Source organism: Streptomyces sp. WMMB 714, from assembly GCF_900090125.1.
Lineage (GTDB): Bacteria > Actinomycetota > Actinomycetes > Streptomycetales > Streptomycetaceae > Streptomyces > Streptomyces daqingensis.
In genome coordinates, this window is the sequence record NZ_FMHJ01000003.1 from 515,720 (window position 1) to 564,267 (window position 48,548).

A 48,548-nucleotide genomic window follows, 5' to 3' on the forward strand; every position below is an offset into this window, starting at 1 on the left:
TGCGATGGCGAGGGCCGCCGTCGCCGCGAAGCCCGGCACGCACAGGACGGCGAACTTCCGCCAACTCGTGCGTCCTGTCAGCGGTCTGCCGTGCGCATCCTTCATGGTGTGTCCCCTTGAGTGCAGTTGACGAGCGTGACCGTGGTGTGGGGGATGTGGAGCACGTGCGAGGTATCAGGGGGGAGCGCACAGAAGGCGACCCTGCCGTGCGGAAGAGTTACTGGCGAGTCAGGTTATGGACACCGGCGATTCCCGGCAAGGTTTCGCGCAGTCGAGTTTCCGCCGAAGCTCTGGCCATGGATGCGAACGCTCGGCGCCCGGCGGCCAGTTGCGGCCGGGCGTCCGCCCCTCCCCCGCGCCCACCAGGTACGTACCGAGCTGGCGTTACCTGAAGTAGCAGGCGTGCGGCGCGAGTTCGGGCCCGCCGGGGGCCACGGGGCGGGGGCGCGGCGAGCGCTCAGACGGTTGGATCAGTGGCCGAAAGCAGTTCGTCGGACACGGGCCGGGAGTGCGCCGAGGGGCCGGCGGAAGCGGGAAGCGGCGAGGAGCGGAGCCGCGGACGGGGCAAGCGATTGCGGAACGCCCTGTGCGGCGGGTGGCCCGGACGCCGGGCGCCGCAGGGAAGTTGATCACCGTCGGGCCGGTGCTCCCTCGTCGCCTTCTTGCCGTCGCCTTCGGGGGCGTCGTACGATGAATGCGCTTTCAATCCATCGGCCGGCACGGCCGCGGCAAGGCAGGAGAGCATCGGTCGCGTGAGTGCTCCCACTGTGTACGACGTCGCCGGACGGGCGGGCGTCTCGATCGCGACGGTCTCGCGAGTCTACCGCGCCCCGGACTCCGTCCGCGTGGGTACGCGGGAGCGCGTACTGGAGGCGGCACGCGAACTCGGCTACGTGCCGAGCGGCAACGCCCGGGGCCTCGCCAGCCGCAACACGCGCGTCCTCGGCCTGTGCTTCCCCGACTACGCGGACCCGGACGCGGAGGACCCCGACGGGGACTACGGCGACGCCGAGTTGATGCTCTACTCCGACGAGATAATCCGCGGCATGGAGCGCGCCGCCCGCCGCCACGGCTACGCGCTGCTCATCGCCGCGTCTCTCGCGGAGGGCCCCAAGAGCCTCGTGGCCGACGTGGCCGGCCGGGTCGACGGCTTCGCCGTGCTGGCCCGCACGGTCCCCACCGAGGAACTCGAGGTGATCTCGCGGCGGCTGCCCGTGGTGATGCTGGCCGGTCCGCGCGAGGACGCGCCGCTCGACCACCTCGACCACGTGGAAGTGGCGAACTTCGACGGCGAACTGGCTCTGACCAGGCACCTCATCGCCGATCACGGCATCACGCGGCTGGCCTTCGTCGGGAGCACGGAGGACTCCCCCGACGGCGAGGCCCGCTTCCGCGGCTTCCAGGCCGCTCACCTGGAGGCCGGGCTTCCGGTGCCCGAGCGCCCGGACGTACGGACGAGGCTGACGCAGGCCGAGGGGCGCCAGGCCGTCGCGGAGCTGCTCGACAGCAGGTCGGAGCTCCCGGGCGGAGTCGTGTTCGCCAACGACCAGATGGCGGTCGGGGCGCTCTCCGAACTGAACCGCCGCGGAGTGCGGGTGCCCGAGGACCTCGCCGTGGCGGGGTTCGACGGCATCCCGCTCGGACGTCTGGTCACCCCCGCGCTGACGACCGTCCGCCAGCCGATGCGCCGGCTCGGCGAGGAGGCGGTGGACCTGCTGGTCGCACGGCTGGAGGACCGCGACCGCGAGCCCGAGTCGCGGGTGCTGCCGGTCTCCGTGATCCGGCGGTCCAGCTGCGGTTGCGCGAACGGCCACGACGCGGTCCCCGACACGGCTTCCGTTACATAGTCGTAATACCCCCGGGCCTTGCACGCCCGGGCGGTCGCTTCCAGAGTATGTATGCGCTTACAGACTCTCTTACGGCCACGCGGCCGCCCGAGTCCCCCGGCCTCGGCCTACGAACATCCGGCGCCCCATAACGCTCCGCTAACGAGGAGGAGCCCCTCCATGCAGCCCATACCCCGCATCGCCGCCGCCACAGCGGCCACGACCGCTCTCGCGCTGCTGCTCACCGGCTGCGGCAGCGGGGGGAGCGAACAGGCCTCCGCCAAGGACAAGCAGACCCTCACCGTCTGGGGCATGGGAGAGGAGGGCAAGCACCTCGCGAAGCTCGGCAAGGAGTTCAACAAGAAGCACTCGAACATCACGGTGAAGGTCACTCCGGTCGGCTGGGACGTCGTCCACCAGAAGCTGACCTCCGCCGTGGCCGCCGGAGAGCTCCCCGACATGGCCCAGATGGGCAGCACGATGATGGGCGAGTTCATCGAGCTGGACGCCCTCGAGCCCGTCGACGAGAAGACCTTCGACAAGGGCGACTTCTTCCCCGCCGCCTGGAACAGCGGCGTGAAGGACGGCAAGGCGTACGGCGTCCCCTGGTACGTCGACACCCGCGCGCTCTACTACCGCACGGACCTGGCCGAGAAGGCCGGAGTGGACGAGCCCCCGGCCACCTGGGACGACCAGCGCGAGCTCGCGAAGGCCTACAAGGACAAGGCGAAGGCGGAGTGGGGCACCTACCACCAGCCCGCCAACGTCGGCACCTGGCAGACCTGGCTGCCCTTCCTCTACTCGGCCGGCGGCAAGCTCCTCGACAAGTCGGGCAAGCCCGCCCTGGACTCGCCGGAGTCCGTGAAGGCGCTGGAGGAGTACGCGCACTACTTCGACAAGGGCCTGTCCAGGAAGAGCTCGCCGCCGGACTACGACGTGGTCAAGGACTTCGGCTCCGGCGACGCCCCCATGTTCATCTCCGGCCCCTGGATCGTGAACAACATCAAGGACCAGCAGCCGCAGCTCAAGGGGAAGTACGCCACCGCCCCGCTCCCGGCGGACGAGTCCAGCACCTCATGGGTGGGCGGCGCCAGCCTCGTCACCTTCGAGGACAGCGAGCACAAGGCCGCGGCGAAGGAGTTCCAGAAGTTCCTCACCGAGACCGAGCAGCAGGGCCGCTGGTACGAGATGGCCAAGTCGCTGCCCGCCAAGAAGGCGGCGTGGGACGAGCCGGCGCTGAAGAACGCCCCGGAGCAGCTCGACGCCTTCGAGGAGCAGCTCAAGACGGCCAAGACCGTTCCGCCGCTCGCCAAGTGGGAGGAGTTCGCCTCCAAGATCGACGAGGGCGTCGCCCGCATCTCGCAGAAGGGCGAGTCCCCGGAGAAGGCCGCCGCCTGGATGCAGAAGGCGACCCAGGGCCTGGTGGACTGACCGGATGACCACGACCACCGACTCCCGGAGGGGAGCCCCGGGCAGCACCGGCAAGGTGCGGCCCGGGGCCGGGCCGGGCAAGGACGCGGGGCCGCGCCGCCGGGACCGGCTCAGTGTGCAGAACCTCCCGGGGTGGATGTTCTCCTCCCCGTTCCTGGTGCTGTTCCTGACGTTCATGGCCGTGCCCATCGTCGCCACGCTCGTCATGAGCTTCACCGACTTCGGGCTGGCGAACGTCCGCGACCCGTTCTCCACGGAGTTCATCGGCCTGGAGAACTACACGCGCCTCTTCGAGGACGACCGCTTCCTGACGGCCCTGTTCAACACGGGCTACTTCGTGATCCTGGGCGTGCCGCTGACCGTCGGCGCCGGACTCGTCGCGGCGGTGCTGCTCAACTCCGGCGTCGGCCGGCTGCGGACCTTCTTCCGGGTCGGCTTCTACGCCCCCGTCGTCACCAGCATCGTCGCGGTGGCCGTGGTGTGGCGCTTCGTGCTCGACCCGGCCGACGGCCTCATCTCCGGACTTGCCGCCGAAGTCGGCCTGACGTCCCCGGACTTCCTCGGCTCCAAGGCCCTGGCGATGCCGTCGCTGATCGTGATGGCGGTGTGGCGCAACATGGGCACGGCGATGGTCCTCTTCCTCGCCGGGCTGCAGGGCATCCCCACCGAGGTGCGGGAGGCCGCGCGGCTCGACGGCGCGAGCATGTGGCAGGAGTTCCGCAGCGTCACCGTGCCCCTGCTGCGTCCGACGATGCTCTACGTCAGCGTGATGACGACCATCGGCTTCCTCAACGTCTTCGAGGAGCCGTTCGTGATGACGGAGGGCGGTCCGGACAACAGCACCCTGACCGTCTCGCTCGACATGTACCGCGAGGGCTTCGACTTCTTCCACATGGGCTACGCCAGCGCGATGGCCTACGTGCTCTTCACCGTCATCCTCGCGATCACCCTGCTCCAGCTCCGTCTGCTGAAGGACAAGACCCGATGACCGCGCAGGTGAGCGATACGGCCAGTCGTCCGCTGCACAAGGGCGAGCGGACCGGCAGAAGGCTGAGGGTGGCCACCCTGTGGGCCGGCGTCCTGGTGATGACGACGCCGTTCCTGTGGATGGTGCTCTCCTCCTTCAAGTCGGAGCGCGACCTGGGCGCCAGCCCCACGGTGTGGATCCCGGACGAGTGGACGCTCGTCCACTTCGACAAGCTGCTCGACCTGCTCGACATGGGGTCGCACTTCTTCAACTCGACGCTGGTCGCGGTGGCCGTCACCGGCTGCAACCTCGTCTTCTGCTCCATGCTGGGCTACGCCCTGGCGAAGCTGAACTTCGCGGGCAGGCGCCCGGTGTTCGGACTCGTGCTGGGCGCCCTGATGGTGCCGCACAACCTGATGCTGATGCCGATGTTCGTGATGGTCAGCAAGATGGGCCTGATCGACTCCTACGCGGCGCTCATCCTGCCGTTCGCGGCCGGTGCCTTCGGCGTCTTCCTGATGCGGCAGTTCATGTCGGCCATCCCGGACGAGCTCCTGGAGGCGGCCCGCATCGACGGAGCGGGTGAGTGGTTCATCTTCTGGCGGATCGCGATGCCGCTGGTCAAACCGGCCCTGGCCACGCTGGCGATCTTCACGTTCCTGCAGTCCTGGAACAACTTCCTCTGGCCCCTGGTGGCCACCAACGACCCCGACAAGTACACCCTTCCGGTCGCGCTGGCCACCTTCGCCATCGACCCCACGAAGACCAACGGCTCCAACGGCGTGCTGATGGCGGGTGCCTTCCTCGTCGTGCTGCCGGTGCTGCTGGTCTTCATCGTCCTGCAGCGCTACTTCACGCAGGGCATCGCCACCGCCGGGCTCAAGTAGGCAGGCCCGGTCCGGCAGCCCACCGACCGCCACCGACCGTCCCCGCTCAACTCCGGTGCCCCCACGCTCCGTTCGCAAGCCGCACCACGCCGGCTCCGCCCTCACCGCGGCCCTCCCGCCCGCCGGGCAGGCCCGGCCCCTGCCTCCGGCGGGCCCGCGGTGTATGCGCATCCATCGAAAGGTGAACCACACGATGACCGAGAAGAACGCCGCTCGCCTCGACTGGGAGCAGCGCATCGGCCTCCCCAGCGACCAGCCGCTCACCGGCACCGCCGACCTTCCCGCACCGGCCGGGCTCCGCTCGGAGGACGGGACCGGTCACGTGCTCCTCGACTGGCAGCCGGTCGAGGGCGCCCTGGGGTATCTGGTCCACCGCGCGGACACCGTCGACGGGCCGTTCGAGCCGCTGGACCACCGCGGCGGCGACGTGCTGGCGGTGCCCGCGCCGCCGTACGCCGACTCGCTCGTCGAGGCGGGCCGCGGCTACTGGTACAAGGTGGCCTCCTGGACGGACGCGGGTCCCGGCCCGCTCTCCGGCGAAGCCGTGCGCGGCTGCCCGAAGGCGCCCGGCTCGCAGCCCGCCGAGGTGACCGTCTCCGTCGACGCCTCCGCCGCGCCGGTACAGCTGCCGCCCGTGTGGAACCGGATGATCGGCGCCGAGCACCTGTCGATGCTGATCTGGGACGAGCCGGGTCCCGGCGGCGCCGACGTCGCCAGGGAGTACGCCGACGCCCTGGGCATCGTCCGCGACGAACTCGGCGTCCGCACGGTGCGCGCACACGGCACCTTCCTGCCCGAGATGGTGAGCGTGCGGCCGGACGGGTCCTTCGACTTCTCCGGCATGGACGAGGTCTACGACCGCTTCCTGGCGCTGGGACTCAAGCCCGTCGTCGAACTCTCCTTCATGCCTGCCGAGTTGGCGCTGGACCCCGAGTACACGATCTTCGACTACAAGGGGATCGCGTCCGTCCCCCGCAGCTGGGAGCGGTGGGGCGAGCTGTGCCGCGCGGCGACCGAGCACCTGCGTGAGCGATACGGCGCGGACGAGGTCGCCGGCTGGGAGTTCGAGATCTGGAACGAGGCCAACCTGGAGGTGTTCTGGAACGGCACCCAGGCCCAGTACCACCTGCTGTACGAGACCGCCGTCCGCGCGATCAAGGACGTCGACCCGCGCATACCGGTCGGCGGCCCCGGCTCCGCGGCGGCCAAGTGGGTCGGCCCGCTGCTGGAGCACTGCCGCGAGAACGACGTCCCCATCGACTTCGTCTCCACCCACACCTACGGCAACGCGCCGCTGGACTTCCGCCCCCAGACCCGCTCGTTCGCGGAGGCGACGGGCAAGCCGGAGCCGGAGATCCTGTGGACCGAATGGGGCGTGACGCCCACGCACTTCCACCGGGTCAGCGACTCCGTCTTCTCCGCGCCGTTCGTGCTGCGCGGCATGAAGAGCGCGCTGGAGTCCACGGACTGCCTCGCGTACTGGGTCGCCACCGACCACTTCGAGGAGCTCGGCCGGCCGCCGAAGCTCTTCCACGGCGGTTTCGGGCTGCTGACGGTCGGCAACCTGCGCAAGCCGCGGTTCTGGGCGCTGCGGATGCTCTCGCAGCTGGCGGGCGGACGAGTCCCGGCCTCCGTGTCCGGTGACGGCGCGGAGGCGCTGGTCGAGTCGCTCGCCACACGCGGAGACGACTTCTCGACCGTCGACGTCCTGTGCTGGAACGGCACGCTCGACCAGACGAAGATCGACGGCGCTCCCGCACTGAACCGCGGGGCGACCGTCGTCGTGAACGGCCTCCCGGCGGACGCCCGTTACGCCGTGACGCTCCGCAGCGTCGACGAGGAGCACTCCAACATCCAGGCGGTCTGGGACGAGTTGGGCGGCGGTGACTGGCCCGACGAGCAGCAGTGGGCCCGGCTCCGCGACGCGGACCGGCTGTTCGAGGAGGAACTGGAGACGGTGACCACGGGCCCCGGCGGTTCCGTCTCCCTCACGGTCGACCTGCCGATGCCCGGCATCCGCGCGCTGCGGCTCACCAGGGTCTGACCACCGGCGGGGCCCCCGGCTCGGGCCCCGCCGCTTCCGTCTCCGGCTTCCTGTCTTCCGAACCGAACGAAGGAGTCGCAACACAATGAACCGACGGACAATCCTCACGGCGGGCGCCGGCGCCACGGCCGCTCTCGCCCTCGGCGCCGGAGCGGCCCCCGCCTCGGCTCTCGGCCGCGCCGGAAGCGGCAAGGCCGCCGGCGGTACCAGGACGGCTGCGTTGCTGCACCGCTGGTTCGCCGACACCTACCGCTCCATCGAGGCCATGCACACCGACTTCGGTCTCGCGACCGACAAGGTCGACGTCAGCGGCTCGAAGCCCGAGCGGAGCGTGCAGACCTCCCCCACCAACATCGGCTGCGGCATGTGGTCCACCGTGGCCGCCGCCGGCCTCGGGGTGATCAGCCGCCGCACGATGCACAACCGGCTCGCGGGTGCGGTCTCCGCCGTGGAGAAGCTGCACCGGGCGCACGGCTTCTGGCTCAACTGGTACGACGCCTCGACCGGCGACGTGCTCACCGAGTGGCCCGAAACGGGCGACGAGGTACGGCCGTTCCTCTCCTCGGTGGACAACGCCTGGCTCGTGACGGGGCTGCGTATCGCCGCCGACGCGGACCCCTCGCTGCGTCCCCGCGTCGAGAAGCTGCTGGCGGACGCCGACTGGTCCTTCTTCTACACGCCCTTCGACGAGGACGACCCGGCGCAGAACCCCGGCCAGCTGCACGGCGGCTACTGGACGGACGACGACACCTTCACCAGCCACTGGTACGGATCGCTCAACACCGAGCCCCGCATGGCCAGTTACCTCGGCATCGGGGACGGCAGCCTGCCCGGCGAGCACTACTGGCACACGTTCCGCACGATGGTGCCGGAGAACGAGCAGGAGCAGAAGCCCGAGGGCGAGTACGTGACGGTCGACGGCGTGCGCCTCTTCCGCGGCCACTACACCTACCGCGGACGGAAGCTCGTCCCCAGCTGGGGCGGCTCGATGTTCGAGGCGTTGATGGTCCCGCTGTTCGTGCCGGAGGCCGAGTGGTCGCCGAAGGCGTGGGGCCTCACGCACAAGCGCTACATCCGCAGCCACATCGAACACGGCCTGGAGGAGGAGAAGTACGGCTACTGGGGCTTCTCCCCCGCGAACATCCCCGCGGGCGGCTACAGCGAGTACGGCGTGGACGCGATCGGCATGACCGTCGACGGCTACGAGTCCAAGGGCGTCGTCACACCGCACGCCTCCTTCCTCGCGATGCAGTACGAGCCGGCCGAGTCCGTGTCCAACCTGCTGAAGATCGCTGAGGACTTCGGGGCGTACCACAAGGGGCTCGGCTTCCGGGACTCGGTGGACGTGCGGAAGGGGACCGTCAGCGACTACATGCTCGCCCTGGACCAGGGCATGGTCGCCGCCGGTCTCGCGCAGGTGCTCCGCCCCGGGCTGCTCCAACGCCCGTTCCGCACCGGCGGGTTCGACCGCAGGGTCAGGCCGCTGCTGGCGAAGGAGGACTTCGGCATAGCCTGATCCTCGCCGGTCACACCAGACGGCCGGCGGTCGCACGGTGCCGTCCCCCGCACCGCACCGTGCGTCCGCCGGCCCCGCAGGAAGGACGTCATGACTCCGACGAGCGACGAGCGCCCGGCCGACGAGCGCCCCAACATCGTGCTGTTCATGACGGACGACCACGCCGTCCCGGCCATCGGCGCCTACGGCAGCGTCATCAACCGGACCCCGGCCGTCGACGGACTGGCCGCCGGGGGCATGCGGTTCGACAACACCTTCTGCACGAACGCGATCTGCTCACCCGCCCGGGCCACGCTGCTGACCGGCGCCTACAGCCACGTCAACGGCATGACCTCGCTCCAGGGCCCGGACCACACCTTCGACGCCACGCAGCCGAGCTTCCCGGAGATGCTGCAGGCGGCCGGCTACCAGACCGCGATCATCGGCAAGTGGCACCTCGGACACGGCGGCGACAGCGACCCCCGCGGTTTCGACCACTGGGAGATCCTGCCCGAGCACGGCGTCTACCACGATCCGACGTTCCTGACCGCCGAGGGCGAACGCCGGTACCAGGGCTACGTCACCGACATCATCACCGATCTGGCACTGGGCTGGCTCGACAAGCGCGACCCCGGCCGGCCGTTCGCCCTGCTGATCCAACACAAGGCGCCGCACCGCTCGTTCGAGCCCGCCGACCGGCACCGCAACCTGTACGCCGGCGAGGAGATCCCGGCGCCCCCGACGCTCCACGACGACCTGCGGGGCCGCGCGTCCGCCGCGTCCGAGGCGCGGCTCGCCATGTCCGACCTGGAGGCGCACGACCTCAAGGAGCCCGTGCCGGAGGGGCTTTCGGAGCGTGAGGAGCGCGAGTGGCGGTACCAGCGGTACATCAAGGACTACCTGCGCGTGGTCGCCGCCCTCGACGAGAACGTCGGGAGGGTTCTGCACTGGCTGGAGACGGCCGGGCTGTCGGAGGGGACCGCCGTCGCCTACACCTCCGACCACGGCTTCTTCCTCGGTGAACACGGCTGGTTCGACAAGCGGTTCATGTACGACCCGGCCATGCGCATTCCGCTCGTCATGCGCTGGCCGGGCGTCGTCGCGCCCGGGTCCGTCAACGAGGACCTCGTGGCGAACGTCGACTTCGCCCCCACACTGCTCGACCTCGCGGGCGTGGAGCCGCCCGCGCGGATGCAGGGCCGCAGCCTGCTGCCGCTGCTGCGCGGCTCCACGCCGGAGGACTGGCGGACAGGCGTGTACTACCGCTACTACATGCATCTGGACGGCGACCACCACGTCCAGGCCAGCTACGGCGTCCGGACGCGCACCCACAAGCTCATCCACTACCCGGGGCACGGCTCCGGGGCCTCCGGCGCGAGCGGCGAGCGCAGGGAACCGGAGTGGGAGCTGTTCGACCTCGCCGCCGACCCCGAGGAACTGCACAACCGCTACGACGATCCCGAATACGCCCCCGTCGTCGCGGAGTTGAAGGAGCAGCTGGCCGAGTTGCAGAAGCAGTACGGGGACACACCGGAGGGTGTGCTGCCGCTGGAACGTGGCCGGGGGTGAGCCGGCCATGTCCTCTCCGCCCGGCGGGCCCGGACCGCGGCCCGCGTGCTGCGCCCCGGCCAGGCCGCCCGCGCGACCGCCGTCGCCGAGCGGCCACGGCGCGGGCCACGGGCCGGGGCAGCGGGGCCCACACGCTCCGGAGGGACGCCAGCGCGAACCGTACGGCGGCTGGCGCCGGCTGAACGGCGGCCGCTTCCGCATGGGTTGCGAGGACGGGCCGTACCCGGCCGACGGCGAGGGGCCCGTGCGCGAGGTGACGCTCTCCCCGTTCTCCCTCGCCTCGACGGCCGTGAGCAACGCGGAGTTCGCCGCGTTCGCCTCGGCCACCGGCCACCGCACCGACGCCGAACGCTTCGGCTGGTCCTTCGTCTTCGGCGGCTTCCTGCCGCGGGACTTCCCGCCCACCCGCGCGGCCGCGTCCGCCCCGTGGTGGCGGCAGGTGTTCGGCGCCGACTGGCGCCACCCGGAGGGCCCCGCCTCGGACGTGGAGGGCCGCCCGGACCATCCGGTGGTGCACGTCTCGCACGGCGACGCCCTGGCGTACTGCGACTGGGCGGGAGTGCGGCTGCCCACCGAAGCCGAGTGGGAGTACGGGGCGCGGGGCGGCCTCGCCGGCATGCCCTTCCCGTGGGGCGAGCGGCGCGACCCGGGCGGCACGTACCGGATGAACATCTGGCGGGGCACGTTCCCCGAGACCAACACCGCGGCCGACGGCTACGCCGGAACCTGCCCCGTCGACGCCTTCCCCGCCAACGGCTACGGCCTGTTCAACATGACGGGCAACGTCTGGGAGTGGTGCGCGGACCGCTTCAGCACGGATTTCCACCTCGACGGCCCGCGAACGGACCCCGAGGGGCCCCCGGAAGGCGGCACCCGCGTGCTGCGCGGAGGTTCGCACCTGTGCCACGAGTCGTACTGCGTGCGCTACCGGACCTCCGCCCGGATGGCCAACACCCCTGACAGCACTTCCGGCAACACCGGGTTCAGGGTGGCCTGCTGACCTCTCATGCCCGGACGTCACAGGTTCCACCCGCACCTCTTGTATGCGCTTCCTGTAAGCGCATACGGTCACGGCGCACCGTCGTCGGCCAGTACAGGGACCCGTCCCGACCCCACGACCTCACGGAGAGACCCAGACATGACGTCCCAGCCCTCAACTCCGCGCCGCCGCACCGTACTCGGCGGCGCGGGGGCCGTCGCCGCCGTCGCGACAGGCATGAACACCGCCCCGGCCGCCGCTATCGCCCCCGCCGCCGGCGGTGTCCTCGGCGACAAGGGGAAGCCGTCGGTCACCTACCGCAGGAAGCGGCTGCTGATCGACGGCGAGCCCGTCCTGATCCTCGCGGGCGAGATCCACTACTTCCGGCTCGAGCGCTCCGACTGGCAGTCGCGCCTCGACCTGGCGAAGGAGGCGGGGCTCAACACGATCGCCACCTACATCCCGTGGATGTGGCACGAGACGTCCGACGGCTCCATCGACGTCACAGGCCGCACCCGCGAGGAGCGCGACCTCGGCGCCTTCCTGGACCTGTGCCTCGACAACGGCTTCCACGTCATCGCCCGCCCCGGCCCCTTCACGATGGCGGAGCTGAAGGGCGAGGGCGTCCCGGCCCGCGTGCGCGAGGAGCACCCGGAGATCGTCGCGAAGGGCTGGGACGGGCAGAAGGACACCGCCCAGACCGTCGACTACCTCGCGCCCGCCTACCTCAAGGAGGTGCGGCGCTGGTACGACGCGGTGATCCCGGTGATCGCGAAGCGCAAGCACCGCAAGGGACGCCCCGGAGTCATCGCCTGCCAGCTCGACAACGAGATCGGCATGCTCAACTGGGTCAGCAACCACCCCTCCCTCTCCGACGGCGCCCTCGAGGACTTCAACGGCTGGCTCGACGAGACGTACGGCGACAAGCTCTCCGACCGCTACCCGTTCGCGGACGCCCCCGCCGGCGAACGCGACAAGGCGATCCGCGCTCCCAAGGACGCCTACTCCCCCGCCCTCATGCACGACCTGGGCAAGTTCATGCGGGGCCGCTTCGCCCGGTACGTCAGGGCGCTGCGCAAGTCGGCGGAGGGCAACGGGCTCACGGGCGTGCCGTTCCTGATCAACATCCACGGCACGAGCGACGGCGGCGCGAGGAAGTTCCCCATCGGCATCAGCCAGTTGATGGAGACGTGGTCGGGAGAGCCGGGCGTCTTCTCCGGCTCGGACTTCTACCTCGGCGGGCTCACGGTCAAGAACGTCACCGACCTCTACCTCATCAACGCCTTCACGGAGTCCGTGCAGGACGGCGACCAGCCGCTGAGCGCCCTGGAGTTCGACGCCGGGCACGCCGACTACGGCGACAACCTCGACAACCAGGAGGACGCGGAGAGCGGCGACCTCAAGACGCGGCTCTGCCTCGCCCAGGGCGTCAAGATGATCAACTACTACCTCTTCTCAGGGGGGTTCAACCCGAAGCTCGACAAGCCCGCCGGCGACGGCAACGACCGCATCGGCATCACGGGTGAGCGCCACGGCTTCTCCGCGCCCGTCGACCCGGAGGGCAGGAAGAACCTCAGCTACGAGCCGCTGAAGGAGACCGTCCACGCCGTCAACGGCCTGGCCGGCGCCCTGGCGGGGATGGTCCCGACGTACGACGACGTCGCGCTCGGCTTCGTCCCCGACCACTACCTGACCGAGTACCACCCGCCGGAGCGCGAGAGCGCCGACGCGATCCTCGCGGACATCGAGGAGATCAGGGGCTTCGGCCCGCGCGGCGCGCTCTCCCGGGCGATGCTGCTGGGAGGGTTCCGCTACCGCGCCCTCGACGTCCAGTCGGCGGAGCTGGACCCGGACCGTACGCCCGTACTCGCGCTGGCCACCGGCGAGAACCTCGCAACAGGCGTGCAGCGCAAGCTCGTCCGGTACCTGAGGGCCGGCGGCAAGCTGCTGCTCTCGGGCAAGCTCCCCGTCGCCGACATGGCGGGCCGCAGGAGCACGGACCTCGCGGACGCGCTCGGGCTGAAGGCCGGGAAGACGATGACCGACGCCGACCGCTTCTGGCTGTCGGCGACCTCGCACGGCTGGGCCGCCCCGCGTGCCGAAGTCCGCATCGCACGGGCCCAGTTGTGCACGCCGTCCAGGGGCGAGACGGTGCTGGAGGAGCTGAGCACCGGCAAGGGCTGCGGTTTCGACATCCCGGTGGGCAAGGGCCGCGCCGTCGTCGTCACCACCGACTACCGCTGCGACCTGGACTTCTGGATGAGCGCCCTGAAGGCGCTGGGCGCCTCTCCGGCGCTGACCCACAGCCCCACCGACCCGGGGCTCTTCCTGCTGACGACGCGCGACGACGACGGCGGGCGCCTGCTGCACGCCCTGAACGTCACCTCGGGCCTGGACCAGGTCTTCACCGTCTCCGAGAAGGGCAGGGCGCTCTTCGGCGGCGAGAAGCTGCGGATCCCCGGTCGCAGCGGGGCGATGCTCCCGCTGGACCTCGACGCCGGCGGCGGGCGGATCGCGTACGCCACCGCCGAGATCACCGGCATCCGCAAGGGCGAGGTCACGTTCCGCGCGGTGGGCGGCGGCGAGTCCGTGGTGGCCGTGGAGGGCGGCGCCCGGTGCGAGGGCGCCAAGTCCTCGCGGGAGGGCGGCCGTACGGTGCTGCGCGTGCGGCGCCCCGAGTTCACCGTCCGGCTGGGGTAGGACGCGGCCCGGGCCTGCGGCGTACGGCGGTGAGCGCCGTACGCCGCGGGCCCGGCGCGCATGTGCCCCTATGCCTGCCGGGTCCGCGCGGGCGCCGAGTCGAGCTCGCCCAGCTCGTCGGCGAGGATCAGGTACATCGCGTGCGACCAGAGCAGCGGAGTGGCGTTCGGGCCCCAGCGGTCCAGCCACTCGGCTTCGCGCTCGGGGGCCAGCCGCCGCCCTTCCGGGGCCTGTTCGGGCAGCAGCCCGTCCCGCGTGAACTGCCCGTCGATCCAGTGCAGCAGCGCCCGCGCCTCCCCGGTGCGGCCGGTCCGCGCGTAGTGCCAGCCGAGCAGCCCGGAGAGCACCGGCCAGCGGCCGCCTCCGTAGAAGGTGTCGTCCAGGTAGCGGTACACACCGCCCTCGTGCAGCAGATCGCGTTCGACCGCGGCAAGCGTCCTCTCCGCCGGCTCGCCCCCGACCAGGCCGAAGGGGGTGAGGGCGCTGAGCAGGCTGGCGTCCACCGCGCCGCCTTCCCCCATCCACTTGACGAGATGCCCGTCGCGTACGCCCTCCCGCCGCACGGTCGCCGCGACGTCGTCCGCCGCCGCGAGCGCGCGCTCCGCCGTCCCGCCGTGGACGAGTCCGGCGGCGGGTGCGGCGCGCAGTCCCGCTTCGATGGACGCCAGCGTCGCGCCGTGCCTGCGGTGGCTGTCCTCCTCCCACCAGTCGAAGCACGGCGTGTTCCAGGAAGCCGCCAGATAGTCGCAGGCCAGGCGTGCGGCCTCCCGGTACGGTGCGGGGTCGGCCGAGTGGCGCCGCAGATGTGCGGCGAGGAGGTGCAGCCAGGTGCCGTACCCGTCGAGCTGGAAGTTCCACCAGCCGGTGTCGCCCTCGTCGTCCCCCTCCAGCGTGTACCGGGCGGGCAGCCAGTCGCCGGAGGCGGGTGCGCCGCCGGAGCGCAGCGTGCCGACGAGGGCCTCGATGCGCCCGGCTCGCGAGGTCAGGACGCGGGCGCACCACTGGTGGAACGCGCGGGCGCTGTCCGGCGCCCCGGCACGGTCGGCGCCCTCGGCGATGAACGCGCCGTCACGGAACCAGGAGTACCCGTAGACCTCGAAGGAGGGGCAGGCCGGGTAGCCGCCGCCGGGGTGCTGGTGGCGAAGGATCACGTCCACCGCTGCGCGGCGGGTGCCGGGGAGGGCCTCTGTGGTGTGCGGGTCGGCAGCCATCGCCATCTCCTGTGTATGCGCTTACATCAGTGCAGCCGCGACCTTACCGAAGGCCGGGCGGGCCAGGAAGGGGCGGGCACCCGGCGACGGCCGCGGCCCGGGCTCCCGCAGCGCCGTTAGCGTCCGCCCCGTGCGGGTACCAGGGGCGACGCGATCGTTCCGCCAGATCCAGGAGGCACCGCATGTCCGAGTCCGGTACGGAGCACCCCAAGCACCGGCAGCCCGAGCCCCCCTTCCCCTCGCAGGACGACGAGCACCCCGGCTACACCGACCGCATGGAGCCCCGTCCGGACCACGGCGAGGACAGCTACCGGGGCAGCGGCCGCCTTCAGGACCGCAAGACCGTCATCACCGGCGGGGACTCCGGCATCGGCCGTGCGGTGGCCCTCGCCTTCGCACGCGAAGGCGCCGACGTACTGCTGACGTACCTGCCGGAGGAGGAGGGCGAGGCGCGGGAGACGGTGCGCCTCGTGGAGGAGGCGGGGCGCAAGGCCGTACCGGTGCCGACCGACATCAGGGAGGAGCGGGAGTGCCGGCAGATCGTCGACAAGGCCGTCGACGAGTTCGGGCGCATCGACGTGCTCGTCAACAACGCCGCCTACCAGATGTCACGGCCCGACGGACTGGACGCGATCCCCACCGAGCAGTTCGACAGGGTCGTCCGCACGAACCTCTACGGCATGTTCTGGCTGTGCAAGATGGCGCTTCCGCACATCCCGGAGGGCGGGAGCATCATCAACACGACCTCCGTCCAGGCGTACAAGCCGAGCCCGCACCTGCTGGACTACGCGATGACGAAGGGCGCGATCGTCACGTTCACCCAGGGCCTCGCCGGCAACCTCGCCGAGCGCGGCGTCCGCGTCAACGCCGTCGCGCCCGGCCCCGTCTGGACGCCGCTCATTCCCGCGACGCTCCCCGACACCGAGGAGTTCGGCAAGCAGAGTCCGCTGGGACGCGCCGCACAGCCCGCCGAGATGGCGCCCGCGTTCGTGTTCCTCGCGTCGCAGGAGTCGAGTTACATCACCGCGGAGATCGTCAACGCGACCGGCGGCACCCCGCTCCCGTAGGGCGGGGCCGGCCGTCCGCGCGCCGGGCGCTTCGGGCCCGGATCACAGCAGCCCCTCACGTGCCGCGGTCGAGAGCATGCGGCCTCCTCCGTCGGGACGGCCGAGGACGTGCAGCGTGAAGTCGGGGTCGCGGCAGTCGGTCAGCAGGGTCAGACCGGGTATCGCGCTGAGCACGGGTGCGAGGGTGCGGCCGGTGCGGTGGTGCTCGGGCGCCGGGTGGTTCCAGTGCACGGAGACGAGCGTGCCGCCCGGCTCCAGCGAGTCCACGGTGCGGGTCAGCACCTCCCGCAGCGTCAAGTCGTCGAAGTAGTAGAGGAGTTCGGAGAGCACTATCAGCTCGAAGCGGCCGTCCGGCCACTCCTCCGGGACGGTGAGCTGCGAGACCCTTACGTGCGGCAGGTGCCTGGTGCGGGCAGCGGTCAGTTCGGCGGCCGCGGCGACCCTGTCCGTGGCCAGGAGGCTGTCGCAGCGCTCGGCCAGCCGCCCGGTGAGGACGCCCACCGAGCAGCCGGGCTCGAAAGCGGTCCGGTACCGGCGCTGCGGCAGGGCGGCGAGAGTGTGGTCGTACTTGCGCTGCGCGTACCACTGCTCCGTGACGCTCCACGGATCGCGTGAGTCGCTGTACAACTGCTCGAAGTAGGCGTTGGGCGTGTTCATCGACGACCACCTCGCGTGCTGCGCATCCGGTGCCCCGCTGCGGAGTCGCAGCGGGGCTCCCCAGAGCTTCGCATCGCGTGACGAAGGTCGCATCTCCGGCGGGGCCCGTCCCGCCCGGCGGCTCCCGTCAGGAGGCCGCCTTCGCGGCGGACCGCTGCGAGCCGGCGACGGCCTCGGCCAGCTCGGAGCGGTTCATCCTCGAGCGCCCGGGGATCTCCAGCTCGCCGGCGCGCTCGTACAGTTCCTGCTTGCTCAGACCCTCGAGCTCACTGCGGGCCGGCCTCTTCCCGGCTCCCGCCTTCGCACCGCGTGCCGCGCCGCCACGGCCCTTCCCGCCTGACCCGCCTGCCCCGCCTGCCTTCGAGCCGCCCGTCCTGCCGCTTCCGCTCCTGCCACCGCCGGACCGGTGCCCGGCCCCTCCGGACCCGCGCCGGGAGCCGCGCGACCCCCCGGACCCGCGTTTGCCGCCCCGGGAGCCGCGGCCGGTGCCCGCCTGGTCGACGCTCCGCCTGAGCGCCTCCTCCAGGTCCACCACGTTGGTCGCCTCGGGCGGCGCCTCCTCCGTCACGACCTCCCGGCCCTGGTGCTTGGCCTCGACGAGTTCGCGCACCTTCGTCTCGTAGGTGTCCTCGTAGTCCTCGGGCCGCCAGTCGATCGCCATGGCGTCGATGAGCTGCTTCGCGCTGCGCAGCTCGTTGCCGCGGGTCCGCTCGCGCTCCGGGAGCCTCGGCAACTCCTCCCGGGGGTCGCGCACCTCGTCCGCCCAGTGCAGGGTGTGCAGCTCCAGCACCTCGCCCTGGGCGCGCAGCGCCACCAGGTACTCCTTCGCGTGCATCACGAAGGTCGCGACGCCGGCCTTGCCCGTCTCGGCGAGCGCGCTGCGCAGCAGCCGGTAGACCTTGCCGTACTCCTCGCCGCGCGGTGCCAGGTAGTACGTGCGGTCGAAGTACGCGGGCTCCACCTCTTCCAGGTCGACGAAGCCGCTGACCTCGATGACCTGCGACTTTCCGGGAGCGATCTCGTCCAGCTCCTCGGGTTCGACGACGACGTACTCCCCGTCCCCGAGGTCGTAGCCCTTGACGATGTCCTGGTAGTCGACCTGCTTCCCGGTGCGCTCGTTCACGCGCCGGTTGCGTACGCGGTCGCTCGTGCCGCGCTGCAGCTGGTGGAAGTGGATCGTGTGGTCCCGGACGGCGGCGAACAGCTGCACGGGGACGGTCACCAGACCGAAAGTGATCACTCCGCTCCAGATCGGGCGTGCCATCGCGTCGTCTCCTTACGGCCGTGTGCGGTGATCGTCGGAGGCCGGCCCTCCACCGGCGCGCCGGGGCCCGGCCGCGCACGCTCCGGGTACCCCCTCACCGCGTCGCACCACGTCCGCGTCAGGTGGGCCGGTGGTGCGACACGGCGACGACCGTGAGCGGTCCGCGTACGGCTCTCGCCTCAGGTGGCGGACGCACCGGCCGGGAAGCGTTCCCACACCCTGTGCTCCTCCAGCAGCGCCACGACATGCCGGAGCACGGCCGAGGGGTCGCCGCCCGTGACGACGCCCGGCGCTCCGGCGGGGACGCCGGCTGCCGCGAAGACCTCCGTGCCGGTCCCCCAGCCGCCGAGCGCCTTCGCGTGCCGGTACGCCTCGGAGAGCATCTTCAGCACCCTGGGGTCGGGGGCTGTGCCGTCGCGTCGGGCCTGTCCCGCCTTCGCGTCGCGGGCGCCGTAGGCGTCGTCCCCCTGCGCCGGCACGCCCGCGACCAGCAGCGCGTCGAACTCGACGGAACGGGCGTTGGCGAAGGTGCGCTGGACGGTGAGGGGTTCGCCGTCCTCGCCGAGGCTTCCCCCGGCCGGCGCGACGACCAGCGGCACCATGCCCCCGTCGAGGATCGAGCTGCGCAGCGCACGTACGGCGTCCAGGTCGCCGGAGCCGTCGGTGACGATGCCGATGACGCGGCCCGCGGTGGGCCAGCTGCGACCGAGCTGCGACAGCGCGGGACTCGGCGCCACCTCGGCGAGGGGCCCGGACGGCTCGGGGGCGGGAAGGCCGAGTCCGGCCGCGACCTGCCCGCACAGCTCGGGGTCGACGTCGGCGAGGACGCGCAGGTTGCGCTCCTTGACGGTGTCCTCGTAGCACTTGCTCAGCTCGAACGTGTACGCGGCGATGACGTGCTCCCGCTCCACGGGTGAGAGCGAGAGCCAGAACCGGCGCGGGTGGCTCGTATGGTCGGCGAACGAGGCGGGGGCCTCACGGACCTTGGCCGCTCCTTCCGGGAGTTCGACCGGGACCTCCACGTAGCCGCCGTCCCCGGCACCCGTGAGGAACGGGCACCCTCCGTCGAGGGAGTTGGGCCGGTAGGGAGCGACACCGGCGTGCACGGCGGTCTGGTGCATGCCGTCCCGCAGCATGTCGTTGACTCCGGCGTGCGTGCGGTTGACGGGCAGCTGGGCGAAGTTGGGGCCGCCGAGCCTGCTGATCTGGGTGTCCAGATAGGAGAAGAGCCGGCCCGCGAGCAGCGGGTCGTCGGTGATGTCGATGCCCGGCACGAGATGGCCGGGGTGGAAGGCGACCTGCTCCGTCTCCGCGAAGTAGTTCGACGGGTTGGCGTCGAGCGTCATGAGGCCGATGGGCTGAACGGGCGCGGCCTCCTCCGGGACGATCTTCGTCGGGTCGAGCAGATCGATGCCCTCGAAGGTCTGCCCGGGGTTGTCCGGGAAGGTCTGGATGCCCAGCTCCCACTGGGGATGGGCGCCCGCCTCGATCGCGTCGGCGAGGTCCCGCCGGTGGAAGTCCGGGTCGACGCCGTTGATCAGCTGGGCCTCCTCCCACAGCAGGGAGTGCACTCCGAGCGCCGGCTTCCAGTGGAACTTCGCCAGGGTCGTGCCGCCGTCGGCGTTCACCAGGCGGAAGGTGTGGACTCCGAAGCCCTCCATCATCCGGTACGAGCGGGGGATGCCGCGGTCGGACATGTTCCAGATGGTGTGGTGCGTGGCCTCGGTGTGCAGCGAGACGAAGTCCCAGAACGTGTCGTGCGCGCTCTGGGCCTGAGGGATCTCGCGGTCGGGATGCGGCTTGCCGGCATGGATGACGTCGGGGAACTTGATCGCGTCCTGGATGAAGAAGACGGGGATGTTGTTGCCCACCAGGTCGAACGTTCCCTCGGAGGTGTAGAACTTCGTTGCGAATCCGCGGGTGTCCCGCACGGTGTCGGCCGAGCCCCGCGAGCCCAGAACGGTGGAAAAGCGCACGAAGACCGGCGTCTCCGTCCCCTCGGCGAGGAACGCCGCCCTGCTCACCGAGGCGGCCGTTCCGTAACCGCGGAAGTGTCCGTGGGCTGCCGCGCCGCGGGCGTGGACCACGCGTTCGGGGATCCGCTCGTGATCGAAGTGCATGATCTTCTCGCGGAGATGGTGGTCCTGCAGCAGCACCGGCCCCCGCGGTCCCGCCTTGAGCGAGTGGTCGCTGTCCGGCAGCCGCAGGCCCTGAGCGGTGGTCAGACGCGACCCGGTCTGTGCGCGTACGGCGGGATCGGCGTCCACGGACTCGCCGGTGGGCGAGTACATCGCCGGGCCTTCCTGGTCCGGCTTGGGCGGCAGCGGATCCCTCGGGATGACGGGCTCCTCCGACTGCGGCGGTCGGGGGCCGGGCCGTCCCGGGATCTGCGCATCCCGGGCGGGACGGTTCCTGCTGTCTCGAGCTCGACGGGTCTCTGACACCGGTCCTCCAACAAGGGGCGCTTTCTTCTGGCCGGACTGAGCAGGGGTATCCGTGGAGAGTGCCGACAAACGGCGCATACGGTCCGGAACGTGACCCGTTCAGTGCACACGCCGCACCCGGCGCGCGGCGCGAACTCGTACGCGTCAGTGGTGGAACGCCGTCGCGACCGAGGCCGGACGTCCGAGGGGAGCCTGCTGGGCGCGCAGTTCGGGCAGCAGCGCGCGGAGATCCTCCTCGAACAGTTCGCCGAGGTCGGAGGTGAACCCGTTGCGGCACACCACGCGCAGGACGGCCAGGTCCTCGCGGTGCGGCGGAAGGGTGTACGCGGGGACGAGCCAGCCGCGCTCCCGCATGCGGCGCGAGACGTCGAAGACGTCGAAGGCCGTGACGTGGGGGGCGGTGGTGAAGGCGAAGACGGGAAGCTGCTCGCCGCGGGTCAGCATCCGGAAGTCCCCCGTCGCCTCGATCCGTCCGGCGAGCTTCCCGGCGACGTCGCGCGCGCTCTGCTGGACGGCGCGGTAGCCGCTGCGCCCCAGCCTCAGGAAGGTGTAGTACTGCGCGGCGACCTGCGCGCCCGGCCGGGAGAAGTTCAGCGCGAAGGTCGGCATCTCCCCGCCGAGGTAGTTGACGCGGAAGACCAGCTCCTCCGGCAGGGCGTCCGCGTCCCGCCACAGCGCCCACCCCACACCGGGGTAGACCAGGCCGTACTTGTGGCCGGACGTGTTGATCGACGCCACGCGCGGCAGCCGGAAGTCCCACACCAGGTCCGTGTCGAGGAAGGGGGCCACCATCCCGCCGGAGGCGGCGTCCACGTGCACCGGCACGTCGAAGCCCTTCCGCTCCCGCAGATCGTCCAGCGCCCGGCACACCTCGGCGACCGGCTCGTACGACCCGTCGAACGTCGAGCCGAGCACCGCCACGACGCCGATGGTGTTCTCGTCGCACAGCTCCGCGGCAGCCGCCGGATCGATGTGCAGACGCTCGCCCTCCAGGGGCACCTGGCGGGCCTCGACCTCCCAGAAGTTGCAGAACTTCTCCCAGCACACCTGCACGTTGGCGCCCATCACCAGATTGGGCCGGGCGCTCGCCGGATATCGGCCGCCCGCGCGGCGTGCCCACCGCCGCTTCAGCGCCATGCCGGCGAGCATGCACGCCTCGCTGGAGCCGGTGGTGGAACAGCCGACGGCCGACGCCGGGTCCGGCGCGTTCCACAGGTCGGCGAGCATCGCCACGCAGCGGCGCTCCAGTTCGGCGGTGCGCGGGTACTCGTCCTTGTCGACGATGTTCTTGTCACGGCACGCGGCCATGATCCCGTCCGCCTCGGGCTCCATCCAGGTCGTCACGAAGGTCGCCAGGTTCAGGCGGGCGTTGCCGTCCAGCATGAGCTCGTCGAGGACGAGGCGGCCTGCCGCGCGCGCCGTCATCGGATCGTCGGGGAGCCGGTGGCGGGGCGGCTCGACCCTCATCCCGGCGACGGGGTCGGCCACGCCGTAGAGGGGGTTCACCGATGAGAGGTCCCGTCGCGCGGGACCCTCGTCGCGGCCGGCCGGGCCCGGGTGCAGCGGCATCGTGGTCAGCGCCTCCCTTGCTGCAGCCCGCGTGCGGAGGGTCCGGCGTCGAGGGGCTGCTGCCGCGAACTTACGGCGGCCCCGCCCACGGTGCCCGCGCTGCTGCTGCGTATGGGGGTGCCCGGGACGGCCGAGGCGTCCCGGGCGACGAGCGGGCGGGTGCGCCGTCCGTACGGGCAGCCCGCCGTCGGTACCCCCTTCGGCCGGTGCCCCGTCCGTCAGGGCTTGATCGCCACTCCCGCCCAGAGCCCCACGGTCGCGTCGTCGACGGCGTCCTGCTCCGTGCCGATGCGGGCGGCGCCGGGAGCGTCCGGGCGCCACCGGTGCGGGACCTCGATGCCCGGCGCGACGAGGTCGAGCCCCTCGAAGAAGCGGGCGAACTCCTCCTTGCTGCGCGCCTGAGCCGTGGTGCCGCTGCTCCTGTAGACCTGGGCCACCTTGTCCATGGCCTCGGGGTCGAAGTCGCCGGTCCCGTGGGAGAGCACGAGCGCCGACCCCGAGGGCAGCGCGTCGACGAGGCGCGCGACGACGGCGTGGGCGCCCGACTCGTCGGGCACGAAGTGCAGCAGCGCCAGCGCGCTCAGGGCGACGGGCCGGGACAGGTCGAGCGTGCGCGTCAGCTCCGGCGCCCGGAGGACCGTGTCCGGCCGGGTGACGCTGGCGTGCACGTAGGCGGTGCGGCCCTCGGGCGAACTGTCCATCAGGGCGCGGGCGTGCGCGAGGACGATGGGGTCGTTGTCGACGTAGACGACGCGGGCGTGCGGGTTCTCGTCCTGCACGACCTGGTGGAGGTTCGGCTCGGTCGGTATGCCGGTGCCGATGTCCAGGAACTGGCCGATGCCGTACTCGGCCGCCAGCACCCGGCCCGCCCGGTGCATGAAGGCCCTGTTCGTCCGTGCCGCGACCGGTGCGCCCGGCCATACGGCCATGACCCGGTCGCCTGCCTCACGGTCCGCCTCGTAGTTCGACTTCCCGCCGAGGTAGTAGTCGTAGACGCGTGCCGAGTGCGGCTGGTCCACCCGCAGGTCGAGCAGCCCGTCGGGGTCGTCGTTGCTCCCGTCCGCCATGTGCCGGTCCTCCTGCCGCCCAGCCGCGGGGCTTCCGCATCCCGATGTCTTTCCTGCGTGGCGCCGTCACACACCGCCCGCGCAGGGGCAGTTGAGCGGGGGAGGGGCGCCGGCGGCCCTCGGGCGGCGCCGGCTCGCTCTCGGGAGCGCCCGGGGCCGCACGCGCACGCCGCGCCGCCGCGGCCTCTCGTCCGGAAGGTCCGGGGGTGTTCCGCCCTGGCTGTCGCGGCCCGTCGCGGTCCGAGGGATCGCCCGGCGATTGTCCTAGTATGCGAAGAATTCAACGATCTTCGGAGGTTGTGCATGTCCGTACGCGGCCCGGAGCTCACCGAGCACGGCCCCGGTCTCGAGGAGCGCGGCCCCGGGCCGGTACACGTCACCCTGTCGGTCAACGGAACCGAGCGGCATCTGCACGTCGAACCACGCGTCAGCCTGCTCGACGCCCTGCGCGAGCACCTGGCGCTGACCGGCTCCAAGAAAGGCTGCGACCAGGGCGCCTGCGGCGCCTGCACCGTATGGGTCGACGGGCGGCGGGTGCTGGCCTGTCTCACGCTCGCCCTGGCCTGCGAGGGCCACGAGGTCACGACCGTCGAGGGGCTCTCCGCCGACGGCGAACTGCACGCCATGCAGAAGGCGTTCATCTCCGAGGACGCTTTGCAGTGCGGCTACTGCACCCCGGGCCAGATCATGTCCGCCGTCGCACTGCTGGCGGAAGGCCACACCGCCGACGGCGAGATCGGCGAGTGGATGAGCGGCAACCTGTGCCGCTGCGCCGCGTACCCCAACATCCGCGCCGCCGTCCGCGCCGTCCGCGACGGGTCCTGACCGGAAGGCCCCGATCGCCGAACCAGGCCGCCGGGCCGTGCGGGTCCTCCCGGAAGACTCGGCCGACGGCTCCTCGACACGACGCCTCAGAAAGGGAGTACGTCCCGTGCGGCCCATCACCTACTCCCGCGCCGACGACACCGCCGGCGCGGTCACGACCGTCAGCGCCGACCCGACGAGCGACTACCTCGCCGGCGGCACCACCCAGATCGACCTCCTGCGCCGGAACGTCCTCACCCCCCGCCGGCTCGTCGACATCACCGGCCTGCCGCTCACGGGCGTCGAGGAGGCTCCGGACGGCGGCCTGCGCATCGGCGCGCTGGCCCGCATGAGCGAGGTCGCCGCCTCCTCCCTCGTACGGGAGCGCTTCCCCGCCGTCGCCGAAGCCCTCGAAGCCGGAGCGTCGCCGCAGCTGCGCCACATGGCGACCATGGGCGGCAATCTGATGCAGCGGGTGCGCTGCCCGTACTTCCGGGACGCCGTCTCCCCCTGCAACAAGAGGGACCCCGGCACGGGCTGCTCCGCCGTGGAGGGCTTCAGCAGGGGCCACGCGGTGCTCGGCACCAGCGCGCACTGCATCGCCGCCCACCCCTCTGACGTGGCGGTCGCCCTCGCGGCTCTCGACGCGCGCGTCCACACCCTCGGCCGGCGCGGCGAACAGGCCTACGGCATCGACGACTTCTTCCTGACGCCCGCGCACACCCCCCACCGCGAGCATCCGCTGGAGCACGGCGAGCTGATCACCGCGATCGAGCTGCCCTCCGCCCCCGTCGCCCGCCGCTCCGTCTACCTCAAGGTCCGCGACCGGGCCAGCTACGAGTTCGCACTCGCCTCCGCCGCCGGCGCCCTCTCGCTGGTGGACGGCACGATCGCGGACGTGCGGCTCGCGCTCGGCGGCGTCGCCACCAAGCCCTGGCGCGCACACCGCGCGGAGGGCGTGCTGCTCGGAGCCCCCGCGACCCGCGACGCGTTCGCCGAGGCCGCGCGCGTGGAGCTGGCGGACGCACACCCGACCCGCGACAACGCCTTCAAGGTCGACCTCGCGCAGCGCGTGGCCGTCCGCGTCCTGGAGACCCTCACGGCGAACGGGAGAACGTCATGACGACGGCGATCGGACAGCCCCTCACCCGCGTCGACGGACGCCCCAAGGTCACCGGAGCGGCGCGCTACCCCACCGAGTTCCCCGTGCCCGGCATGGCCCACGCGTGCCTCGTGGGCGCCCGTGTCGCCAGCGGGCGCGTCCTCTCGGTCGACGCTTCGGCCGCCTGGGAGGAGCCGGGCGTACTGGCTGTCCTCACGCACGAGAACCTGCCGAGGATCGCGGGACAGCCGCCCCTCGTGCCGTCCCTCTTCGGGGGTCCCGCCCCCGGCGAGACGTTCTTCCCGATGCAGGACGACGTCGTGCACTACGGGGGCCAGCACATCGCCCTCGTCGTCGCCGACACCCACGAACGCGCGCAGCACACGGCCTCGCTGCTGCGGATCGGGTACGAGGAGTCGGAGCCGCTCACCACCATCGAGCAGGGGCGCGACCAGGCGTACGAGCCGGAGGCGATCTTCGGCGGCTTCCTTCCCGCCCGCAACTCGCGCGGCGACGTCGCCGCGGGTCTCGCCGAGGCGTCCGTGCGCGTGGAGGGGACGTACAGGTTCGCCGCCAACAACCACAATCCGCTGGAGACTTCGGGCACCACCGCGGTCTGGGACGGCGACGAGCTGCTCCTCCACGACGGCACCCAGGGCGTCACCGCCACCCAGCTCACCGTGGCGGCCCTCCTCGGCGTCCCGCTGTCGAAGGTCCGCGTCGTGAGCCCGTACGTGGGCGGCAGCTTCGGCTGCAAGGCGATGGTCTGGCACCACCCGGCGCTCGCCGCCATGGCTGCCCGCGCCGTCGGACGCCCCGTCAAACTCGCCCTCACCCGCGAGCAGATGTTCACCTCCTGCGGCCACCGCGAGGAGCAGGAGCAGCACATCGCGCTCGGCGCCACCGAGGACGGCAAGCTCACGGCGCTCAGCCACCACAAGCTCTCCCCCACCTCGCCCTTCGACGACTGGGCGGAGCCTTCGCTTCAGACGGCGGCGCAGATGTACGCCTGCCCGAACTACGAGGGCTCCTACCGGCTCTTCCGCGCCAACACCATGACGCCCACGTTCATGCGCGGCCCCGGCGACTCCTCCGGCATGTTCGCCCTGGAGTGCGCGATGGACGAGCTGGCCTGCCGCCTCGGCATCGACCCGGTGGAGCTGCGGCTGCGCAACCTCGCGTCCGCCGACCCCGCCTCGGGGCGTCCCTGGTCGAGCAACGGCATCGAGGAGTGCTTCGAGCGCGGGGCCGCGCGCTTCGGCTGGTACGACCGGGACCCCGAGCCGCGGGTCCGGCGGGAGGGCGCCTGGCTCATCGGTACGGGCATGGCCGCCGCCGGCTATCCGGCACCGCCGCCCGGCACGCCGCAGCGGGCGAGGGCACGCATCTACGCGGACGGCAGCGTCGTCGTACAGGCCGCGACCCCCGAGTTCGGCACCGGCGTCGCCACCGCGATGGCGCAGGTCGCTGCCGACGCCCTGGGGGTGCCCGTCTCACGCTGCCGGTTCGAGAAGGGCGACACCGACTTCCCCGGCATCGCCGCCGCCGTGGGTTCCGCGGGCGCGGGCATGATCAGCGCCGCCGTCCACACGGCGGCGACGGCCCTGCGCGAGCAGCTCGTCGGCGAGGCCGTCGCGGACCCGGGGTCGCCCCTGCACGGAGCGGACCCCTCCCAAGTGGCCGTCCACGACGGCGCGATGACGGCCGGCCGCGCCTCCGAGCCCTACACGGACCTGCTGCGCCGCAACCACCGTCCGGACGCCGAGGCCTCGGGGACGTGGGACCCGCCCGGCATGGACGCGCCGTACGCGACGGCCACCTTCGGGGCACAGTTCGCGGAGGTCGCGGTGGACCCGGAGCTCGGACTGGTACGGGTGCGCCGCATGACCGGCGCCTTCGCACCGGGACGCGTCCTCAACGCCAGGACGGCGCGCAGCCAGCTCATGAGCGGCATGCTCTGGGGTCTCGGCCAGGCCCTCCTGGAGGCCAACCACATGGAGCCCGGAACGGGCCGCTGGGTCAACGCGAGCCTCGCCGACTACCTGGTGGCGGTGAACGCGGACGCGCCGGACGTCGCGGTGGAACTCGTCGAGGTCGAGGACCGGGAGGTCAATCCGCTGGGCGTCAAGGGCGTCGGCGAGATCGGGCAGGTGGGGGCCAACGCGGCCATCGCCAACGCCGTCCACCACGCGACGGGCAGGCGCGTCCGCAAGATGCCGGTCACCGTCGAGGACCTCATGGAGTCGCCGCTCGCGTGATCCGCCGGGGCGGCAGCGTCCGAACCGGGCACTACCGCCCCCGGCGGATCACATTCCGCTTTGCAGTCTTCAGCATTGCTACTCGCAAACGCGAAGCCCGCTTATCGTTTCCGGCACTTTCGATCTTCACATACGTGTTCTGATTGGTATTGACAACTGAAAGCTCGGAACCGGCCGGAAGTCGTCACTTATAAAACGGACATAAAGCTGTATCCGCCCTCAGTCGGGCAACACCGGGGGCGGCACGGGCATTGACCGCTTCATTCAGAATATGAAAACGTACAGGGGCGCTGGGCTACTGACCTGTGAGCCTCGACGGGGGACTTTACAAATGAGTACTCGTATTGTTATCGGCGATGAGAGACGTCTGTTTTCGGAAGCTATCGCTGAAACACTCCGGCACCTCCACGACTTCGATGTCGTAGAGATCGTCAATGACAGCCGGGAAATAGTCCCCGCCGTCGTGCGTTTACTCCCCGCGGTCGCCGTTCTCGGCTCGGTCTCCTCCAGCGGCGACGGACTCTCCCTCGCGGACGAACTGCGGGCCGTCGCCCCCCAGTGCGGTATCGCCGTCATCGGCACCGATCCGGGCAGGGGCACCATGGAGAAAGTCCCGTCGAACGGCGTTTTCAGCGTCGTTCCGGACAATGCGGGACTGACCCATCTGGTGCGTGCCATAAAGGGCCTCGTCTCCGACTGCGCCGGCATCGACCAGACCGTCATCCGGCAGCCCTCGCCCGCGCGGCAGTCCCTCAGTGACAGGGAGCGCGAGGTACTGCGTCTGACGGCGGACGGAGCACCCGTCAGGGAGATCGCCGCGGAGCTTTTCCTCTCCCCCGGCACCGTCCGCAATCTCACCTCCAGCGCGATCAAGAAGCTGGGCGGCCGCAACCGTTTCGACGCCGCCTGCATCGCGAGCAAACGCGGCTGGCTCTGAACTTCCGGGTGGCCCGGCCGTGCCGCTTCCCGGCCGGGCCACCCGGATTCCAACTGCGGATACTTCGGACGCTCTTGACATCCCGCGTCACGCCGACATTACTGTTCCTCTGCACCACCGTCGGACAACGATGTCAAACTCGGGAGAGGGTCACGTGCGGCAGCGCAGCCGAAGACTCAGGGGTCCGGTGAGGCCCACGGCCCTTCTCACAGCGGCACTCCTCGTGTTCGCCGCGCTCGCGACGAGCGCTCAGGGCCCCGCCGCCGCCGCACCCCCGGAGCCGGGCGCGTCCGACAGCTTCCACTCCTCCTTCGAGCCGGACGATCCGCGCCCCGACTGGCGCGACAGCGTCGAGACCACCCCCGCCGGCGAGAAGAAGACCAACGGCGTCGAGCGCGAGTCCGAACCCGGCACGGAGGGGATGAGCAGCCGCACCGGCACCGGCCCCGCAGAATCCCCCACCGCGAAGAAGGACGCGGGATACACCGGCAGGCACTCGCTGCGCTACGCGGGCAGGCACACCGCGGACGGCCCCGGCTACTCCTACAACCGCGTCTTCGACGTGGACGTCCGCGTCACACCGCGCACCTCGCTCTCGTACAAGCTCTTCCCGGAGCTGCCCGGGACCGATCCGGACTATCCGGCCACCCACGCCGCCCTCGACCTCGCCTTCACCGACGGCACCTACCTGAGCGACCTCGGCGCGAAGGACCAGCACGGCGCGAAGCTGACGCCGCAGGGCCAGGCGGAGGCCAGGACGCTGTACGCGAACCAGTGGAACAACCGCGAGTCGCACATCGGCGCCGTCGCCGCGGGCAAGACGGTCGACCGGATCCTGGTGGCGTACGACTCCCCGAAGGGCGAGGCCGACTTCCGGGGCTGGGTCGACGACGTCTCCCTCGCGGCGAAGGCGCCCGTCGAGAAGCTCACCCACCCGTCCGACTACGTGCGGACCACGCGCGGCACTCTCTCCAGCGGCGACTTCTCCCGCGGAAACACCTTTCCCGCCACCGCAGTTCCCGGCGGCTTCAACTTCTGGACGCCGGTGACCGACGCCGGGTCCACGGACTGGCTCTACGAGTACGCGCGCAAGAACAACGAGGACAACAGGCCGACCCTGCAGGCGTTCAGCGCCAGCCACCAGCCGAGCCCCTGGATGGGCGACCGGCAGACGTTCCAGGTCATGCCTTCGACGGCCGCCGGCAGGCCCGACGCGTCCCGGAAGGCACGCGAGCTGTCCTTCAGCCACGACAACGAGACGGCGCGGCCGCACCACTACGGCGTCACCTTCGACAACGGCCTCAGGACGGACGTCACGCCGACCGACCATGCCGCGATGATGCGGTTCGAGTTCCCCGGTGACGACGCGAGCCTCGTCTTCGACAACGTCGACGGCCGCGGCGGACTGACCCTCGACGAGGAGAAGGGGACCGTCAGCGGCTTCTCCGACGTCAAGAGCAAGTCGTCGACCGGCGCCACCCGCATGTTCGTGTACGCCGAGTTCGACTCCGCCGTCACCGGCGGCGGCAGGCTGGAGGGCGGGGGCGGCAAGGACGTCACGGGCTATCTGCGCTTCGACCCCGGCGCGGACCGCACCGTCACCATGCGTATCGCGACGTCGCTGATCGGCGTCGAGCAGGCGAAGGCGAACCTGGCGCGGGAGATACCGTCCGGCGACTCGTTCTCGCGGACGCGGGACCGCGCGCAGCGCCAATGGGACGAGCTGCTGGGGCGCATCGAGGTCGAGGGTGCCGGCCCGGACCAGCTCACCACTCTCTACTCCAGCCTGTACCGCCTCTACCTCTACCCCAACTCCGGTTCGGAGCGGGTCGGTTCGCGGCTCCGCTACGCCAGCCCGTTCTCGAAGCCGACGGGTGAGGACACCCCGACGCACACCGGCTCGAAGATCGTCGACGGCGGGATGTACGTCAACAACGGTTTCTGGGACACGTATCGCACGACGTGGCCGGCGTACTCCCTGCTCACACCGCGCCGTGCGGGACGGATGGCCGACGGCTTCGTCCAGCAGTACAAGGACGGCGGATGGATCTCCCGGTGGTCCTCGCCCGGCTACGCGGACCTGATGACCGGCACCTCCTCCGACGTGGCGTTCGCCGACGCGTACGCCAAGGGGGTCGAGTTCGACGCCGAGGCGGCGTACGAGGCGGCCGTGAAGAACGCCACCGTCGTCCCGCCGGAGTCCGGAATGGGACGCAAGGGCATGGCGACCTCGCCTTTCCTCGGCTATACGAGCACCGGGACGAAGGAGGGCATGTCCTGGGCGCTGGAGGGATATCTCAACGACTTCGGCATCGCCCGCATGGCCGGGACCCTGTACGAGAAGACCCGCAAAGCGCGCTACAAGGCCGAATCGGAGTACTTCCTCGGCCGGGCCCGCAATTACGTGAAGCATTTCGACGACAATGTCGGCTTCTTCCAGGGCAGGGACGCCGACGGCGAATGGCGCCTTCCGCCCGGAAAGTTCGATCCGCGCGTGTGGGGCCACGACTACACCGAGACCAACGCGTGGAGCTTCGCGTTCACCGCTCCCCAGGACACCAAGGGCCTCGCCAACCTCTACGGCGGCAGAAAGGGGCTGGCGAAGAAGCTGGACACCTACTTCTCCACCCCCGAGACCGCGTCCAAGGAATTCGCCGGGTCGTACGGGGACGTCATCCACGAGATGACGGAGGCGCGCGACGTGCGCATGGGCATGTACGGGCACAGCAACCAGCCCTCGCACCACGCCGCGTACACCTACGACGCCGCGGGGCAGCCCTGGAAGACGCAGCAGAAGGTCCGGGACGTCCTCGCGCGCCTCTACCTGGGCAGCGAGATCGGGCAGGGCTACCCGGGCGACGAGGACAACGGCGAGATGTCGGCGTGGTACGTCTTCAGCGCACTGGGCTTCTACCCGCTCGTGATGGGCTCTCCGGAGTACGCCGTCGGCTCCCCCCTGTTCACCAGGGCCACGGTGCACCTGGAGAACGGCCGGGACCTGGTGGTGAAGGCTCCGCGCAACAGCCCCCGCAACGTCTACGTGCAGGGGCTGCGGGTCAACGGCAAGGCATGGCACTCCACTTCGCTGCCGCACAAGCTGCTGGCCCGCGGCGGGACGCTGGAGTTCGACATGGGGCCCGAGCCCTCCAGGTGGGGCACCGGCGAGAAGAACGCCCCGTCCTCCATCACGAAGGACGGCAAGGTCCCCTCGCCGCCGGGCGACGTGACGGTACCGGGCAAGGACGACCCTCTCCTCGACGACACCTCGGAGAGCCAGAAGGCGTTCTCCCGGGCGGAGTTCGAGGTCCGGCCGGGGCAGCGGGACGAGCGGGTCGCCTCGTACACGCTCACGTCGGGGACCGACAGGAAGGACGCACCACGCGGCTGGGTCCTGGAGGGCTCCCGCGACGGCAAGGAGTGGAAGACGGTCGACCGCCGGAAGGACGAGACGTTCCGCTGGGACCGCCAGACCCGGGTGTTCGAGATCGCCGACCCGGGGACGTACCGGCACTACAGGCTCGTACCGTCCCGCGAAGTGACGCTCTCCGAAGTCGAGTTGCTGCGCTGAGGGCGCGCGGGGCCGGCACGGCGCCGGCCCCGCAGCACCCCCACGCATGCGGGACCGGGCCGTCCCCCCTCGCCCGCGCGCCCTGGTGCGGCTCCCGGCCGCTCGTCGGAGACCCGCGGGCGCGCTTCCGCCTCCCCCCGGATGTACCGGTGCGGCAGTGCACCGCCGTGCAACTGCCCGAGGTCGCGGCTTCGTTGATGGTCTTCGCAGCGGCGGAGAAGTGCGATGCTTTCAACTGAGGCTGAAACGTGCGCCGTTGACCGGACTGCTGCCGTGTGCGCCGCGGCGGGCGGACTGTCCGGCGGAAGCGCCAGGAGGCAACATGCTGCGGTTGCACTTCACGGTCGAGGATCTGCTGCTCGTCTCCACCGCCGAGGAGCCCTCGCCCCTTCTCGAGACCTGCCTGGCCTTCATGATGCTGCGGCGGGCCGACCCCCGCGCCGGCCTCGGACGCTGGCAGCAGCGGCACAGGGCGTCGCTGCCCCGGCACGTACGTGCGCTGCGGGAACTGCTCTCCGACAGCGGGGCCGGGCCGCACTTCCTCGATCCGCCCGGGTTCGGCATCGAGGACGGCGTCGAGCGGATCATGTCCACTCCCCGCGAGACCGCCCGCTCCGAGCTGCGCCGCATGTGCGCCGTCGACCGCCCCGTCACCTCGTGGCTGCGCCGGCTGGCCGACAAGGAGCAGACCGCGTGGGAGGAGCTGGCCGAGGCGGTGCGCGGCGCCCACGACCATCTGGTCACCCCGGCCTGGCCGCGGCTGGAGGCCGGGTTCCGCACGGAGATCGCCTGGCGCAGCCGCCGCCTCGTCCACCAGGGCCTCCGGGAGACCCTGACGGGCCTCGCCCCCGGGCTGCGCTGGCGGGGCGCGACGCTGGAGGCCGACTACCCGCGGGAGGTGGAGGTCCACCTCGGAGGGAGGGGGCTCGTCCTGCAGCCGAGCCTGTTCTGGACGGGCCGGCCGCTGGTCGCCTGCCACGAGGGGCAGCCGACCGTCCTCGTCTACCCGGCGCTCACGCCGGTCCCCCTTCTCGACGCCCCCACGGGCCGCGACCACCTGGCGGCCCTGCTCGGCTCGACCCGCGCAGCCGTACTCCGCCTGCTGACCAGGCAGTTCACCACCACGGAGGCCGCCCGCGAGCTGGGGATCAGCACGGCCTCCGCCTCGACCCACGCGAAAGCGCTGCGTGAGGCCGGGCTCGTCACCAGCCTCCGCGACGGCAAGGCCGTACTGCACTGGTGCACGCCCCTGGGCCTGGACCTCGTCGCGCACTCGGCGTCACAGCTCTGAGCCGTGGGCCGGCGGGCTGCGGGCGCGGGCCTGTGGCTGCGCCCCCTCACCACGGCGTCCCCGGCAGCCCCGGTCCCCCGGTCGGCCCAGCGTGCGGGTGAGCCGGCGGGCAGCGGTGTGCGGCGGCCGTCCAGCGGTCGCGGGAATCGGCGGCCCGGCAGGCATGCAAACACCGCCTGACGGGGACCCGGCCCCGCATGACGACGCCGGGCCTGCCTCAGTCAATCCGCGCCTGCCTGTTCGACCTCGACGGGGTGATCACCAGGACGGCCGTGGTCCACGCCGCCGCGTGGAGGGAGATGTTCGACGACTTCCTGGAGCGGCGCGAGGGCAGCGCCTTCCGTCCCTTCTCCGACGAGGACTACGACCGCTACGTCGACGGCCGTCCCCGTGCCGACGGCGTCCGCACCTTCCTCGCCTCCCGCGGCATCGAGCTGCCCGAGGGCCCGCCGGACGACGGCCCCGGCGAGGAGACCGTCAACGGGCTTGGCAACCGCAAGAACGAACTGCTCCTGGCCAAGATCCACAAGGAGGGCGTCGAGGCGTATCCCGGCTCTCTCCGGTACCTGGGCACTGTGCGTGACGCCGGTCTGAAGACGGCCGTCGTCTCCTCCAGCGCCAACTGCCGCGACATCCTCGCCGCCGTCCACATCGAGAACATGTTCGATGCGCGGATCGACGGCGTGGTCGCCCGCGAGCGCGGACTGCCGGGCAAACCCGCCCCCGACACCTTCCTCGCCGCCGCCCACGACCTCGGCGAGGCCCCGGCCGCCTGCGCCGTCTTCGAGGACGCGCAGGCCGGGATGGACGCGGGCCGCGCGGGCCGCTTCGGCTACGTCGTCGGCGTGGACCGCGTCGGGCAGGCCGAGGCGCTGCGGGCCCACGGCGCCGACACGGTCGTCGAAGACCTCGCCGAGCTGGAGGGACGCTCATGATCAGGCACCGGGCGTACGCCTGCGAACCCTGGCTGCTGCGCGAGACGGGGCTCAACCTGGACGTGCTGCCGCAGAGCGAGTCCGTGTTCGCGCTCTCCAACGGCCACGTCGGCTGGCGCGGGAACCTCGACGAAGGCGAGCCGCACGGGCTGCCCGGCTCGTACCTCAACGGCGTGCACGAACTGCACCCGCTGCCGTACGCGGAGGCGGGCTACGGCTATCCGGAGTCCGGCCAGACCGTCATCAACGTCACCAACGGCAAGATCATCCGCCTGCTCGTCGACGACGAGCCCTTCGACGTCCGCTACGGGCGGCTGCTCTCCCACGAGCGCGTGCTCGACCTCCGCAACGGGGTGCTGAGCCGCACCTGCGAATGGACCTCCCCGGCGGGGAGGACCGTGCGGGTGCACTCCACGCGCCTGGTCTCCTTCACGCAGCGCGCCATCGCCGCCGTCGCCTACGAGGTGGAGCCGCTGGACGAGGAGGTGCGCGTCGTCATCCAGTCCGAGCTCGTCACCAACGAGCAGCTCCCCCACACGCCCGGCGATCCGCGCACCGCCGCCGCCCTGGAGTCGCCGCTGGAGCCGGAGGAGAACCTCGCGTCGGGACACCGGCTGCGCCTCGTGCACTCCACCCGCCGCAGCGGGCTGCGGGTCGCGACGGCCGCCGACCACTTCGTCGACGGGCCCGATTCCACTCGCACTTCGAGCGAGAGCGGGGACAACGTCAGCCGCCTGACGGTCACTTCGGTCCTTAAGCCGGGAAAGCCGCTGAGGCTGGAGAAGATGGTCTCCTACGGCTGGTCCAGCGTCCGCTCGCTTCCGGCGGTCCGCGACCAGGTCGACGCCGCCCTCGCGGGTGCGCGCAGCACGGGCTGGCAGGGCCTCGCCGATCAGCAGCGTGCCTACCTCGACGAGTTCTGGGCACGTTCGGACGTCGAGGTGGACGGTGACGCGGAGATCCAGCAGGCGGTGCGCTTCGGCCTCTTCCACGTGCTCCAGGCCGGCGCCCGTGCCGAGCAGAGGGCGATCCCGGCGAAGGGGCTGACCGGGTCCGGCTACGACGGCCACTCCTTCTGGGACACCGAGACGTTCGTGCTCTCCCTGCTGACCTACACCTCGCCCCAGTCGGTGGCCGAGGCGCTGCGGTGGCGGTACGACACGCTGCCCGCCGCCCGTGCCCGCGCTGAGCAACTGGGCCTGCGCGGCGCCGTGTTCCCGTGGCGGACGATCGACGGCTCGGAGTGCTCGGCGTACTGGCCCGCCGGGACGGCCGCGTTCCACGTCAACGCCGACATCGCCGACGCCGTGGTCCGCTACGTCGAGGCGACCGGCGACGAGGACTTCCAGCGGGAGACGGGCGTGCCGATCCTGGTGGAGACCGCACGCCTGTGGCACTCCCTCGGACACCACGACCACCAGGGCGCGTTCCACTTCGACGGGGTCACCGGGCCGGACGAGTACAGCGCCGTCGCGGACGACAACGTCTACACCAACCTGATGGCGCGGGAGAACCTGCGGCAGGCCGCGAACGTCATCGAGCGGCATCCGGAGGAGGCGGCGGCCTTCGGTGTCGACGACGAGGAGGCGGCCGCGTGGCGCGACGCCGCCGACGCCGTGGCGCTGCCCTTCAACGAGGACCTGGGCGTGCACGAGCAGTCGGCCGGCTTCACCGGGCACCAGGTGTGGGACTTCGCGGGGACGGCGCCGGACCAGTATCCGCTGATGCTGAACTTCCCGTACTTCGACCTGTACCGCAAGCAGGTCGTCAAGCAGGCCGACCTCGTCCTCGCCATGTGCAAGCACGGCGAGATGTTCGACGCCGACCAGAAGGCCCGCAACTTCGAGTACTACGAGCAGCTCACCGTCAGGGACTCCTCCCTGTCGGCGTGCTGGCAGGCGGTGATGGCGGCCGAGGTCGGTCATCTGCGGCTGGCGTACGACTACTTGGGCGAAGCGGCGCTCATGGACCTCGCCGACCTGGAGAACAACACCCGCGACGGACTGCACATCGCCTCGCTCGCGGGCACGTGGATCGCGCTGGTCCAGGGCTTCGGCGGCATGCGCCATTACGAGGGCCTCCTCGAGTTCGCGCCGAAGCTGCCGGAGCGGCTCTCCCGGCTCGCCTTCTCGGTGCAGGTCAAGGGCCGGCGGCTGCGGGTGGAGATCGAGGACTCCGCCGCGGTGTACACGCTCGTGCAGGGCTCACCCATGGAGGTGTGCCACTACGGCGAGCGCTTCACCGTGATCTGCGACGAACCGCGCCGGCGGAAGGTAGAGCGGCCGGAGCGCCGTCCGGGGCCGTCCCAGCCTCCGGGACGGCGGCCCGCCAGCAGGCACTGACGGGCCGCCGCGAGTGAGGTTCGGCATGACGAGGCAGTCCGCCGTCCCGGCCACGGCGCCCCCGGCGTCCGCCCCGGGCAGCGGCCCGTCGTCCGGGTCAACTCACCGTAGGGAGACGGCAGTTCGGGCAGTTCCGCCTCGGAGGCCGGCCGCACGGTGACGTCCATGCGCCGAGCCTATGCCGACGCGAGCCGAGCCGATGCGGACGCGGACGCGGACGCGGCATTCCCCGCCGGGTGCCGCTGCCGGTAGAGCCCGTGCGGCTGCTCTTCTGCCCGGCGGGCCGTCCTCACGGCTTCATCCGGCCCCACGGCGTCCGGGTGACGGCGGACCCGGCGATCAGCAGCAGAACCAGGATCGCCGCACCGCCGTCGGTGACCAGAGAGGGCAGCATCCCGGCGACCCCGAAACGCTCCCGTGCCGCGGTGTACATCTCCGGCGGCACCACCGCCACCCCGGCCGCCTGCGTCACGTTGACCAGCAGCACCACCCAGAACAGCCAGGCGGAGGGCCGGCGCCGCAGTGCCAGCACGCCCAGCGCGTTTCCGGCGATGTAGAGGCACCCGACGATCCGGAACCCGGCTACGAAGTCCGGCGCTCGTCCGGCCGCGGATTCGGGCGCCGTCCCTGCCAGCACCATCATGTGGCGCACTGTCTCGTCGTTGACGATGACGAAGTTCTGGAGCGCGGTCCCCAGCGCGAAGACCACCGACGCCAGCCCCGTCAGAATCAGCAACGGCGAAGTCCACCGCCCCGGGCGGGTAACGCTCCGTGCGGACCGGGATCCGTGTACCGACAACAGAACCTCCGAGAACCAGCGGATTCGGCCGCCATCATCCGCCGCAGGCCCCGGCCGACGGATCCGGGATCGGCCCTGAACCGGCCATGAACCGACCCCTGACCGACCCTGATCTCCCACCCCGAGTCCGCCGGGGGATCGCCGAACGGCTGCGGTTCCGCGGGCAGTTACGGAGGACCGGCCCGACCGTAGGCCCCGTGCCCGAGGCGACACCACGGTTCGACCCCCAGTAGTTGTGCCGCCTGACACGAATCCCCCGACAAGAGCGGTCCGGCCCGCTAGTAATGTCATGCACATCGATTCCCCGGCGGGAAGCGGGCCCGCCCTGCCGGTGAGCGGCGAACGCTGCGGGACCGCCGTACCGGGCAGCGCCCGGAGCCCCGCAGCAGCACCCCCCTTGACAACGGACTTGACCCTGCAGGGAGATGCACGATGCGTAGCGGACCGAGGAGATGGGCGAGGGCATGCCTGCCCCTGTCGATGCTGGCCCTCGCGGCCTGCGGCAGCGGGGAGCCCCAGAGCTCGCCCACTCCGGAGGTGGGGAGCGCCACCTCCATCGACGGCGAACTCGGGGATTCCGCCGGCGCACGTTCCGGTGAGGACCCGTCCGGCGTGAGCCGCGACGGCACGGACACGCGCGGGGACGGCGACATCGGGGAGTCGGCCGGTGCCGCGGCCTCGGGCGGGCAGGCCGGACAGGGCGAGGAAGGCGCGGCGGTCTGGCCCGTGGACGACGTCGTCGGCGCCGTGCCGCGGTCCGCGCCGTCCGGGCAGGGCAAGGGCGCCGTGTCGGTGGTGACCTACGACGCCCGTCCGGCCGGCGAGTACGCGGACGCGGTACGGGACGCCGCCGCCTCGTGGAACGACCGGGTGCGCAACGTCCGGCTGCGGCCCGCCTCCGACGGCGCGAAGGCGGACATCCGCATCACCGTCGTCAAGGGATGGCCGGGTGCCGATCCGGCGGGGGCGAACCTGGGACGCGGCACCGTCGAGATCGGCCGCGAGGCCCTCCGGCAGGGATACGCACCGGCACGGGTCGTGGCACACGAACTGGGCCATCTGCTGGGACTGGAGGACAAGCAGCCCGGTTCCTGCTCGAGCGTGATGTCCGGCAAGTCGCCGGGCACGCGCTGCACCAACTCGGCCCCCAGCGGCGCGGAGGTCCGTCAGGTCGAGGCGAACTTCGGCGCCGACGGCTGAGCCGGCGCGGCCTCCGCCGCACAACGGCGCTCCCCGTGCGGAGCGCCCACCGCCTCAGGAGCCGCCCGGCGTACGGGACGGACCGCCCCCGGCGGTGTCTCGGGCCCCGCCGGGCGGCGGGGCCTGCGGGCTCCAGACCATCGTCCGCTGGTGCACGCGCTTCCCTTGGTGCCGTAGGCCGGGGACGACGGGCGCCGGGCCGTACTCGGCGAAGCCCATCCGCCGGAAGAACCGCACCGCCCGGTCGTTCTCGGCGACGGTCTGCAGGTGGCATCCGGGCGAGCCGGCCTCCCGCAGCCGCTCGAACCAGCGGTTCATCAGGCCGTCGGCGGCGCCCGTGCCTCGCGCCGCGGACGCCACGTTGATGTGCAGGTGCGCGGGCCACCGGTCGTCGACGAAGTCCCCCGCGACGGGCTCCCGCCTGATCGCCGCACGCGCCAGATCGGCCGTGCTCCGTACGAAGAAGGCCGCGGGGCGGCGCCGGAAGACCAGCCTGTGCTTGCGGATGGCCTCCGCCATGAGGTGGCTCTGGCCGGGGAACGACGAGGTGTCGAGGCAACCCGCCAGATAGCCCACCAGTTCGCCGTCGACCTCGGCCACGAAGAGCGAGTCCGGTACCAGATCCATGTACGGGGCGAGGTAGATCGCCGCTTCCGACTCCTCGTGCCCCCAGAGCGAGGCGGTCGGGGCGCCCTCGCCGGCCCGGCTGAAGAGCTCGCGCAGCGCCGGCCGGTCGGCCTCCGCGAAAGCACGGATCTCCGTCACGTTGCGACCATCTCCGGCCTCCACCTGTCGGATCAGCTCATTTTGGCACGTCCGGAGGCGCCGCAGAGCCGCTGCCGGGTTCCGCGGACGGCCGGGGCTGGCGCTCCGCCGTCCGGCATGGCTATAGTTTTGGACGTACGACCAAGACGGTTGCCCAAGTCAGACGTCCAAGTCAGATGTCCAAGGCAGTTGTCCAAGACGGATGCCCAAGCCGTCCTTCGCCGTGGACGACTGCCCGATGAGTCCGCCCGGATCAGCGGCTCCGCGACACGTCCCGACGTGTCCCGGGAGCGCCCCGGCGGGCGGACGCCCGAAGTCAAGTAGGAGTGGAGATGACCCCGACCTCGTCGGAACGCGGCCAGGAGACCCGGCAGCGTCTGCTCGACGCCGCCGCGCAGCTCATCGTGGAGGACGGCTGGGGCGCGGTGACGACGCGGCGCGCGGCCGACCGGGCGGGGCTGCGGCCGGGGCTGGTGCACTACCACTTCCGCACCGTGGAGGACCTGCTCGTGGAAGCCTCGCTGGCCGCCGCACGGCGCGAGGCCGGCTCGGCGGCGGAGCTGCTTGCCTCGGCGGGCGATCCGGAAGAGGGCGTCACGCAGGTGCTGGAGATGCTGTCGTCCTACTCCGCTGCCGACCCCTCGACGGTCCTCTTCAGCGAGATGCTGCTCGCCTCGACCCGCGTCGAGCGGCTGCGCGGAGAGCTGGCGGAGCTGCTGGGCGAATGGCGCGGGGCCGTCGCCGACTGGCTCGCCTCCGTCAGCGCCGCGTCCGGCGGTGAGGCCTCAGCCGGGGAGCCCGGCAGTGAAGCCTCAGCCGGGGAGCCCGGCAGTGAAGCCTCAGCCGGGGAGCCCGGCGGAGCGTCCGCCGCCCGCGAGGACCACGAGGCGACGGCGCTCCTGCTCGGCGCCGCACTCGACGGGCTCGTACTGCACCGGCTGATCGACCCCGCACTCGCGCGGATTCCCGTGACCGACCAGCTGGCCCGGCTCGCCGGCGCCCGCGGCGGAACCGGTCGCCGCTGACGTCCCCGCCGCGGCCAGGACGGCCGCGCGGTGCCGCGACGCCCGGCCCGCGCACCGCACGCACACCCATTCCGAGGAGGTACCCGTGGCACGTACGAGCGCCACCGGCGGCGACGCCGCCGTGGACCGCGCCGGCACTGCCGGAGAAGGCTCCCGACCCGGCGCACCGCCGGCGGCCCGCGGAGGCGTCCGGCTTCGCGGCGTGACGAAGACCTACGGGGACGGCGAAGCAGCCGTCCGCGCCCTCGACGGGGTCGATCTGGACGTCGGGCCGGGCGAGTTGGTCGTCGTGCTGGGCCCGAGCGGCTCGGGCAAGACGACGCTGCTGAACGTGCTCGGCGGGATCGAGGCACCTGACGGCGGCTCGGCCGAGGTGGCGGGGGTGGAGCTGGCGGGGCGCCGCCCACGCGGGCTCGCCGGCTTCCGGCGTGAACACATCGGGTTCGTCTTCCAGTTCTTCAACCTCGTGCCCACCCTCACGGCCCGGGAGAACGTCGAGGTCATGGTCGAGCTGACCGGCCGCGGCGAACGGCGTGAGGCCGTCGCGCTGCTGGAGTCCGTGGGGCTCGGCGAGCGGCTCGACGCCTTTCCCGCGCAGCTCTCCGGCGGTCAGCAGCAGCGCGTCGCGATAGCCCGGGCCCTCGCCACCGACCCCGATCTGCTCCTCGCCGACGAACCGACGGGAGCGCTCGACGTGGCGACGGGGAAGTCGGTCCTGCGGCTGCTCCAGCGGACCAACCGGGAGGGAAGGGGCGTGCTGATGGTGACGCACAACGCCGCGATCGCGCGGATCGCCCACCGCGTCGTGACGATGCGGGACGGCCGGGTGGAATCCGTCGCGACGTGCGACGCCCCCGCCGACGTCGCCGCAGTGGAGTGGTGAGCCGCCGTGAACCGGATCCTTCTGGACAAGACCCGGCGTGATCTGCGGCGCCGGCTGCCGCAGTTCGCCGCGGTCGGCGTGACCGTGCTGATCGGCGTCCTCCTCTTCGTCTCCAGCTACGACGCCTACCGCAACCTCGGCTCCAGCTACGAACACACCTACTCCCGCATGCACTTCGCCGACCTGACGGCCTCCGGCGGCGACCCGGCGCGAGTGGCCGCGGCCGCCCGGGCGGAGCGCGGGGTCACGGAGGTGGCCACCCGCACCCAGGCGCGCGTGCCCGTGCGCTTCGGGAAGGACGAACTGCTGGGCCGCGTAACGGGGTTGCCGGCAGGCGCACAACCCACCGTGAACAAGGTCGACGTGACCGAGGGGCACTATCCGAAGCGCGGCGACAGCCGGGGCGTGCTGGTCGAGCGCCACACCGCCAAGACGTTCGGTCTCGCTCCCGGCGACACCGCGAAAATCTTCGACGGGAAGCGCTGGCGCGCGGTGACCGTACGGGGCGTGGCGGACTCGCCCGAGTACCTCTGGCCGGCCCTGAGCCGTCAGCAAGTGGTCGGCGACCCGCACAACTTCGCGGTGGTCTTCGCACCCCAATCCTCCCTGCGGCGCCTCACCGGCAGCGCCCCCGCGACGAGTCAGACGCTGGTGCGCCTGTCCGACGGAGCCCGTGACGACGGGGGCGCGGCCGAGGAGCGCGTCGCCGGGCGGATGCGCGCCGCCGGTGCCACGGAGGTGCAGCCGCGCTCGGAACACCCCTCCCATTCGGCTCTCGACGGAGATCTCAAGGGGTTCTCCCAACTCTCCGTCGCGTTCCCGGTGTTGTTCCTCTCCGCGGCCGCCGTCGCCGCGTACGTCCTGATCACCCGGCTGGTGCTCTCCGAACGGAAGGTGATCGCCATGTTCCTCGCCGCCGGGGTGCCGCGTGCCACGGTGGCGCGCCACTACCTCGGCCACGGCGTACTCGCGGGGGCGGCCGGCTCCGTGCTGGGAGCCGTACTGGGCGCCGCGGCGACACCGGCGATGACGCACGCCTACACCGCGGAGATCGGGATCCCCTACACGCTCGTCGAGCACCGTCCGGCCGTGCTGGCGGCGGGTGCGCTCTTCGGAGTGCTCGTCGGGCTGGTGGGCGGCGCGGCCCCGGCATGGGCCACGACGAGGACCGCGCCGGCCGAGGCCCTGCGCGGCGACGGCGGCACGATGCGCCCGCCCGGGCGGTGGAGCGGGGCGCTGGCGCGGGCCCGGCGGCTGCCGCTGACGCTGCGGCTGTCCCTGCGTGAGCTGGGCCGCAGCAGGCGCCGCACCGTCGCGACGATGGTGGGCAGCGTGCTGGCCCTGGTGCTGGTGCTCACCTCGGCGGGCATGGCGGGCAGCATGAAGGCGGCGACGGACGTGCAGTTCGGCGAGGTGCAGCGCGAGGACGCCACCGTCACCGCCGACCCGCGCGCCCGGGACCCGCGGCCCGCGCTGCGCGGCATCGACGGGGTGGAGGCGGTCGAGGCCGTGGCGACGGCCCAGGTCACCGCCCGGAACGGGGACCGCTCGTACAGCACCGCGCTGACGGGCTACGACCCTCGCACGTCGATGCACGGCTTCCGCACCCCGGACGGCGGGGAGCGGCGGCTGCCCGGGGACGGCGCCGTACTGGCGGGCGAGGGCGCCGCCGAGCGGCTGGGCCTCTCCCCCGGCGACCACGTCACCCTGCGCGCCGCCGACGGCCGCGAGGAGCGGGTGCGGCTCGCGGGCCTCGTCGACGAACCGATGGGCTCGGCTCTGTACGCGACGCGGACGACCGCCGAGAAGGCGACGGGCACGCCCTCCGCCGGATACGCGCTGCGCTTCGCGAAGGGCGCGGACGCACCCGATCCGGACCGGGTACGCCGCGACGCCACAGCCGTCGAGGGCGTCGTCGCCTACGCCGACTCCCGGGCCGTGGCGCGGCAGATCGACCGCTACATGGCGCTGTTCTGGGTGTTCGTCGGGGTGATGATGCTGCTCGGCGGGGTGCTGGCCCTGACCGTCGTCTACGTGACGATGAGCGTCAACGTCGCGGAACGCACTGCCGAGTTGGCGACGCTGCGCGCCTCCGGCGTGTCCCTGCGCCGCATCGCCGCGCTGCTCGCCGCCGAGAATCTGACGGCGACCCTGCTGGCGCTGCCGGCGGGCCTCGCCGCCGGGTTCGCCGCGGCGTGGCAGTTCCTGCGCTCCTTCGACAGCGACATGCTGTCGCTGGAGCTGGAGATCGGGTGGCCCGTCGTGCTGGGGGCCTGCCTCGCGGTGGCGGGCGCTTCGCTGCTGTCGCAGATCCCGGCGGTACGGGTGGTGCGGCGGCTCGACATCGCCGGCGTCGTCCGCGAGCGGGCCGGCTGAGCCGGCTCCGGGGAACCTCTCCGCGTCCTTCGGGAACCCCCGGTGCTGTACGGGCAGTCGGCCGCGGACCTGGGGAACTCCCCTCCGTGCTCCGGGGAGTTCGCCGCGCCGCCGGGGGTCGTCCCGGGGGCGCGGCGCGAACTCGCCGGGCGCCGCGGCGGATCCGGGGCGCTGAGCCTGCTCGACGACCACCTCGGCTGCTTACCGTCGGGCGGCGGACCGAAGGGTCACGTCGGCGCTCCCGGGCGCGGACGATGTGACCCTTCTCTCCGGTGCGCCCCGCCGACGCCCGGTTGTCCGCTTCACCCCTAACAAGTTGACCTGCACAGATAGCGATTATTGCCATCCTGCGTCAACTGATGGGTCACTCAGGGCCGTTTTGGCCACCCGCGCCGGTGTGCTTACGGTCGCCACCGCTCGAACGTTCGCCACGAACCTGTGGCGGACACCGCGATCGTTAGGAACCTTCACGATGATGTTCTCCGGCAAGGGCCGTGACCGTGGGCCTGCAAGGGCCGCACGCCTCGCCGTCCTCACCGGTGTCGCCGGTGCCGCTGTCGCCCTCCCGATGGTGACCGCCCCCGGCGCGCAGGCTGCCTCCGTCGGCACCTGGGAGAAGGTCGCCGAGTGCGAGTCCAGCGGCGACTGGCAGGCCGACACGGGCAACGGCTACTACGGCGGCCTGCAGTTCTCCGAATCGAGCTGGAAGGCCGCGGGCGGTACGAAGTACGCGCCGCGTGCCGACCAGGCGAGCAAGGAACAGCAGATCGCCACGGCTGAGAAGCTGCTCGACCAGCAGGGTCCGGGCGCCTGGGCCTGCGCCGGCGAGGGCGGCCTGACCTCCGGCGGCGCTCCCGCCGACGTCGACCCCGGCGGCGGCTCCGGCACGGACTCCGAGGCGGACTCAGGCGGTTCGCAGCAGAGCGAGCCGGCACACGAGCCGCAGGGCGGCGAGGGCGACTACACCGTGAAGCCCGGCGACACGCTGGCTTCCATCGCGGCCGCCCACGACGTCGGCCTGAAGCAGCTCTACGAGGACAACAAGTCCGTCGTAGGCGGCGACGAGGACCTGATCCTTCCGGGTCAGAAGCTGCGGGTCGGCTGAGGCCGCCCCGCCCCGCGCAGCCCCGCGCTGCGCTCCGGTACGGCCGCAGCCCGCGCTCCCTCCCCCGAGAGCGCGGGCTGCGGCGCGTCCCCCCGCCGGCGGACCGTCCGCACCCTGCCGGACGGTCCGTGGCACCCCCCGTGCGTCCGGCCCGCGAAGGCCCACCCCCTGAGCCTCCGCGGAACCGGACGCCGCAACTGCGCCGACCCGGAAAGCAGCGCCGGACCGGACAGCCGGCCCGCACGCCGCCCCCGTACACCCCCGCCGGGCCGCGCACCCCCGTCACGCATCCGCCCCGCACACCGGTGCCGATGCCCTCACCCCCGTCGAGGGCATCGGCTCACCCCGTCCCACCAGCATGAAAGCTGGAAACCGAGGTGCGGTCGGCAGTCGGAGAAGGGGGAGCGCTACGGCTCCGTCCACTCTCCCGGCCTTCCCTCCCGGTTGCGGCGCACGGACATCGTGACACCCGGAGTCTCAAGTGCACATTGCCAGAACTCGGCAATCTTCAAGGGGAGTTGATGTCCGGACGGCGCATCGCCCGGACCGGGTTCCGGCACGTCCGCGCAGCCCAGCCGCCATGAAAGGCCGTGCATGCGGCGGACGGCGCGTGCAGCCCCAAGGCGGAGGATCGCCCTCGTCGTTGGGCTGTTCGCGACGACTACCGGCAAGGCGGGATGTGGGCGGACAGGGCCGGGGCGCGGCCGTCACAGCTCGTTCTCGGGCCACCCCAGAAGCCGCGCACCCATGACCGCCGCCTCCAGCGTGAAGCGCTGCAACGGTTCGCCCGGCGAGTAGCCCGTCAGCGTGCGGATGCGCTCCAGGCGGTAGGAGAGCGTGCGGACGCTCAGGCCCAGCCGCCGCGCCGCCTCGGCGTTGACGTAGCCCGCGGCCGCACAGACGGCGAGCGTCTCCAGCAGGGGCGCCGCACCGCCGCGGGCCTTCGTCAGCGGCCCCAGGACCGTCGCCACGAGGTCCGCCATCGCGGCACGGTCCCGCAGCAGCACCGGGAAGACGAGCAGCTCCGAAGCGCTCAGCCTGACCCCGTCCAGGCCCAGCCGGTCGGCCAGTTCGAGGGTCCCCAGCGCCTCCTCGTAGCTGCGCACCACACCACCCGCACCGGAGTGCTCGCGGCCCACCGCCACCCGCTCCGCCGCCGGATAGCCCGCGCCGGGGTGCTCGGCGAGCCGCCCGAAGTGGTCCAGGACGTCGCGGTCGTTGCTCGACGCGATGCACACCAGGCGGCCGTCCTTGGTGGCCAGCAGCACGTCCCGCGCGCCGAAGCGGCCGAGCAGCTCCCGCTCGATGCGCCGGACGGTGCGGTGCACGTCGTCGTACCTCTCGGCACCGGCCGCCACGGCCACCGCGTGGACGCCCGCCAGCCGGAGCCCGAAACGCTGCGCCTGCTCCGCCAGCCGCCCCATGTCGCTGCGCCCGTACAGCAGATCGTCGACGAACTCCCGCCGCTCGTTCTCCTCCTGGCGCATGGCGAGCCGCTGTGCACGCTCGTGCCCCTCGCCGAGCGCGCTCACCGCCGCCTCGACCGCGCCCAGGACCGCGTCGCCGGTCCTGGCCCGCTCCCCCGCCGTGCCCGCTCGGGCGACGCCCGGCAGCTCGCCCCACAGCCTCCGCGTCTCCCCCAGGTAGAGCCCGACGAGTTCGCGCAGGTGCATGCCGCACTCGGCCGCCCGCTCGCCCAGCGCACGGAAGCCGTCCAGCTCGTCGCGGCGCGGCAGCCGTCCCGTCTGCGACACCTCGGCCAGCAGCTCCGGGTAGCCGCCGACGAAGTCCTCGTCGTGGGCGTCGGCCCCGCCGGCGGACGCGGGTCCGCCGGCGGGGCCGCCCTCTCCGGGCCGGCCCGCCCATCCCCCGGACTCCGCGGCTGGTCTGCTGCAGGCCATCGCTCCCACTCCCCCCGCCCCGCCTCACTGCAAGGCGCCCGTATGTCTCTCCTGAGGTGCGCCACAGAGTATGCGAGCCGAGCGGGAGGCACGGATGACGAGGGCGGAAGGGGAGGGTACGGTGTCGGTACCACGTCAAGATCGATGTCGTGGCGGTGTGCCGGGAAGTCTGGTCGGCGGCGCTTGCGAGCGTCTTTGCCCCCTCCCGTCTTCGGAGACCCACAGATGCCGGACAGCTCCCGATCACGCACGGCCGCCCCTCTCTTCTCCCGCCCCCCGGCGCAGGAACGCCGCCGGCTCACCGAGGCCCTGCGCACCGAGACCGTGGGCGGCATGGTGCTGCTGGCCGCCGCGGTCGTCGCGCTGATCTGGGCGAACACACCGCTGAGCGCCTCCTACGAGGCCGTGCGCTCCTTCCATTTCGGGATCCCCGCGCTCGGCCTGGACCTGTCCGTGGAGCACTGGGCCTCCGACGGCGTCCTGACGCTCTTCTTCTTCGTCGCCGGCATCGAGCTGAAGCGGGAGCTCGTCACCGGCGAGCTGCGCAACCCGTCGGCCGCGGCGCTGCCCGTGGTCGCCGCCCTGTCCGGCATGGTGGTCCCCGCCGCCTTCTACCTCGCGACGAACCTGGCGGGCGGCGGGCGGCTGAGCGGCTGGGCGGTGCCGATGGCCACCGACATCGCCTTCGCGCTGGGTGTCCTGGCCGTCATCGGCACGCACCTTCCGGCCGGTATCAGGGCCTTCCTGCTGACCCTCGCCATCGTCGACGACCTGGGCGCCATCGTCGTCATCGCCCTCTTCTTCACCTCCACGCTCAACTGGGCGGCCCTGGCGGGCGCGCTGGCGGGGCTCGTGCTCTTCCGGATGCTGCACGTCAGGTGGCGGGTGCGCGGCTGGTACGTGTACGTGCCTCTGGCGCTCGTCATCTGGGGGCTCATGTACAACAGCGGCGTCCACGCCACCATCTCAGGTGTCGCCATGGGCATGCTGCTCAGCGTCCGTCCCCGCGAGCGCGGCCGCACGTCCGGCGGTGCCACGGCCGGGGACGCGGAGACCTCCGGCGACGGCAGTCCGCCGCCTTCGCCCGCCGACGAGGTCGAGCACCGGCTGCGTCCGCTGTCCGCCGGTTTCGCGGTGCCGTTCTTCGCTCTCTTCGCCGCCGGCGTCGCCGTCTCCGGTTCCGCGCTCGCCGACGTCTTCCGCGACCCGGAGCCCCTGGGCGTCGTGCTGGGGCTGTTCCTGGGCAAGCTCGTGGGCGTCTTCGGCGGCACGTACCTCGCCGCCCGCTTCACCAAGGCCCGGCTCGACCCGGCGCTGTCCTGGTCGGACGTGTTCGGCATATCGATGCTCGCGGGGATCGGCTTCACGGTCTCGCTGCTGATCGCGGAGCTCGCGTTCGAAGGGGAGGCGGTGACCGAGCACGTGAAGGCCGCCGTCCTCATCGGTTCGCTGCTCGCGGCCCTCGCGGCGTGCGTGCTGCTGAAGATGCGCGACGCGAAGTACCGGGCGCTGTGGGAGGAAGAGACCCGGGACGAGGACAAGGACACCGTCCCCGACATCGACCAGCCCGAAGACTCCGTGCGCCGACCGGCGGAGGCGGCCCGCAGGGCGGCCGAACGCGCACGCGAGGCGGCGGAGCGGGAGCGGGAGGCGGCGGAGGTGCAGGGCGGCGGCGCCGAGGACCGCGCGCCCGGCAGGCGGGACTCCGACGGCAAACACGGCAAACACGGCGATTACGGCGACGGGAGCCATGGAGCCGGCTAGGGCGTGTCTCAAAGTAGCGTCGTCCGGCCGTAGGCCGGGGGACGCGGCGTCTGGTGCGTGCGATCGCAAGGCGGAGGGTGGGGGCACCTCCCAGGCCGCGAGGCCGAGGGGGAGAGAGCGCAGCGGGCTGCGCCGACGACCGACAACGCAGCCAGCGTGCGTGCCAGGCACCGCGGCCCAGACGGGACTTTGAGACACGCCCTAGGTGTACTGACCCGTGAGGTTAGGAACGCGGCTGGCGGGTGGTAGGCCGCCGAGCGCGGTGTGCGCGCGGTGGTGATTGTAGGTGTGCAGCCAGTTGGGGAACGCTTCGCGT

34 protein-coding genes and 1 pseudogene (1 of these 35 cut by a window edge) are annotated in these 48,548 nt (G+C 71.9%); 24 read left to right on the top strand and 11 right to left on the bottom strand.

Annotated features, from left to right (window positions below):
* Nucleotides 1–105, bottom strand: partial view of a DUF6230 family protein gene (locus H181DRAFT_RS07580; protein WP_045863418.1) — the start only. It extends 516 nt beyond the left edge of the window; the window shows 105 of its 621 coding nt (coding positions 1–105); it begins with the start codon at nucleotides 103–105; the stop codon falls past the left edge of the window.
* Nucleotides 106–752: 647 nt separating this feature from the next.
* Here H181DRAFT_RS07580 and H181DRAFT_RS07585 point away from each other — a divergent pair.
* The 9 genes from H181DRAFT_RS07585 to H181DRAFT_RS07625 all read left to right on the top strand — a co-directional run bounded on the left by H181DRAFT_RS07585 (nucleotide 753) and on the right by H181DRAFT_RS07625 (nucleotide 13,898).
* Nucleotides 753–1,847 (top strand): LacI family DNA-binding transcriptional regulator, encoded by a 1,095-nt coding sequence (locus tag H181DRAFT_RS07585; protein ID WP_045863419.1) that lies wholly within the window; start codon nucleotides 753–755, stop codon nucleotides 1,845–1,847.
* Nucleotides 1,848–2,006: 159 nt separating this feature from the next.
* Nucleotides 2,007–3,257, top strand: a complete 1,251-nt coding sequence (locus tag H181DRAFT_RS07590; protein ID WP_045863420.1) for a sugar ABC transporter substrate-binding protein — start codon at nucleotides 2,007–2,009, stop codon at nucleotides 3,255–3,257.
* A gap of 4 nt (nucleotides 3,258–3,261) precedes the next feature.
* Nucleotides 3,262–4,245 carry a carbohydrate ABC transporter permease gene (locus tag H181DRAFT_RS07595; RefSeq protein ID WP_045863421.1) on the top strand — a complete coding sequence of 328 codons (984 nt, stop codon included), beginning with the start codon at nucleotides 3,262–3,264 and terminating at the stop codon, nucleotides 4,243–4,245.
* Complete coding sequence (locus tag H181DRAFT_RS07600) at nucleotides 4,242–5,111, top strand: carbohydrate ABC transporter permease (RefSeq protein ID WP_078895555.1); 870 nt, start codon at nucleotides 4,242–4,244, stop codon at nucleotides 5,109–5,111. Before H181DRAFT_RS07595 ends, H181DRAFT_RS07600 begins: the two co-directional genes overlap by 4 nt.
* A 193-nt stretch (nucleotides 5,112–5,304) precedes the next feature.
* Entirely contained in the window at nucleotides 5,305–7,155 is a 1,851-nt protein-coding gene (locus tag H181DRAFT_RS07605; RefSeq protein ID WP_254666740.1) for a GH39 family glycosyl hydrolase, read from the top strand.
* Nucleotides 7,156–7,240: 85 nt separating this feature from the next.
* A complete protein-coding gene (locus H181DRAFT_RS07610; RefSeq protein WP_045863423.1) occupies nucleotides 7,241–8,671 on the top strand; it encodes a glucoamylase family protein in 1,431 nt (476 codons plus the stop codon).
* A 90-nt stretch (nucleotides 8,672–8,761) separates the two neighbouring features.
* Entirely contained in the window at nucleotides 8,762–10,219 is a 1,458-nt protein-coding gene (locus H181DRAFT_RS07615) for a sulfatase family protein (RefSeq protein ID WP_045863424.1), read from the top strand.
* 178 nt (nucleotides 10,220–10,397) lie between these two features.
* Nucleotides 10,398–11,219, top strand: a complete 822-nt coding sequence (locus H181DRAFT_RS07620; protein ID WP_045863569.1) for a formylglycine-generating enzyme family protein — start codon at nucleotides 10,398–10,400, stop codon at nucleotides 11,217–11,219.
* Between the two features lie 138 nt (nucleotides 11,220–11,357).
* The gene (locus H181DRAFT_RS07625; protein ID WP_052708490.1) at nucleotides 11,358–13,898 is read left to right on the top strand and encodes a beta-galactosidase; all 2,541 of its coding nucleotides are present in this window, start codon (nucleotides 11,358–11,360) and stop codon (nucleotides 13,896–13,898) included.
* Nucleotides 13,899–13,966: 68 nt separating this feature from the next.
* Here H181DRAFT_RS07625 and H181DRAFT_RS07630 read toward each other — a convergent pair whose 3' ends face one another.
* Nucleotides 13,967–15,109, bottom strand: coding sequence for a glycoside hydrolase family 15 protein (locus H181DRAFT_RS07630; RefSeq protein WP_045863425.1), 1,143 nt, complete (start codon nucleotides 15,107–15,109; stop codon nucleotides 13,967–13,969).
* 182 nt (nucleotides 15,110–15,291) lie between these two features.
* On the opposite strand from H181DRAFT_RS07630, the gene H181DRAFT_RS07635 reads away from it, so the two are divergent.
* Nucleotides 15,292–16,176: an SDR family oxidoreductase gene (locus tag H181DRAFT_RS07635; RefSeq protein WP_045863426.1), complete on the top strand. Its 885-nt coding sequence runs from the start codon at nucleotides 15,292–15,294 to the stop codon at nucleotides 16,174–16,176.
* Nucleotides 16,177–16,218: 42 nt separating this feature from the next.
* Here the strand turns inward: H181DRAFT_RS07635 and H181DRAFT_RS07640 are convergent, their stop codons facing one another.
* From H181DRAFT_RS07640 to H181DRAFT_RS07660, 5 genes are all read right to left on the bottom strand, one after another.
* Nucleotides 16,219–16,833 carry an SAM-dependent methyltransferase gene (locus H181DRAFT_RS07640; RefSeq protein WP_045863427.1) on the bottom strand — a complete coding sequence of 205 codons (615 nt, stop codon included), beginning with the start codon at nucleotides 16,831–16,833 and terminating at the stop codon, nucleotides 16,219–16,221.
* Between the two features lie 127 nt (nucleotides 16,834–16,960).
* Nucleotides 16,961–18,097 (bottom strand): non-homologous end joining protein Ku, encoded by a 1,137-nt coding sequence (locus H181DRAFT_RS07645; RefSeq protein ID WP_045863428.1) that lies wholly within the window; start codon nucleotides 18,095–18,097, stop codon nucleotides 16,961–16,963.
* A gap of 179 nt (nucleotides 18,098–18,276) precedes the next feature.
* On the bottom strand, nucleotides 18,277–20,388 hold the full coding sequence (locus H181DRAFT_RS07650; RefSeq protein ID WP_302622628.1) for a catalase: 2,112 nt from the start codon (nucleotides 20,386–20,388) through the stop codon (nucleotides 18,277–18,279).
* A 297-nt stretch (nucleotides 20,389–20,685) separates the two neighbouring features.
* On the bottom strand, nucleotides 20,686–22,110 hold the full coding sequence (locus H181DRAFT_RS07655) for a glutamate decarboxylase (RefSeq protein ID WP_045863430.1): 1,425 nt from the start codon (nucleotides 22,108–22,110) through the stop codon (nucleotides 20,686–20,688).
* A gap of 218 nt (nucleotides 22,111–22,328) precedes the next feature.
* The gene (locus H181DRAFT_RS07660) at nucleotides 22,329–23,177 is read right to left on the bottom strand and encodes an SAM-dependent methyltransferase (RefSeq protein WP_045863431.1); all 849 of its coding nucleotides are present in this window, start codon (nucleotides 23,175–23,177) and stop codon (nucleotides 22,329–22,331) included.
* A gap of 303 nt (nucleotides 23,178–23,480) precedes the next feature.
* Between H181DRAFT_RS07660 and H181DRAFT_RS07665 the strand changes: the two genes are divergently transcribed.
* From H181DRAFT_RS07665 to H181DRAFT_RS07700, 8 genes are all read left to right on the top strand, one after another.
* Nucleotides 23,481–24,002, top strand: coding sequence for a (2Fe-2S)-binding protein (locus H181DRAFT_RS07665; RefSeq protein WP_045863432.1), 522 nt, complete (start codon nucleotides 23,481–23,483; stop codon nucleotides 24,000–24,002).
* Nucleotides 24,003–24,108: 106 nt separating this feature from the next.
* Nucleotides 24,109–25,104, top strand: a complete 996-nt coding sequence (locus H181DRAFT_RS07670; protein WP_045863433.1) for an FAD binding domain-containing protein — start codon at nucleotides 24,109–24,111, stop codon at nucleotides 25,102–25,104.
* On the top strand, nucleotides 25,101–27,341 hold the full coding sequence (locus H181DRAFT_RS07675; protein ID WP_045863434.1) for a xanthine dehydrogenase family protein molybdopterin-binding subunit: 2,241 nt from the start codon (nucleotides 25,101–25,103) through the stop codon (nucleotides 27,339–27,341). Before H181DRAFT_RS07670 ends, H181DRAFT_RS07675 begins: the two co-directional genes overlap by 4 nt.
* 463 nt (nucleotides 27,342–27,804) lie before the next feature.
* Nucleotides 27,805–28,278 (top strand): helix-turn-helix transcriptional regulator, encoded by a 474-nt coding sequence (locus H181DRAFT_RS07680; RefSeq protein ID WP_052708491.1) that lies wholly within the window; start codon nucleotides 27,805–27,807, stop codon nucleotides 28,276–28,278.
* Between the two features lie 130 nt (nucleotides 28,279–28,408).
* Nucleotides 28,409–31,846, top strand: a complete 3,438-nt coding sequence (locus H181DRAFT_RS07685) for a GH92 family glycosyl hydrolase (RefSeq protein ID WP_078895560.1) — start codon at nucleotides 28,409–28,411, stop codon at nucleotides 31,844–31,846.
* Between the two features lie 322 nt (nucleotides 31,847–32,168).
* On the top strand, nucleotides 32,169–33,137 hold the full coding sequence (locus H181DRAFT_RS07690; protein WP_045863437.1) for a winged helix-turn-helix domain-containing protein: 969 nt from the start codon (nucleotides 32,169–32,171) through the stop codon (nucleotides 33,135–33,137).
* A 197-nt stretch (nucleotides 33,138–33,334) separates the two neighbouring features.
* Nucleotides 33,335–34,072, top strand: a complete 738-nt coding sequence (locus H181DRAFT_RS07695; protein WP_045863438.1) for an HAD family hydrolase — start codon at nucleotides 33,335–33,337, stop codon at nucleotides 34,070–34,072.
* Entirely contained in the window at nucleotides 34,069–36,414 is a 2,346-nt protein-coding gene (locus H181DRAFT_RS07700) for a glycoside hydrolase family 65 protein (protein ID WP_045863439.1), read from the top strand. The genes H181DRAFT_RS07695 and H181DRAFT_RS07700 overlap by 4 nt, the downstream gene beginning before the upstream one ends.
* A 289-nt stretch (nucleotides 36,415–36,703) precedes the next feature.
* On the opposite strand, the gene H181DRAFT_RS07705 is transcribed toward H181DRAFT_RS07700, so the two are convergent.
* A complete protein-coding gene (locus tag H181DRAFT_RS07705) occupies nucleotides 36,704–37,150 on the bottom strand; it encodes a hypothetical protein (RefSeq protein ID WP_045863440.1) in 447 nt (148 codons plus the stop codon).
* Between the two features lie 495 nt (nucleotides 37,151–37,645).
* Between H181DRAFT_RS07705 and H181DRAFT_RS07710 the strand changes: the two genes are divergently transcribed.
* The gene (locus H181DRAFT_RS07710; protein WP_107068695.1) at nucleotides 37,646–38,413 is read left to right on the top strand and encodes a snapalysin family zinc-dependent metalloprotease; all 768 of its coding nucleotides are present in this window, start codon (nucleotides 37,646–37,648) and stop codon (nucleotides 38,411–38,413) included.
* Nucleotides 38,414–38,467: 54 nt separating this feature from the next.
* Here the strand turns inward: H181DRAFT_RS07710 and H181DRAFT_RS07715 are convergent, their stop codons facing one another.
* Nucleotides 38,468–39,178, bottom strand: a complete 711-nt coding sequence (locus H181DRAFT_RS07715) for a GNAT family N-acetyltransferase (protein WP_078895562.1) — start codon at nucleotides 39,176–39,178, stop codon at nucleotides 38,468–38,470.
* Nucleotides 39,179–39,510: 332 nt separating this feature from the next.
* Here H181DRAFT_RS07715 and H181DRAFT_RS29645 point away from each other — a divergent pair, with 332 nt between their 5' ends.
* From H181DRAFT_RS29645 to H181DRAFT_RS07735, 4 genes are all read left to right on the top strand, one after another.
* Nucleotides 39,511–40,203, top strand: a complete 693-nt coding sequence (locus H181DRAFT_RS29645; protein ID WP_045863441.1) for a TetR/AcrR family transcriptional regulator — start codon at nucleotides 39,511–39,513, stop codon at nucleotides 40,201–40,203.
* An 85-nt stretch (nucleotides 40,204–40,288) separates the two neighbouring features.
* The gene (locus H181DRAFT_RS07725) at nucleotides 40,289–41,086 is read left to right on the top strand and encodes an ABC transporter ATP-binding protein (RefSeq protein ID WP_254666741.1); all 798 of its coding nucleotides are present in this window, start codon (nucleotides 40,289–40,291) and stop codon (nucleotides 41,084–41,086) included.
* Between the two features lie 6 nt (nucleotides 41,087–41,092).
* Nucleotides 41,093–43,462 (top strand): FtsX-like permease family protein, encoded by a 2,370-nt coding sequence (locus H181DRAFT_RS07730; protein ID WP_045863442.1) that lies wholly within the window; start codon nucleotides 41,093–41,095, stop codon nucleotides 43,460–43,462.
* A 472-nt stretch (nucleotides 43,463–43,934) separates the two neighbouring features.
* Entirely contained in the window at nucleotides 43,935–44,567 is a 633-nt protein-coding gene (locus H181DRAFT_RS07735) for a LysM peptidoglycan-binding domain-containing protein (RefSeq protein WP_045863443.1), read from the top strand.
* Between the two features lie 707 nt (nucleotides 44,568–45,274).
* Here H181DRAFT_RS07735 and H181DRAFT_RS07740 read toward each other — a convergent pair.
* Nucleotides 45,275–46,468, bottom strand: a complete 1,194-nt coding sequence (locus H181DRAFT_RS07740) for a PucR family transcriptional regulator (RefSeq protein ID WP_078895563.1) — start codon at nucleotides 46,466–46,468, stop codon at nucleotides 45,275–45,277.
* Nucleotides 46,469–46,693: 225 nt separating this feature from the next.
* Between H181DRAFT_RS07740 and nhaA the strand changes: the two genes are divergently transcribed.
* Entirely contained in the window at nucleotides 46,694–48,232 is a 1,539-nt protein-coding gene (gene nhaA / locus H181DRAFT_RS07745) for a Na+/H+ antiporter NhaA (protein WP_078895564.1), read from the top strand.
* A 201-nt stretch (nucleotides 48,233–48,433) separates the two neighbouring features.
* Here nhaA and H181DRAFT_RS28725 read toward each other — a convergent pair.
* Nucleotides 48,434–48,548 (bottom strand): annotated as a pseudogene (locus H181DRAFT_RS28725) (IS481 family transposase); the annotation flags it as partial.

What these genes read in the sequence shown, in the direction of transcription:
- H181DRAFT_RS07590 (WP_045863420.1), top strand. Translation starts at nt 2,007, where the DNA reads ATGCAGCCCATACCCCGCATCGCCGCCGCCACAGCGGCCACGACCGCT.
- H181DRAFT_RS07595 (WP_045863421.1), top strand. Translation starts at nt 3,262, where the DNA reads ATGACCACGACCACCGACTCCCGGAGGGGAGCCCCGGGCAGCACCGGC.
- H181DRAFT_RS07600 (WP_078895555.1), top strand. Translation starts at nt 4,242, where the DNA reads ATGACCGCGCAGGTGAGCGATACGGCCAGTCGTCCGCTGCACAAGGGC.
- H181DRAFT_RS07605 (WP_254666740.1), top strand. Translation starts at nt 5,305, where the DNA reads ATGACCGAGAAGAACGCCGCTCGCCTCGACTGGGAGCAGCGCATCGGC.
- H181DRAFT_RS07610 (WP_045863423.1), top strand. Translation starts at nt 7,241, where the DNA reads ATGAACCGACGGACAATCCTCACGGCGGGCGCCGGCGCCACGGCCGCT.
- H181DRAFT_RS07615 (WP_045863424.1), top strand. Translation starts at nt 8,762, where the DNA reads ATGACTCCGACGAGCGACGAGCGCCCGGCCGACGAGCGCCCCAACATC.
- H181DRAFT_RS07625 (WP_052708490.1), top strand. Translation starts at nt 11,358, where the DNA reads ATGACGTCCCAGCCCTCAACTCCGCGCCGCCGCACCGTACTCGGCGGC.
- H181DRAFT_RS07630 (WP_045863425.1), bottom strand. Translation starts at nt 15,109, where the DNA reads ATGGCTGCCGACCCGCACACCACAGAGGCCCTCCCCGGCACCCGCCGC.
- H181DRAFT_RS07635 (WP_045863426.1), top strand. Translation starts at nt 15,292, where the DNA reads ATGTCCGAGTCCGGTACGGAGCACCCCAAGCACCGGCAGCCCGAGCCC.
- H181DRAFT_RS07640 (WP_045863427.1), bottom strand. Translation starts at nt 16,833, where the DNA reads ATGAACACGCCCAACGCCTACTTCGAGCAGTTGTACAGCGACTCACGC.
- H181DRAFT_RS07645 (WP_045863428.1), bottom strand. Translation starts at nt 18,097, where the DNA reads ATGGCACGCCCGATCTGGAGCGGAGTGATCACTTTCGGTCTGGTGACC.
- H181DRAFT_RS07650 (WP_302622628.1), bottom strand. Translation starts at nt 20,388, where the DNA reads ATGTACTCGCCCACCGGCGAGTCCGTGGACGCCGATCCCGCCGTACGC.
- H181DRAFT_RS07655 (WP_045863430.1), bottom strand. Translation starts at nt 22,110, where the DNA reads ATGCCGCTGCACCCGGGCCCGGCCGGCCGCGACGAGGGTCCCGCGCGA.
- H181DRAFT_RS07660 (WP_045863431.1), bottom strand. Translation starts at nt 23,177, where the DNA reads ATGGCGGACGGGAGCAACGACGACCCCGACGGGCTGCTCGACCTGCGG.
- H181DRAFT_RS07665 (WP_045863432.1), top strand. Translation starts at nt 23,481, where the DNA reads ATGTCCGTACGCGGCCCGGAGCTCACCGAGCACGGCCCCGGTCTCGAG.
- H181DRAFT_RS07675 (WP_045863434.1), top strand. Translation starts at nt 25,101, where the DNA reads ATGACGACGGCGATCGGACAGCCCCTCACCCGCGTCGACGGACGCCCC.
- H181DRAFT_RS07685 (WP_078895560.1), top strand. Translation starts at nt 28,409, where the DNA reads ATGTCAAACTCGGGAGAGGGTCACGTGCGGCAGCGCAGCCGAAGACTC.
- H181DRAFT_RS07690 (WP_045863437.1), top strand. Translation starts at nt 32,169, where the DNA reads ATGCTGCGGTTGCACTTCACGGTCGAGGATCTGCTGCTCGTCTCCACC.
- H181DRAFT_RS07695 (WP_045863438.1), top strand. Translation starts at nt 33,335, where the DNA reads ATGACGACGCCGGGCCTGCCTCAGTCAATCCGCGCCTGCCTGTTCGAC.
- H181DRAFT_RS07700 (WP_045863439.1), top strand. Translation starts at nt 34,069, where the DNA reads ATGATCAGGCACCGGGCGTACGCCTGCGAACCCTGGCTGCTGCGCGAG.
- H181DRAFT_RS07710 (WP_107068695.1), top strand. Translation starts at nt 37,646, where the DNA reads ATGCGTAGCGGACCGAGGAGATGGGCGAGGGCATGCCTGCCCCTGTCG.
- H181DRAFT_RS29645 (WP_045863441.1), top strand. Translation starts at nt 39,511, where the DNA reads ATGACCCCGACCTCGTCGGAACGCGGCCAGGAGACCCGGCAGCGTCTG.
- H181DRAFT_RS07735 (WP_045863443.1), top strand. Translation starts at nt 43,935, where the DNA reads ATGATGTTCTCCGGCAAGGGCCGTGACCGTGGGCCTGCAAGGGCCGCA.
- H181DRAFT_RS07740 (WP_078895563.1), bottom strand. Translation starts at nt 46,468, where the DNA reads ATGGCCTGCAGCAGACCAGCCGCGGAGTCCGGGGGATGGGCGGGCCGG.
- nhaA (WP_078895564.1), top strand. Translation starts at nt 46,694, where the DNA reads ATGCCGGACAGCTCCCGATCACGCACGGCCGCCCCTCTCTTCTCCCGC.